Genomic DNA, 48425 nt, shown 5'->3' with positions numbered 1-48425 from the left:
TAAAGTTAGTTTGTCTAGCATCTAAAAATAAAAATTGACGTTTCACGTTGTTTGTTTCGTTCAGTTTTCAAAGAACTCATCTGCCGCTCAGAAGCGACTTTATTAATATAACATTTCGTTATATTTTCGTCAACAACTTTTTTCAATAAGTTGTTTTTCGTTTGTTTTACTTGTTACCTTTCGTGGCAACGAATATAAATATACCAGTTTGATTATTAAAATGCAATAGTTTTTCTAATAAAATTTTTAACTTAGTAAAAAAGTATAAAAACAGCACATTTCTTCTATATAAATATAATTTCTCGCACCATCAAGAGCTACTATCCCTACGTATCTCATACTCAAATAAAAAAAGCTTTGGAGAAATCTCCAAAGCTTAGTCTTGTTTATGACGCATAGCAGGGAATAATAATACATCACGAATAGATGGTGCATTCGTTAACAACATAACAAGACGATCAATACCAATTCCTAGCCCACCTGTAGGAGGCATACCGTACTCAAGAGCTTCAATATAATCATCATCCATCATGTGAGCTTCATCATTACCTTGTTCGCGCTCTTTTAATTGCGCTTCAAAGCGTTCTTTTTGATCAATCGGATCATTTAGCTCAGTGAATGCATTTGCATGTTCACGTGCAACGATAAATAATTCGAAACGATCTGTGAATCGTGGATCTTCGTCATTCTTTTTCGCAAGTGGCGAAATTTCTACTGGATGACCGTAAATAAATGTTGGTTGAATTAATTTATCTTCTACTTTTTGTTCGAAGAATTCGTTTATAATATGACCAACTTCCATCGTATCCTTAATACCTACATTATGTTCTTTTGCAAGTTCACGCGCTTCTTCTACACTCATTGGATTCCAGAAATCTGCTCCAGAATGTTCCTTGATTGCATCTACCATATGAAGACGTGTCCATTCTGGTTCTAGATTAATTTCATAATCACCATATTGGATTGTTGTTGTACCTAGTACTTGCTTCGCAATATGCGCAACCATATTTTCTGTTAGTTTCATAATATCTTTATAATCAGCATACGCTTCATATAATTCAATCATTGTAAACTCTGGATTATGACGAGTTGATACACCCTCATTACGGAATACACGACCGATTTCATAAACTTTTTCTAATCCACCCACAATAAGGCGTTTTAAATGAAGTTCAATTGCGATACGCATGTATAATTCCATATCTAACGCATTATGGTGCGTAATGAAAGGACGCGCAGAAGCTCCACCTGCAATTGCATGCATCATAGGTGTTTCCACTTCAAGATAACCATTGTCATCTAAGTATCTTCTCATTTCACGAATGATTTTACTGCGAGTAACGAATGTTTCACGGCTTTCCATACTTGTGATTAAGTCTAAGTAACGTTGACGGTAGCGTTGTTCAACATCTTTTAATCCATGATATTTATCCGGTAATGGACGAAGAGATTTCGTTAATAGTGTAAAGCCCGTTGCCTTCACCGAAAGTTCTCCAACGTTCGTTTTGAACACTTTACCTTCAATACCTACTAAATCACCTAAATCTGCTGTTTTAAATAATTCGTACTCTTCATCTCCAACAGCATCTTTACGAACATAAATTTGAACTTGTCCATGTAAATCTTGAATATGTGCAAATCCAGCTTTTCCTTTACCGCGTTTTGTCATAATACGACCAGCGATAGAAACAGAGATTTCTTTCTCTTCTAATTCTTCTTTAGAGAACTCTCCATATAAGCTTAATAAGTCATTTGTTGCATTTGTACGTTCAAATCGTTTACCAAACGGATCGATTCCTTGCTCACGTAAGTTATGTAACTTTTCACGACGAACAAGCAATTGGTCGTTTAATTCTTCGTGGTTCATGTTATCCATGGTATTGATATCACTCCAGCTCTATTAATTTTTACAATATATACAGTATAGCATTTTCTACTCAACTAGAAAAACTGCCAGCAACTAGCTGGCAGTTCTTCTTTCTTTCACGTAATTATAGGAAGTGTATAGAAGAATGTCAATCTTCCCTATCTATTATTAACCAACGTGAATTGTTTGTTGTTTCGCTTCTACTTCTTCTACAAATGCACCTAATACATTCGCAAGGTCCTCACGCGTATTACAAGCATTGATACCATTACGTACAGTTGCATTACCACGAACACCCTTTAAATACCAAGCTGCATGCTTTCTCATCTCTCTTACAGCGACATTTTCGTTCTTTAAATCGATAAGACGATCTAGATGCAACATACATACGTCAATTTTCTCACGCACTGTCGGTTCCGGCATTAATTCACCTGTTTCCAAATACTTTACCGTACGATAAATCATCCACGGGTCCCCAAGGGCAGCGCGACCAATCATAACACCGTCTACACCAATTTCATCAAGCATACGCTTTGCATCTTGTGGCGTTTCGACATCACCATTTCCGATAACCGGGATATTTACAGCTTGCTTTACTTGTTTAATAATATCCCAATCCGCTTTCCCTTCATACATTTGTACTCGTGTACGTCCATGAACCGCTACCGCTTGTCCGCCAGCACGCTCAACAGCTTTTGCATTCTCAATTGCAAAAATATGATCTGCATCCCAACCAATACGCATCTTAACTGTAACCGGCTTTTCAACAGCATCTACAACTGCCGCTACCATTTCATATATTTTATTTGGGTCTAAAAGCCACTTTGCTCCCGCGTCACACTTAATGATTTTCGGTACTGGGCAACCCATATTAATATCAATAATGTCTGCTGTCGTATATTTATCTACGTATTTCGCAGCATCTACAAGAGTTTCTTTCTCTCCACCAAAAATTTGTAAACTTAATGGCTTTTCTCTTTCATCAATATATAACATATCTAATGTTCTTTTGTTATTAAGTAATATCGCTTTATCACTTACCATTTCAGCACAAACTAAACCTGCACCAAATTCTTTTACTGTTAAACGGAATGCAGAGTTACACACTCCCGCCATCGGTGCTAATACAACCGGGTTTTTCATCTCAATATTTGCAATCTTTAACACTCGACTTACTCCTTCCTTCATAGTCACTTCGGCATTAATTCCTCCACTGAAACCTTTAATGCCTTAGCAACTTCCACTACAAAATCTTGGGAAGGCGATCGATTCCCTCTCTCAACTTCACCTAAAACAGATACAGATACCCCTAACTCTTTCGCAAAACCTTCTTGTGTATAACCTTTTAGCTTTCGAAAAGCACGAATGCGTCTTCCCCATTTTTCTGCTTCCATACCGTTACTCCCTCTCGCCTTTTCATTTCTTCTACTTGTGAACGTGAAATGTTTTGTTTTATATCTTGATTAATCTCTAACAACGGAACGATAACAAAAGCTCTTTCGAACATCCGCGGATGCGGAACAATAAGATTCTCTGCTTCAATATTTTCTTGATTATATAGTAAAATGTCAAGGTCGATGGTCCTCGGCCCCCATCTAATTTCCCTTTTTCTTCCTAAATCATTCTCTACTCTTTGTGTGATTTTCAATAATTCTTGCGGTGATAAATTGGTAGAAATTTTTATAACTAAATTTAAAAAGCAACTTTGGTCAGTATAGCCAACTGGCTCTGTTTCATATACAGATGAAATATCGTTAACTTGGATATACGGGTTTTTGTTTAAAAACTGAATCGCTTCAGTTAAATACGTATAACGTTCTCCGATATTTGAACCTAATGCAATGTAAGCTATATTATTCATGGACGTTCTCTCGTAATTTCCACTGCTACAGCACGATAATGCCCAGGTATCGGCGGATCTGGTTTAATTACTTTAATTGTACAACGGAAAATACTCTCATATTGTTTTAATATATCTGCAGCAATATTTTCAGCGATACTCTCTACAAGCTTATACGTTCTATCTTCAACAACTTTTCTACATAACTCGAAAAGCTCTCCATAATTGACAGAATGCTCTAAGTCATCACTTTCTCCTGCCTGTTTCAAATCCAACTCCACCGTTAAGTCCACTTTAAATCTCTGACCCAATTTATTTTCCTCTGGGAATACACCATGATAACCGTAAAACTCCATATCATGAACATAAATTTTATCCAATTACTTTACCCCCTTACCAATCATCGCATCCATCATCTTAGCCATACGTGCCATTTCCTTCACATCATGAACACGAACAAACTCACAACCCTTTTCAATGCCGAGACAAACGGTAGCTCCTGTTCCCTCAAGACGTTCCTCTACCGGTAAATCTAACACATGTCCAATAAAGGACTTTCTTGAAGTACCTAAGAGAACTGGATAACCCAGTACGTTTAACTGTTCTAAATTACGCATCGCTTCTAAATTTTGTTCAGGTGTTTTAGCAAAACCGATGCCTGGGTCTAAAATGATATTCTCATCTCGCACGCCAGCATCTTTAGCAATTTTGATGCTTTCATATAAATCAGCAATCATATCAGCCATTAAATTGCGGTAATTCATGTTATCGCGATTATGCATCAAGATAATAGGTACATCATAATGAGCTGCAACTTCAGCGATTTTTGGTTCCGCCTTCGCTCCCCAAACGTCATTAATAATATGAGCGCCAGCTTCGATTGCTTGTTTTGCAACTTCAGCTTTATACGTGTCGATAGAAATAGGCAATTCCACTTCTTTTGCAACCGCCTGAATCATCGGAACAACTCGCTTTATTTCTTCTTCCACCGATACTTTAGCAAAACCCGGGCGAGTAGATTCACCGCCGATATCAATAATATGAGCACCTTCATCTCGCATTTCTTTCGCATGGCGCACCGCAGCCTCTACCTCGTTGTAACTCCCACCATCAGAAAAAGAATCTGGTGTTACATTTAAAATCCCCATAATTAAAGTTTTTTCATTTAAGTTCAATGTATATTCGCCGCAGCGCAAATCATAATCCCACTTCAAACTACACATCTCCTCTTCGCAATTCATTTCTGCTCCACAATTTCTCTCTCTGCATTTCATAAAGACTCATAAACCTTTTTGTAACCATACCTACTTTACCCGGGAAATCTCGTCCCTCTATATGATAAAGCGGGACAATTTCTTGAATCGAGTTTGTTACGAAGACTTCATCAGCTGAAAGTAATTCATCTTTTGTAAAGAAACCTTCCTTCACTTCGATGCCCAGCTCTTCAGCAACCTTTATAATAAACGCACGAGTGATACCATTTAAAATCCCTGTTTTTAGCGAAGGTGTATACAAAATATCACCTTTCACGAAAAAGAGATTCGAAACAATACCCTCTGCAACATAACCTGTTTCAGTAAGGAAAATACCTTCCTTATTCACAACATTTCCAATTTCACGTTTTCCTAAAATGTTATTTAAATAATGATGAGACTTTAAGCGAGACGCACCCTCTGGTGTATTTCGCACTTGTTTTAAAACAACCCCTTCTTTTTCCACTACATCTTCGGGGGCTGCTAAAGGTTTTATAAAAACAATAACAGACGGCTCTTCATACAATTCCGTTTGCAATCCAATTTCATCTATACCCGCTGATACATTAAAGCGTACATATGCATGCTCTAATTCATTCTTAACGAGTAAATTCTTCAAAATAAGCAGTACTTCATCTTTCGTCATTGTCCATTTAATTTGCAATGTATCCAGTGCATCTATTAAACGGTCATAATGATCATCCAATAAGAAAGGATGACCATTATAAATACGAAATGTCTCAAAAACTCCAAGACCATATAAATAACCATGATCATAAGGAGAAATTCTCGCTTCACTTGCTTCTACATACTCACCATTTACGTAAATTAACACGATGTCACACTTGGGCTGTATTTACGAATGAAATTCTGCAACAACTCTTTCCCGTGGGAAGTCATAATTGATTCTGGATGGAACTGTACACCTTCAATCGGTAATGTTGTATGACGGAGCGCCATAATTTCCCCTTCTTCTGTCCAAGATGTTACCTCTAAGCAATCAGGTAACGTCTCTTTCTTAACGATAAGGGAATGATAACGTGTCGCAGTAAACGGATTAGGGATATCCGAAAAAATCGTCTTTCCGTCATGATGCATAAGCGACGTTTTCCCATGCATTAAGCGCTCCGCACGTATAACCTCTCCGCCAAACACTTGTGCAATGGATTGATGTCCAAGACAAACCCCAAAAATCGGAATCTTTCCAGCAAAGTATTGAATAACCTCCATACTAATACCTGCTTCATTAGGACTACACGGACCTGGCGAAATCATTAAAAAGTCTGGTTTCATATTCTCAATATCTGAAATAGTCACTTCATCGTTACGTTTAACAACAAGCTCTTGTCCAAGTTCTCCAAGAAACTGCACTAAATTAAATGTAAAAGAATCATAATTATCAATCATTAATATCATTTCTCTCACCTAACCGTTTCTTCGCTACGTTCTTTTGCACGCCATAAAGCAATCGCCTTTTTTAACGACTCTTTATATTCATTTTCCGGATTCGAATCAATTACAATTCCCGCTCCTGCTTGTACATGCGCTTTTCCATCTTTAGCAAGCAGTGTTCTAATTACAATATTCAATTCTGTATCTCCAGAATAACCGATCCACCCGATTGAACCTGTGTAAATCCCTCGGCGAACAGGTTCTAATTCTTCAATAATTTCCATCGTACGTATTTTCGGGGCACCAGTAATTGTTCCCCCAGGGAATACAGCCTTCACTAAATCAAAAGCATCTTTATCTTCTTCCACCTCACCACGCACATTAGAAACAATATGCATAACATGTGAGTATTTCTCAATTACCATAAATTCATCTACTTCTACAGTGCCATATTTACAAACACGCCCTAAATCATTTCGTTCTAAATCCACAAGCATGACGTGCTCTGCTCTTTCTTTTTCGTTCTCAATTAACTCTTTTGCTAATTCTTCATCCTCTTGCTCATTCGCCCCTCTAGATCTCGTTCCAGCAATCGGTCTTGTACTTACTTCGGTTCCCTCTTTCTTAATTAGCAACTCTGGCGATCCACTAACAATTTGAAAATCCCCGAGCTCCAAGTAACCCATATATGGAGATGGATTAATCTCACGAAGACTTGTATAGATTTCTAGTGGGTGTGTTTGTAACGTTCTTTCTTGCCTTGTCGACAAGTTTACTTGGAACACATCACCAGCCCCAATATATTCTTGAATACATTCAACTGCCTTCATAAAACTTTCTTCTGTAAAAGCAACTGTTTCACTTTTCTCTTCAGGGCATGCAAAAGGTATATTCACTTCTGTCGCTTCTGTCGCCCAAAGAATCTTCCATTCATTTAATCGCTCTTTTGCCTCTTCATGCTTATCTACATAATGTGTAATAATCCATAATACTTTTTCTTTTTGATCATAAACAAACACATCATCAAATAATAAAAAGAATATATCAGGTATATTAATGTCATCCTCCGCATGGGAAGGGAGTTTTTCAATATAACGGATGCAATCATAACTAAAGTAACCAATTGCACCACCTTGAAATGGAGGGTATTCCGGATTATAGTCCGTTTTCCATCGCTCCATATATTCCTGCATTAAATCTAATGGGTTTCCTTGTTTTATTGTTTCCTTACCACTTTCGCTTATATGTAACGTTTCACCCTTCCCTCGGATTACCGCTACTGGGTTCAACCCCACAATGTTATAACGACCGCCACGTCCACTCTCTAACAAAATATGTTGCGGTTTATCCTTAGAAAGAAATTTATACTGCTTAAAGAAATCTAACTGATATGGAATAGAAAGCGCTAAAGATTTTCTTCGTTGCATATCAACACCCCGTCTTCTTTTATCCCACCCTCTTAGATTAACCACCTCAAACTACATTCGTTATATATATAAAGTGGTTATACTCGAAGGCTAGTGAAAATAAATTAATTATACTACCTCTTATTTTACATGAAGTTTTCTAGTCATTCACTCTTTTCCTATTTCCAATCCAAAAAGAAAAAGCATCCTTTTCAAGGATGCTTTTTCAATCACATATAATTAAGACTCAAATTGATAAAGCGGTGTACTTAAATAACGTTCACCGTTACTTGGGATAATAACAAGTACCTTTTTCCCTTTACCTAACTTTTTCGCAATTTCTGTTGCTGCATAAATAACTGCTCCAGAAGAGATACCCACTAAAATACCTTCCTCTTTAGCCGCTCTTCTTGCATATTCAAATGCTTGCTCTGCTTTTACTTGAATAATTTCATCATATACCTCTACATCCAATGTCTCTGGGATGAATCCCGCACCGATTCCTTGGATTTTATGTGGACCCGGTTTCCCACCAGATAGTACTGGTGAATCCGCAGGTTCTACTGCATAAATTTTAATATCTTTATACGCTTCCTTCAACACTTCACCAGCACCAGTAATCGTTCCACCTGTACCAATACCTGCAATAAACGCATCTAATTGGTCACCCATTTGTTCAACAATTTCTGGCCCTGTTGTTAAACGATGAATTTCTGGATTCGATTGGTTTTTGAACTGTTGTGGTATAAAGTAGCCATGCTCTTTTGCTAATTCAGTCGCTTGACGAATCGCTCCACCCATTCCTTCAGGCCCTGGAGTCAATACTAATTCCGCACCGTAAGCACGTAATAAATTACGACGCTCAATACTCATTGTTTCTGGCATTACTAAAATTGCCTTATATCCTTTAGCGGCCGCTACCATCGCTAAACCAATTCCTGTGTTACCACTTGTTGGCTCAATGATTGTATCGCCTTCTTTTAATAATCCTTTTTTTTCAGCATCTTCAATCATAGCTAATGCAATACGATCTTTAACACTGCTCCCTGGATTCATAAATTCTAATTTTAAGTATATATCTGCGCTGTTTGATTCTACGATGCGGTTCAACTTAACGATCGGCGTTTTCCCGATTAATTCTGAAACTGATTGTGCCACTCGCATTCCTGTCACTCCTAACACCGAGTATTTTTATTGGTTTTATCTATATTTAGATTTTGTCAGAAAATTCCCTGTTTGTCAATCTATTTAGAGGGTGGATTCCCTCACTTCCCTTATTACAAACTCTCAATTAAATTTGTAATATCTTCTTTAGAGAACTTGTATCGCTCATTACAGAAATGACAATGAACTTCTGTCTCTTCTTCTTCTTCTTCGCGAATTTGCTCTAACTCTGTTTTACCTAAACTAATTAACACACTCTCAATACGTTCGCGTGAGCATGTGCAATTAAATTGAACATCCATCGTTTCTAACACTTTCACTTTATCTTCTCCAAGAACTGCATACAGTAACTCTTCTGGAGAAAGCCCTTGTTCAATTAACGTTGATACAGGAGGAATCTTCTGCAAACGATCTTCAATGAATGAAATTGTTTCTTCCTGTGCACCTGGCATAATTTGAAGGATAAATCCACCTGCCGCTAATACGCTGTCATCTCCATTTACAAGAACGCCAACTCCTACAGAAGAAGGTGTTTGCTCAGAAACTGCAAAATAATACGTGAAGTCTTCCCCTAATTCTCCTGAAACAATTGGAGATTGACCAATAAACGGCTCACGCATACCAATATCTTTAATTACTGTTACAAATCCCTCAGTACCTACCGCTTGATATACACGTAATTTCCCTTGTTCCGTTCCTTCAAAATCAACATGTGGATTCGTTACATAACCACGTACATCCCCATTTGCATGAGCATCTACTAAGATAGGACCAATCGGACCATTACCTTCTACCTTAATCGTTAACTTTTGGTCACCTTTTAACATCGCGCCCATCATTGTACCTGCAGTTAAAGAACGACCAAGTGCCGCCGAAGCTGTTCTCCATGTATCATGACGTCTTTGCGCCTCACTTACTGTGTTTGTAGTACGCACACTATATGCACGCACTTCTCCATCAAATGCTAACGCTTTTACTAAATAATCTTTCATACTCATTTATTCACCTTTCTCATGCTGTAAATTTGTATTACGCTCGTATAACATATACAAACCTTTTAATGTTAAAAATGGATCTACAACGTCAATTACATTCGATTCTTCTGAAATTAATTTCGCCAATCCACCTGTTGCAATAACTTTCGGTTCTTGTTTAGCTTCCTCTTTCATACGCTTAACAATACCTTCCACTTGTCCAACATAACCATAAAGAATACCAGATTGCATTGCACTTACCGTATTCTTTCCAACAACACTGCTTGGTTTTGTAATTTCAATACGAGGAAGTTTTGCCGCTCTACTATATAAAGCCTCTGCTGAAATCATAATTCCCGGCGTAATAACTCCACCCATATAATGCTTTTCTTCGTTAATATAACAATATGTAGTAGCCGTACCGAAATCGACAATAATAAGCGGACTTCCATACAAGTGGATTCCTGCTACCGCATTTACAATTCGGTCCGCGCCTACTTCACGTGGATTTTCATATTTAATATTTAGCCCCGTTTTTATTCCAGGACCTACTACAAGCGGTTTAATTTTAAAATACTTTTCACACATGCGCTCTAATGCAAACATAATTGGTGGTACGACTGAAGACACGATAATACCTTTCACATCTTCAAACGAAAGACCTTCATGCTCAAGCAACTGCTTTACAAGCATTCCATATTCATCTTCTGTCTTATGACGATCTGTTTCCATGCGCCAATGTTGACGAAGTTCCCCCTCTTCAAACACGCCTAGCACAGCATTTGTGTTCCCTACATCCAATACAAAAATCATATTCTCACCACTTATCTTATTTAATCTATATTTGTGCAGTATGTATAAAACTTATAAAAACATCATATCACACATACTTATATAATCAGCTTTTCTATCCTCATCATTTTACAAAAAGATTACGCTCTATTTCAATTTTTAATACCAGATTTACTTAAATTTTTTTCTACTTCATTTCGTTCCACAAATAAAAAAAGGAGTGACCATCGTCACTCCTTCATCTCTTACTTATCTTCTGATTCTTCATCGTCCTTCTTCATATTGATGTTTACTTTCACATCATCTGAAGATGTTGGACGCTCTGGCAATCTGCCGTAATCATATAAATGATTGATTTGCTCTGCATCTAACGTTTCTACTTCAAGTAACGTTTTCGCAATAATATCTAGCTTATCACGTTTTTCAGTAAGAATTTGTTTCGCGCGAGCATAACATTCTTTTATAATAGTTTGCATTTCCACATCGATTTCATGTGCAATTGCATCACTGTAGTTTTGTTCTGAATGGAAGTCTCTTCCTAAGAACACTTGACCACCTTGTGAGCTACCGAATTGCATCGGTCCAAGCTTATCACTCATACCGAATTCCGTAACCATACGTCTTGCAATACCAGTCGCACGTTGGAAGTCGTTGTGAGCACCTGTACTTGCTTCACCAAACACAATCTCTTCAGCTACTCGACCACCAAGTAAACCAGTGATTTTATCAAGTAACTCTGGTTTTGTCATGAAGTAACGATCTTCTTTCGGAAGCATTACTGCATATCCACCAGCTTGACCACGAGGGACAATTGTTACTTTATGAACGATATCTGCTTCATCAAGGACAACACCAATTACAGTATGGCCAGCTTCATGGAATGCAACGATATTACGTTCTTTTTCAGAGATAACACGACTTTTCTTAGCTGGACCTGCAATAACACGATCCGTTGCTTCATCAATGTCACTCATATCAATTTTCTTCTTATCTTGACGCGCAGCCACTAAAGCAGCTTCGTTTAATAAGTTTTCAAGATCCGCACCAGAGAACCCTGGTGTACGAGTTGCAATTGCTCTTAAGTTTATATGATCATCAAGCGGTTTATTACGAGCATGTACTTTCAGCACAGCTTCACGGCCATTTACATCTGGACGATCTACTGTAATTTGACGGTCAAAACGACCTGGACGTAATAACGCTGGATCAAGAATATCAGGACGGTTTGTTGCAGCGATGATAATAATACCTTCGTTTGCACCGAATCCATCCATTTCAACAAGTAATTGGTTCAACGTTTGCTCACGCTCATCATGGCCACCACCAAGACCTGCGCCACGTTGACGTCCTACCGCATCAATTTCATCAATGAAAATGATACAAGGAGCATTTTTCTTTGCATTTTCGAATAAATCACGTACACGTGATGCACCGACACCGACGAACATCTCTACGAAATCAGAACCACTGATAGAGAAGAATGGAACGCCTGCCTCACCTGCAACGGCACGTGCTAGTAAAGTTTTACCTGTACCTGGAGGTCCTACTAATAGAACACCCTTCGGAATACGGGCACCAACTTCAGCGAACTTACGAGGATCTTTCAAGAATTCAACTACCTCAACAAGCTCTTGTTTCTCTTCATCCGCTCCAGCAACATCTCTGAAACGAACTTTTTTCTTTTCGTCATTATATAACTTCGCCTTACTTTTCCCGAAGTTCATAACACGGCTACCGCCGCCCTGAGCCTGGTTTAATAAGAAGAAGAATAAAATGAAGATAATGACGAACGGAATGATAGAAGTAAAGAACGTTACCCAAGCACTTGTTTCTTCTGCTGGTTGATACTTAACTTCAGCACCTTGCGCTTTGTCATTAATTTTCTTTTGTAATTCCTCAGTATTTGGTGCATAAGTAACAAATTGTTCTCCTTGGCTAGAGTTGTTAAATTGTCCTTTTACCTCAAATACACCATTTTTCGGTTGAAGTTGCACATTACGCACTTCACCTTTTTCTAGTTTAGTAATGAATTTATCGTAGCTAACTGATGTCGTTTTTTGTGTCGAACCATTAAAATAGCTCACGATTCCAATTACTACTAGGAATATCAGTAAATAAAAGATGGTATTACGGAAGATACGATTCATTCCTAACCTCCTCTCACGGCATAAACACTATAGTAAATCGTAACATAGAAAAACTTTCCTATACAATTGTGACGCCTGCATTTAATTAATTTGAGTAAACACTCGGTTTTAATACTCCTACATAAGGAAGATTACGGTACTGCTCTTTATAATCTAATCCATACCCTACAACAAATTCATGTGGAACAGTAAACCCAACATAATCCGCTTTCAAATCTACCTTACGGCCTGTCGGCTTATCTAATAACGTAACAATTTTTACAGACTTCGCTTTACGATATTTGAATAGGTCTACTAAGTAACTTAGCGTAAGACCGCTATCAATAATATCTTCAACGATTAAAATATCGCGACCCTCTACAGAAGTATCAAGGTCTTTTAAAATTTTCACTTCGCCTGTTGAAACAGTAGAGTGACCGTAACTAGATACAGCCATAAAATCCATTTCAAGATATGTATCTGTTCTCTTTAATAAATCTGCCATGAATGGCATTGCGCCCTTTAATACACCAATCGCAAGAGGTATTGTGTTTTTATAATCCTCTGCAATAACCGCACCTAATTCGCGCACCTTTTCTTGTATTTGTTCTTCAGAAATTAATACTTTTTCGATATCTTGATTCATCATTTCATTATCCTCCCGGAAGACTCCTTGCTTTTGTAGTGAATAATCATATATTTATCCTTCTTTGCCGCCTCTTTCGAGATAGCAAATGCAGATCGCTTCAACAAGGGTACCCAAATAATATTCCCACTTGCATCACAAACGACCGGCCATTCTTCTCTTTTTTCTCTTGGTACTTTTGCTTCGATAAAAATAGTTTTTATCTTTTTTGTGCCATTCATACCTTGTATTGACATGCGATCTCCATTTTCTCTAGAACGAATACGAAGTGGATATGATATATCATTATACTTAGCAACAAATACTGTTTCATTCATGTTACTTGGTATGTCTTCGCTCACCTCTGTTACAAGCTTATCCCCGTTCGATAGCGTAATTGTCCCGGGCACTGATAAATCTTGTAAAAAAGGAGAAACAATTTCTTGTTTAAATCCAAAGCTGCACTCCTCGTATGCGCGAACAATTTTTAAATCACCTGGGAAATCAAGTGAACCCGAAGGTTGTGTCCGCTTAAAAAACTCGATCACTTTGTCAATATGTATAGAGGAAAGAGAAGATGGAATCTTATATTCATAAAGATAGTTTAATATTAGTTGAATCCCTCTTCTTTGTAAAGGCATAGACATGGATTCAAAGGCAGGAATTGATAAGCTAATTTGTTTATCACTTTTTTTTGTAATTACTTTATTCATTTTCTCAAAAGCTAATTCCTGCAAATACGCCTCATCCTCTTGCATCTGCATGCTAAATTTTTGGAATTTCTCATGCACTTGTGAATTTTCTTCTTTCAAATGAGGAAGAACATATTTGCGTAATCGATTCCTTGTATATACTTCCTTTTTATTACTTGGATCTATACGGGGAATTATTTTTAGCTTATTACAGTAATCAACAATCTCTTCCTTCGTTACTCCAAGTAACGGCCTAATTAAATATCCATTATGAAAAGGACGCTTCACTGCAATTCCTGCATATCCTTTCGGAGTACTCCCTCGTACAAGGCGCATTAAAATCGTCTCTACTTGATCATCACCATGATGTCCAAGAGCTACATATCTCGCATCATATTTCTTCATTATTCTTTCCAAAAATGCATATCTGCATTCTCTAGCAGCAACCTGTGCATTCATTCCGTGTTGCTGTTGATATTGCGACACATTAATCCTAATCGTTTCGCAAATAACTCCCAGCCCTTTACAAAGGTCCTGCACAAACTGTAGGTCCTCATGAGATTCATCACCTCTAAACATATGGTCCACATGTGCCACTACAATTTCGAACTGTTTTGCTGCTCTTTTTTCTAACAAATAATATAGAAGAGCCAAAGAGTCAGGACCACCAGAAACCCCTACAACAATTGTTGAACGTTCCTTTAATACATCATGCTGCTTTACAAAGTCATCTACCTTTTCAACAAATGTATCTTTCAACTTCGTAATCACCTTTCATTAAACAAGAACAGCAACGTTAGTTACCTTGTTTATAATGGTACAACTTTTACAAACATTGTGCAAAAAAAAGATATACAAAAATTACATTTTTATCTTACATCATCCGTACATATTCACAAAAGTAATAACATTATCTTTTAAAGTAAAAAAACCTAGGCATCCACCTAGGTTTTTAGAAAGAAACAGTGATAAAGAAACATCACACTTAAAATTTATTGTGCCTGCATTCCTACAATTGGAATCGTAGCCCACTTCGGCATATTTTTCTTCACTTTCGCCACAACGATAGTCATATCATCATTTATATAACCATCACAAGAGCGAATCACCTCTTCCATAATGATATCAGCAATTTCTTGCGGATCTTCGGTTTGTAATTCTTTAATTTTTCGTTTCATCCATAGTTCATGATTTTCTACATGTTGCGCTCCCTCGAAAATCCCATCGCTCATCATAATAAGAATATCGCCCGTTTTTAATTGTTCACCTACTACATCAACTTCAACATCCTCAATAATGCCCATCGGCAAATTACTTGCCTCAATTTTCAAAATATTATTCGCGCGTTTAACAAAACTCGGCGTCGATCCAATCTTTAAAAATTTCGCACTCGCATCCCGCAAATCCACCATAGCTAAATCTAACGTCGTAAACATCTCTTCTGTTGTTCTTAAAGAAAGAATAGAATTGATAGATTTAATCGCTATTTCCTCATCAATGCCTGATTGAAGTATTTTTTGTAATAATTTTACCGTTTCTTTACTCTCCATATGAGCTCTTTGCCCATTTCCCATACCATCACTAATTGCAAGCGCATATTTACCAACACTTAAATCCATCATCGCATAAGAGTCACCAGAAACAAACCCACCACCTTTTGCAGCTGTGGCCAACCCAGTATCAAGAGAATACGTTTTTGCCGAACCAAATGATATTAAGCTGTGGCCGTTCGGATAAGAAGATTTTTCTTCATGTTTAACAACAATATTTTCCTTTAGAATGTCAGAAAGCATCGGCGCAACTAACTTTTCACATTCTCCATGTTCATTAGATGCAACTGGAATCAACATTTCAATATCAATACTTCCTCTATCTAAACAATATATATCAACATGCTCTACTTCTACGCCAAAATCACGAAACGCTTGCATAATCTGTTCTTCCTGCACTTGATGATTTTCTCGTTCTCTTTGGATCTCCTTAGCAAAATCCTCCATAACTTTTGATACACCTAATAGTTGCTCCGCTACTATTCTACGGTTTTCTTTCATTTGTTTTCGTAATTTTTGTCCTTCATAGAAGTGATCTAATTCACCCGCTACTAAATCCGTCACTTTCTTCCCTCTCACACAATGCTTGTCCCATTCACGAACTAACTTCCGATTATGCTGCAACGTCCCCTCTTCCGTTTCACTCATTATTTGTTTCATATAATCGTACGTTTTGTCGAAATTAACTACCCAGCATTGGTCCTTTTTAAAGCATGTTTGACATGTTTTTGCAGTAATTGTACTTAAGAACAAATCCGCTTCTGTCTCTTTATCTTCCTCCTCCACATATCCATATACAGAAAAGCTATTAGATAAAGCAGCAAATACATTGGCAAATTGATTAATTTTATTCGCTGTAACATCACGCATCCTTCTTAAATACTGTTGTTGATCTTGCGAATGTTCCTGTGTGCCTGGCATGAATTTAGCAATACGATCCATAACAAGTTTCGGTGTTAATAAGAAGAACATAATCGCCACACCAGATTCAATTAAAGTTGTCACAATGTTTGTTTGCTTGTCTACATATAGCGTAATCAAGCTCGTCCCAATTAATAAACCTAAACTAACACCTAAACGCTTCCCTTCTTTTAACAAACCACCAAGCAACCCAGAAAAAGCAAGTAGACTAAGTTGAGACAAACTGGAGACATTGGCTAAACTTAATATTAATCCAGTGACGACCCCCACTGTAGATCCTGTAGCAGCCCCCGCAATAAATGCAAACACGAGCACTAAATACCTAGTAAAAATATGTTGAATAGAAGCGTCATATACAAACCAATCTGTTGTACCTGTTAAAACAGATGCTAGTAATATAATTAAACAAACAATTTCTTCTGTCTCTAGCGCTTGTTGTTTACCTTTTCGTTCTACTAAAAGCGGAACACTTTGTAAAAATATCATAGTTAATACGAAGCTAAGCCCTGCCTCAATCGTACTAACGAGTAAATCGTACATGGTGACAGTTTGTTGCGCGAAATATACGACAACTAAATGTGCGGTTAATGCGGAGATAAATACTTGGAATGGAACAAGTCCAACAGTTTTACGTGTAAACCGACTAAAGAAGATATTATAAATGAAGAAAGTAAAAATAGATGCAAAGGTAAAGAATAAATTATCTATCGAAACTGAAAGTGCGCCCCCCATAAGAGCCAAGAACGCGAGCGGCATTTTATCCCGCTTCATAACATAAACAGCAGCAAAAAACGGCAGTGCAAACGGTAAAATGTTTGTTAATATATATGCTCGTCCCAAAAGAAAACCAATAACAACAATAATAAATCCCCATCTAAAGAAAACCTGTTCAAACTTCATTTGCAACTTACTCGTCCACTTTACTGCTCCAAGCTGACTCTCATTCATTGCCAATGCACTTGTATTCATAGTATTCCTTCCTGCTTTAGGCATATTTTTAACACCACCTGCATAGTTTAATTACTGTCATTATAAAAGATGATTATTGGGATTTTTGTCAAAACAACAGTTTTCACTTTTATAATCGTTCGACTTTTTATTCGAAATAACTCTACATATATACACGGTATGTAATTTATTCTCACTATTTTAATTGAACATTCAGAAAATATAGGGTGATTTTGTAGAAGTGTTGTATGTCTTAATTTATTTAACAAAAAAAGATCATGCAAATTTGCATGATCTTTTTAGGATGACCCGTACGGGATTCGAACCCGTGTTACCGCCGTGAAAGGGCGGTGTCTTAACCACTTGACCAACGGGCCGTTAAATTAAATATAGCGGCGGAGGGGATCGAACCCCCGACCTCACGGGTATGAACCGTACGCTCTAGCCAGCTGAGCTACACCGCCATGTCGTCTTATTTAACGGACAATTAGTATCTTACCTCAGATATATTTTAAAGTCAACACATCTTGAAAACTTTTTTAAAAATATATTTTCACATATAAAAAAGCACCCCGAGCAATCGCCCTGGGTACCTCTCTATATGCTAAGAATTAAACGTTCTTATTATCCGCGACGTGCGCCACGGCCACCACGTTTAGATTCTGTGTTACGCTTTAAAGAAGTTAAACGATCTTCACTGTCCTTTAAGAAACGTGCCATCTTTTGCTCGAATGTTTCTTTTGGAGCTCGTTCGTTACCGCCGCCACGGTTATCTCTGTTGAAAGAACGATTACGTTGTGGACGTCCAGAACGTTGTTGATCGCCACCGCCACCGCGTTGGTATTCACCACGTGGACGATCTCCTTCTGTTTTTTCACGCTCTTTCGCTTTTTTAATAGATAGACCGATCTTACCATCTTTTTCAACGTTAATAACTTTTACTTCTACTTGGTCGCCCACTTTTAAGTGATCGTTAATATCTTTCACATAATTATCAGCAACTTCACTAATATGAACAAGACCCGTTAAGCCTTCTGGCAGCTCCACAAAAGCCCCAAAATTTGTAATACCTGTTACTTTACCCTGTAACTTGCTGCCTACCTCGATTGACATAAAAAAAATGCTCCTCCTTAGTGGTTAAAAAGTCAAATTTTACTTTATTATATATAATCCTAAAATATAGTGTCAATAAGACATACTCTACTTAGAAACAGGAAAAATTATCTCCCCTTTTCCAGAGAAGAAATAATCCCTTCTAGCAATCTTTAATACGTACTCTTCATCATTTAACTTTTGAACTTCGTCTTTTAGACTCTTTTCTTTATTCGTTAATGAATCCAGTTCTTTTTTCATGTCCTTAACTTTTGCTTCTTTTGCTCTAATGGAACTGTTTTGTTGATAAAACGTTACACTAATACTCGCAATAATTGTAAAAGCAAAGACAAGAAAAACCGCTAAACGGCGATAAAGTCGCTTCCTGTTCTCATCCGTTTGTATTATATGCTCTTTAACAGGATTTGGACTCTGTTTTTCGATTGTTCTTTGTCTCAGTTCCCTCATTTCCGAGGTCCCCCTAACTTCTTTTTTATACGCCCCCATAATTGGAAGATGTGTCCCTTCAATTTTGCTATATATTGCAGGAACCCTACATGTTTCATTATAAAAAGTTTAACACGATTAGGGAGAAGTTTCCATATGAGCGAAGCAATAAATCGAACAGGCCAGAAAAAAACTTTCCATATGAAAAGTAATATCCAAATCACCATTTTCCATAACACATGTCCAATTGAAAGCAGTATACGAAATAAGAATAATATAAATGCAATAAATAGCTGCGCTATAATAATAACAGGTTTTATCATGAGTAGCTTTATAATTTGAACAAAAAAGTGTGTTGTTTGCATAAAAATATAGATGAGAAAATTTAACAGTCTCATGTATATTGCTTTCAATAAGCTTTGATATGCCGCAAAACCACATAATAATGCCAAAAATACATATATACGTAGTTCAGCTTCATTTACAAGAAGCAGTACATAAAAAACGAATAATGCTTGGACAATCCAAAATAGTATATCATGAATAAATACAAGCCAACGTTTACGTTCTTGCCGCTTTAAAAATCGTTGGTATGTATCTAAAGACGCTCCAATCCAAGCACCCATTCCGATCATTGAGAGCATCGTATACAACTGAATTGTTAGGCTCATTTAAACAACTTACTAAAGAATCCTTTAGTTTTCTCCCCTTGATTCTCATCAATATACAGCATCTCATGAACTTTCCCTTTAATCGATACAACACCTTTTTCTACATCTAAATTTTTCATTTGCAAATTTTGACCACGAATTGTTAAAAAACCCATTACGGTCTCAAGTAAAAACTCCTCGCTATCAAAACTCTCTACCTGCTTTACACCGGTAATATCAATTACACGCCTGCCACGCATAATAATATCATGCTCTACCGAAACATTTTGTTGATTAGAAGACATAGGTGAGTAACCATTATCCACGTAAATCCCCCCATAGATTTATACTAGCTAATAGTAATGTATGAAGGGATAATTGATTTTAGAACAAGCCTTCTTCAGCCTTTACTTTTTCTTCGCGAACTAAACTATACATATTTGCTGCATCTTCTTTTTTAGTCGTTTCTTTCAATTCGTTTATTTTTACAGTTACTATTTTTTGACCAAAACGAATTGTTAATTCATCAGCTACTTTTACATCTGAACTCGCTTTTGCCACTTGACCATTAATTGATATTCTTCCTTGATCAGCTACTTCTTTCGCTAATGTTCTTCTTTTAATTAAACGTGATACTTTCAAAAACTTATCTAGACGCATATCAAATCCCCCTATTAACGCTCTGTTTGTTTTGCCTCTTCCCATAAAACGTCTAACTGCTCTAATGATAAATCTTGCATCTCTTTATTCATTTCAGCTACCTTTGCTTCCATGTATAAGAAACGACCGACGAATTTCTCATTCGTTGAACGTAACGCCTCTTCGGGATCTATTTTATAATGACGAGCTATATTCACAAACGCAAATAGTAAATCGCCAAATTCACCTAACATTTTCGCCTCATCCATATTTGTAACTTCTTGTTGGAACTCTTGCCATTCTTCTAAGGCTTTCTCTATCATCGGTTGTACATCAACCCAATCGAAACCAACTTTGCCAGCTTTTTTCTGGATTTCATAGGCGCGTAGTAACTGTGGCAAACTTTTTGGAACCCCATTTAAAACAGATTCTTTCACGAATCCTTTTTCTTGTTTTTTAATTTCTTCCCAATTGGCAATTACTTCATCGGCATTATTTACATCCGTATTCCCAAATACATGCGGGTGGCGGCGAACCATTTTCTCAGATAAAGTTCGAATAATATCATCTATAGAGAACCAACCTTCATCCTCCCCGATTTGAGCATGCAACATAACTTGTAATAATATATCACCCAGTTCTTCTACTAAGTGATCATCATCCTCTTCATCAATTGCTTCCAACACTTCATAAGCTTCCTCAATTAAATACTTCTTTAAAGATTGATGTGTTTGCTTTTTATCCCACGGACAACCATTCGGTCCACGAAGGTCTGCAATAATTTCTCTAAGCACATCAAACTGTTGATACAAGGACGCACGTTCTTTAACTGGTGGTACATATACACTCGTTAAATTATTCAACTCTGTTTCATGATCTAACATGTACAACGGCACCTTTTTAACTTGTTCAAATGAAGTCCCTGCAGCTGTTACGATATACACTTCATAATCATCTGATAGCATCTCCATTAATGTTAATTTCACATCAGATGCAACGAATGCGTCATATACTTGGCAAAAGATTAAATGTTGACGTAATTCTAATTGTCCTCTTTCAAATGATGTGGCGTCAATTAATTGGAATCCTTCAATCGGATCAATCTTTAGACTCGCAAACATAGGATCAAGGAAACTTTGTCCACCTTCAATGCGCACTTCAACATTCGCTACTTCACCTTTTTCCAACAGTAGCTGAACCGTTCTTTCCGCTACAAGCGGATGCCCTGGCACGGCATAGATGATTTCTGTGCCTTCAGCTTGTTCTAACAATGTATTGGCGATTGTTTCATATACAATTTCAAATGTATCATGCGCTTCATATACACTGTCAAAGGCTGTATATTGTATACCTTCTTTCTCCAACTCTTCTATAACGGGATGTTCCTTCGTTCTAACAAACATGTGATCTGCTTCTTTTATTTTTCGATATACACCCATCGTTAACTGATCTAACTCACCAGCACCTAATCCTAAAATAGTAATGATTCCACTCACAACCTGCCACCTCTATCCACTCTTCTTCAATGAACCTTCTTTTTTCTCTTTTTTCATAACGGTTCCTATTTCCGCTTTTGTAAATACACGTAATTTTAAAATTAAAAACACATATGTTAATCCACCGATAGCTACACCTAACAATGCCTCAAGTGTTGCAATTCCTCTATGCCTTGTATCAATTACTAATCCAGACATTTGCATCAAACGTATAAATATTATTAATACAAACCCCATACCGATACCACTAATAACTACACCTAACATATTACGCTTATCGATAAGCGGTTCGGATACAGCTTGCATAAGTAATGCACTATTTAGCACAGAAATTACAATTAACGCAACTAGTGTTGCAATTGCAGCTCCCTTCACACCAAAATACGGCATTAATGTATAATTTAAAGCTAACTTTAAACAACCCCCAAATATAACGAATATTGCTGGTTTTAATGTTTGTCCTAACCCTTGCAAAATAGAAGCAGTTGTAATCGACAATGAACTAAATAAAATAGATAAAGATAAAATGGATAAAACATCTGACCCATCACTATTTTCAAACAACATAATATTCGTAGGCTGAATAATACAAGTTAATCCAATGGCAGCTGCAAATCCAATAACAAATGTTATTTTCATTGCTAACTTTACCTTTTCTCGAATAAAGGAAAGATCTCCTCTTTCCTTCGCCGCTGTAATAATTGGAATAAGTGACAATGAGAAAGAAGTTGTCACGACAGTACCTAATTGCATAAGCGGGATACTTCTGTCGTAAACACCTTTTAATACCTTTGCACTTTCAGCTTGCTCTCCTGCCCCAATAAGTAAGGAATAGAAGGAAATGGAATCAGCCATTTGTATAAAAATAAGTACTAAGTTACTAACACAAATCGCCAATCCCTGCCAAAACAGAATTTTAATGATCCTCTTTTTTCCCTTAATTCTCTTTACACTCTTGAAAAATATAGAACGAAAGTCATGACGCATATAAAGTACAAGTACGATAATCCCAATTAGTCCGCCTGCGATTGAACCTAACATAGCACCTGCACCGACTGTATATAAATCAAATCCGCGAGCAATTAGGAATAGAGATAAAAATACAATAATAGAAACACGAATTGTTTGTTCTATCACTTGCGAAACAGCTGTTGGCATCATATTATTGAACCCCTGAAAATATCCTCTTGCTACAGATAAAAACGGCATCAATATGAATGAAAATGAAATAACACGTAATAACTTATCTAAGTGTATATCACCCATGGCTGCTGCAATTGTTTCGGCACCAAAAAACAATGTAAAAAAGCCTACGAAACCAATTCCTAATAAAAACCAAAAAGATACACAGATAATTTCTTCTGCTTCTTGTTGTTTCCCTCGCTCTAATCGTTCCGCAACCATTTTTGAAATTATAATGGGGAACCCATAAGTAGCTAAAATTAAACAAAATCCATAAAACGGATAAATTTGTTGGTAAATATAAAAACCAATATCACCCGCTATATTTTGATATGGAATACGGTAAAAAGCGCTTAATACCTTTGTAACAAAACTTGCGATTGTTAATATAATAGCCCCACGCCAAAAGGCTTGATACTTCTTCGATTCCATACAAGAAAACTCCTTTTTCTATTCTCACCCCTCGTATTATATCATAAAGAAAAGGACAAGCTTCCTTGCCTACACGAGTAATAATACGTTCGTGCAACGCTAGAAATGTTCAACGAAAAAAGGTAGCAAAGCGCTACCTTCATTCAATATACATATATCTCCAAATATTTGATTTCTCAAAAAGAAATATCATAATTAGGAAAGATTGCTACTTCTAAAATTCGATATAGCCTTACTGCTCCATTTGTTTCGCTAAAAAGCTTGCAGCTGTATTTACTGACTTATGCTCTACTTCACTTATAATATCCTCTTTAGAGAAGATAACAACAGCTCCAATTGGATCCCCATTCGCAACAATCGGGCCAATTGTATAGGAACTCACTTTTTCCGTTACTCCATCAATAATTGAAATTTCGCTTTCATCTGTCATAATTACAGACTTACGCTCTTCCATTGTCTTCTCAATTAAATCGCCAACACTTTTATTTAAGTATTCTTTTTTAGATACGCCTGCTACTGCGATAACAGAATCACGATCGCATACAAGCACATTATGTCCTAAGCTATCGTATAAAGCTTCCGTATATTCCTTTGCAAAATTACCTAGTTCACTAATTGGAGAATATTTTTTCAAAATCACTTCTCCATCGCGATCAACAAATATTTCTAGTGGGTCTCCTTCTCGAATACGTAAAGTTCTACGAATTTCCTTCGGGATTACTACCCTACCTAAATCATCAATTCGACGTACGATTCCAGTTGCTTTCATTCTAATGCTGCCTCACTTTCTACTGATGATCAAAGTGGTGAATTTACCTGTTCATGTAAAAATCACCAACTGTTAGACATAGTATTTTACACATTAGTTCTTCTATGCACGCCGAATTGTATTTTTTTATCTTATATTAGGCATTTATGACTTCTTTTTTTACATCTGGTAGGCCTTTTAATAAATTTTCAGCAATTGTTAACCACTTCGATGTCTCTAAACCATTTGTTTTCATAACGATTTTCAATTGCGATCCTTCCATTCCTAGACCAATCATACGTCCAAAACTATTTCCAAGCATGAATAATTTTCCGCCATCAATATTTTGACTTGCTTGTTCTGAGAACAGAATTGTCACTTCAAATTTATTTTGCTTAATTAACTCAATTTGTTCTTTCATTGCCAATACTTTAATATTTGCAATTTGCAATAAGTAACCAACTTCTTGCGGGTAATCACCAAATCTATCTATCATCTCTTCCTGCAACTCTTCAATATCCTCAATTGCAGAAACACCTCTAAACTGTTTATACATCATAATCTTTTGTTTACTATCTGAAATATAAGCATCTGGTAAATATGCATCTACTTCTAAATCAATTTCAACATTAACTGTATTTTCAACCCCATCTGTTCCTCTACGCTGTTCAATTGCATCTTTTAACATTTGAGAATATAGATCAAATCCGACAGAATCAATAAATCCATGCTGTTCGGCTCCTAACAAGTTACCTGCACCACGAATGGATAAGTCTCTCATCGCAATTTTGAAACCTGACCCAAGCTCTGTGAACTCTTTAATGGCTTGCAGACGCTTCTCTGCAACTTCTGATAACACTTTATCTCGTTTGTATGCAAAGTATGCATATGCAACACGATTAGAACGTCCAACACGACCACGAAGCTGATACAGCTGCGATAATCCCATACGATCTGCATCAAATACAATTAACGTATTTACATTCGGAATATCTACACCCGTCTCAATAATTGTTGTACTTACAAGAACATCATGCTGCCCTTCTAAAAACGATAGCATAACAGACTCTAATTCACCCTCGTTCATTTTCCCATGTGCATACGTTACACGCGCGTCTGGAACTAACATCGAAATTTCATCTGCTTTTCTTTCGATATCCTCCACACGATTATATAGGAAGTAAATTTGCCCACCTCTTGCAAGCTCTCGTTCTATCGCTTCTCGCATTAACGCTGGATTATACTCTACTACATACGTTTGGACTGGGAAACGATTTTCTGGTGGTGTCTCAATAACAGATAAGTCACGCACACCAAGCATAGACATATGGAGTGTACGCGGAATCGGAGTTGCCGTTAATGTTAACACGTCAACATTTGCTTTTAATTGTTTAATTTTTTCTTTATGCGTTACACCAAACCTTTGTTCTTCATCAATAATAAGAAGACCTAAATCTTTATAAGTAACGTCTTTAGATAAAATACGATGCGTTCCGATTACGATATCTACCGTACCATCTTTTAAGCCTTTAATTGTTTCATTTTGCTGTTTTCTCGTACGGAATCTACTTAATAATCCTATATTGATTGGATAATCTTGAAAACGCTCTCGAATTGTTTCATAGTGTTGTTGTGCAAGGATCGTTGTCGGCACTAAAATTGCAACTTGTTTTTCATCCATAATTGCCTTAAATGCCGCACGGATAGCTACTTCCGTCTTTCCATATCCTACATCACCACAAAGAAGCCTATCCATCGGACGTCCACGTTCCATATCTTTCTTAATCTCGTCAATAGAACGTAATTGATCCTCTGTCTCTTGATATGGGAAAGAAGATTCAAATTCTTGTTGTTCTGCCGTATCTGGTGTATATGCATAACCTTTTGAAGCTTCGCGCTCAGCATATAGTTTAATTAGGTCATCCGCAATGTCTTGTACAGATTTTTCAACTTTCGTTTTGACCTTTTTCCAATCATTTCCGCCCAATTTATAAACTTTAGGATCCTTACCTTCAGATCCTACATATTTCTGCACTTGGTCAATTTGTTCAATTGGAACGTATAACTTATCATTACCTTGATATTTAATATTCAAGTAATCTTTATGAACACCATTAATCTCTAGTGTCTCGATACCTAAGAATTTACCTATACCATGATTTACATGAACTACATAATCTCCAACTTTTAATTCCGAATAACTTTTAATACGTTCAGCATTAGATAACTTCTGCTTACGTTGTGATTTTTTAACTTTTTTATGAAAAAGCTCTTTTTCAGTAATAACAACAAGCTTTTGCATCGGCATTTCAAATCCTGCATGTAAATCACCTACAGCAATTTGCAACCTTCCAGGCAATAATATATCTGTGCCCTCTACGATATCTGCCTCAATATCATAATCACTTAAAATATGTTGTAGTTTTTTTACACGTTCATCATCTGTGCCGAGCACAACAGTCGTAAAATGCCCTTCGTTCCATCTATCAATTTCAGTTTTCAACAACTGCATCTGCCCATGGAAATCTTGCATTGTTTTACATGTCACATTCACAATATTTTGCGGATGTGTATGTGCTATATGACGTAAGAATAACGTTAAATATACAAAACTTCTTTTTTTATGATGAAGAAATTCCTCAAACGAGTGTGAGAAAGATAAATCTTGAATAATTGTTCCCTCACCAAGAAGTGATATATACCATTCCGCCTCTTCCGTTTCAAGATGTGATGCCGTTTCTTGAATACGAGAAATCTCATCCAAAACCACAATACCATCTTCAGGTAAATAATCTATCAGACTAGCAGGTTCTTTATAGAAAATAGATAAATATTTAAACATCTGTTCTATACTTTGCCCGTTTTTTAACATCTCAATTTCATGACTTACCGTTTCAAGCACTGTAGTCTTCAATTTATCATCGGAAAGTTTTTGCATCGTCTTAGTCAAGCCTTCCTCAAGATGCTCAATTCCCGACTTCAATTCTTCCTGTGAAAATAAAAACTCTGTTGCTGGACCAAATCTAACACTTTCTTTTTTATCTTGAGAGCGCTGTTCATCCACATCAAATAATCGAATAGAATCAACTTCTGTATCGAAAAATTCAATACGAAATGGTAACTCTTCAGTTAATGGGTAAATATCTAATATTCCCCCGCGCAAACTGAATTCCCCAGGAGCTTCTACCATCGACTTACGCTCATAACCAATATGATGTAAAGTATGCAAGAATGTATCTAAATCAATCTCTTGCCCTAGATTGATTTCGATTTGCCTTTGCTTCCACAACTCTTTCATTGGTAAAAATCTGCGTAGTCCTGCAACTGGCGCTACAATAATCCCGTTCTCTCCTGCCGCTAAACGATTCAATACTTCAATACGTTGCGCCTTCAATTCTGGGCTTGCAACACCAATTTCTGATGCTATCAATTCATTTACTGGGTATAACCACACATCTTTTTCACCAAGTAACGCCACTAAATCTTCATGCACTTTTTGTGCTTGATATAAATTATGCGTCACAATAAGTTGTGATTTTTTTGTTTTTTTATATAAGGCCGCCATTAATAACGAACGAGAAGAGGTTGCCATACCTGATACAAGTTGTTCTTTTAAACCATCTTCTAGTCCATTAATAACCGATTGGATCTCTTCATTTTTATAAAATTGCTCTAATAAACCTATCATTTTCAAAACCCCTCTCAACATAAAGAGCAAGCCACTATATTTTATGCAAATATTTTGGAAAAAGAAAACAGAAAAATGCTTTGGACATGCCAAAGCGACAACATTTTATTGCAGAAATTTTTCATATTCATAATACTCAGGATAAGATGCGAGCGTTTCTTGACACGATTCACAAATCGTTTTTATATATATATTTCCATTCTCATGAAAATGAATCATCTCTACTACTTCTTGCTCTGTTAGTTGAAATAAAACGTCGCTATACACTTTTTCTGCAGTAACGGAGCCTACATTACTCCCGCAATGTCTGCAATAATAATACCCTTCCATACTAGCCTCCTAAAAATCCAATTACTACTAGTATGGGTAAAAACAAGACAAAATATTCCCAATCATACCCTTAACTATTGAAGGTATTCATGATTTGAAGAAAAGGTTTATTTAACCATTCTTCACATGCATCCGCTGCTTTTTCAATAGAATGACTCACATCAGGAATTTCTTCCGATGTAAAACGTCCTAATACGTAATCTACTACCTTCATGCCATTTTTCGGACGATCAATTCCCATGCGGATACGTTGAAACTCTTGTGTTCCTAAATGCGAAATTGTTGATTTCACACCATTATGTCCACCAGCACTACCTTTCATACGAAGGCGTAATTTACCTACAGGGATGTCTAAATCATCGTACAGAACAACGAAGTCCTCAACATCAATTTTATAGTAATCCATGAGTGGTCGAATACTTTCCCCAGATAAATTCATATATGTAAGTGGCTTTAATAAGATTACTTTTTCTCCATTAACAAATCCTGCACCAAATACTCCTTTAAATTTTTGTTCATTCAAAGAAATATTCCAACGCTTTGCAAGTTCATCAATCGCCATAAATCCAATATTATGCCTTGTTAATTCATATTCTCTACCTGGGTTCCCAAGTCCTACTATCAATTTCATTCTTGTACCACTACTTTCTTTTTTCGATACGAAAAGACGTAACCAATCTTGGTTACGTCTCATTCTATCCAATTAATTGAATAATACACTTACAGATTCTTCTTCGTATACACGAATGATTGCTTCTCCGATTAGTGGAGCAACTGAAAGTTCATGTACTTTGTCGATTTTCTTCTCTTCTGGTAATACGATAGAGTTCGTTACAACTAACTCTTTAATATTTGAGTTTTGGATACGCTCAATTGCTGGACCAGATAATACTGGGTGTGTACAGCAAGCATATACTTCAGAAGCACCGTTCTCAACAAGAGCGTTTGCTGCTAATGTAATTGTACCAGCTGTATCAATGATGTCATCAATTAAAATTGCTGTTTTACCTTCAATATTACCGATAATGTTCATTACCTCTGATACGTTCGGACGAGGACGACGCTTATCAATAATAGCGATTGGTGCTTTTAGGCGATCTGCCATTTTTCTAGCACGAGTTACCCCACCGTGGTCTGGTGACACGATTACGATATCTTTAAGACCTTTTGTTTCAAAGTAATCTGAAAGAATCGGTACACCCATTAAGTGGTCGATTGGGATATCAAAGAACCCTTGAATTTGTGGAGCATGTAAATCTAGAGTGATTACACGAGTTGCACCTGCTGTTTCAAGCAAGTTTGCTACAAGTTTCGATGTAATTGGTTCACGAGAACGCGCTTTACGGTCTTGACGCGCATAACCATAGTAAGGAATAACAATATTAATTGTTTTTGCAGATGCACGTTTTAATGCATCGATCATAATAAGTAATTCCATGATATGTTCGTTTACTGGGAAGCTTGTAGATTGAATAATGAATACATCGCAACCACGGATACTTTCTTCAATGTTAATTTGAACTTCTCCATCACTAAAACGATCAACAGAACATTTTCCTAGTCCTACTCCAATGTGCTTTGCAATTTGCTCAGCAAGTTCCTTATTAGAGTTTAAAGAGAATACTTTCAAATTAGAATTTAGATATTGAGTCGACATCTAGATTAACCCTCCACATTATGATTTTTTCTTATTCAGCAATTGATCAACATAGTCTTCTTTGTTAACTTGACGTGCACGTGCTATAGATAATGCTTTTGATGGAACATTCTCTGTAATTGTAGAGCCTGCTGCCACATAAGCACCATCTTCAACTGTTACAGGAGCGACAAGGTTTGAATTACATCCAATAAATACCCCGTTACCAATCACAGTTTTGAATTTATTCTTACCGTCATAGTTCACCGTAATTGAACCACAACCAAGATTCACGTCTTCTCCAACTTGTGCATCCCCGATATAACTTAAGTGTGAAGCTTTACTTCTATTACCAAAAACAGTTTTTTTGATTTCCACGAAGTTTCCAACGCGTACTTCATCTCCAATAACTGAATCTGGGCGAATATGTGCAAATGGACCAACCGATACTTCTGTACCAAGTTTACTATCATGTACAGTAGATTGTCGAATTGTCGTACGATCTCCAATTTCACTATCGCGAATTACTGTGTGCGGTCCAATTTCACAATCAGAACCAATTACAGTATTCCCCTCAATAATTGTTCCTGGATGAAGAACTGTATCACTACCGATAATTGCATCAGCAGAAATATACGTGTTACTTGGATCAATAATTGTAACACCATTTACCATGTTTTTACGGTTGATACGGTTTTTCATAATAATTTCCGCTTGCGATAGAGCGACTCTGTCGTTAACACCTAACGTTTCATCGAAGTGCTCTGTTTGATAAGCCGATACGATATGACCTTCATTTTTTAAAATCTCAATAACATCTGGCAGGTAATATTCACCTTGTACGTTATCATTTGAAACTTTAGAAAGTGAGGCGAATAAAGCTTTATTATCAAAACAATACGTACCTGTATTGATTTCTTTAATAGCTAATTCTTTCTCATTTGCATCCTTATGCTCAACAATCTTTTCAACATGACCATTCTCATTACGAACGATACGACCATATCCAGCAGGTTCTTCTATGTAAGCTGTTAGCACCGTTGCCATTGCCCCTGCTTCTTTATGTTGCTGAAGCAATGCTTCCATCGTTTCAGCAGTTATTAGCGGCGTATCACCACAAATAACTAAAGTTGTTCCTTCTTCATTTGCAAGTACACTTGCAGCTTGATCTACAGCATGTGCTGTACCAAGTTGTTCTGCTTGTAATGCAAACTCACTTACGTTTCCTAGCTGTTCTTGTACCATTTCAGCACCATGTCCTACGACTGTTACAAGTTTCTGCAATCCTAATTGCGTTACTTGATCGACAACATGTTGTACCATAGGTTTTCCACATACAGGATGAAGCACTTTGTATAGCTTAGACTTCATACGTGTGCCTTTGCCTGCAGCTAGAATCACTGCAAATCTGTTTGACATATAGACCCTCCATCGCAACCTATTTATCCATTAACGATATTATCCTAAATCATCATATATTTCAAGAAACACATTTTAACTATTAAATTTTACCATAATTCTTATACGATGTTTTACTCTTTAGTATCTTTTTTAAGAAATAAGCTATACTATTTAAAATGATTTTGAAAAAATTAGAAGTTTTCCTCTTCACTTTAATAAATTCAGAATTTTCCGTACAAAATAGATAAAACCACACAAAAAAAAACAAACTCCTGTAAATGCTTACAGGAGTTTGTTGCAAAATTATAGGGATTTCTTTAAAAAGCCCTTTTCATTCGAATTTTACGAAGCACCCGCTTCTTCAAACTCAACCTCTTCTAACTCGCCTAAACGATGATACTCTGTTAAAACCGCATCTTGAATTTTAGAGCGTGTATTAGAATTAATTGGATGTGCAATGTCACGGAATTCTCCATCTGGAGTACGTTTACTTGGCATTGCTACAAATAATCCATTATTACCATCAATTACACGAATATCATGAACAACAAATTCATGGTCTAGAGTAATAGAGGCAATTGCTCTCATGCGGCCTTCTGTGTTTACGCGGCGTAATCTTACGTCAGTCACTTCCATCTTGTGTTCACCACCCTTTTCTAAATAAGCGATATATTTGTATAAATTCCACAAAATTTCTATTTTCCCTTTAATTTTTTAAAAATTTTTAAGATAAAAATTTTTAATGTAATTGAATATAGAGATTAGTGGAGGTTATCGCTTACAAAAGATTACTTAACTAGGGCAATTACTTCGATTTCAATTGAAACATCTTTCGGTAATTTTGCTACTTGTACACAAGAACGAGCTGGCTTATGAGTAGAGAAATAAGAGCCATATACTTCATTAACAGCATTAAAATCATCCATATCTTTTAAGAATACTGTTGTTTTTACTACTGTATCAAATGAAGCACCTGCTTCTTCTAATACCGCTTGTAAATTTTGAAATACTTGCTCTGTTTGTACTGTCACGTCTCCTGCTACAAGCTCTCCACTTGCAGTTAACGGAATTTGTCCTGAACTGTAAAACATATTATTTACAATAATCCCTTGTGAATATGGTCCAATTGCTTGTGGTGCATTGCTTGTTTGAACAACTTTCATATTTTTCCACCCTTTTATTATTTATTTTTACTCTTTAAAAATAGTGCACGAAAAGCAGTTTGTCCATCTATTTTATAATTTATAAATAGAATAAAAAAAAGATAAAGCGATCTGCTTTACCTTTTTACTCAGCCTCTACAAGCCCTTCATCAAATGGTGCCAGTGAATAATTTCCCTTTTCCACTTGAATCGCTTTTTCTTTCACATCAACTTCTGATAGACGAATTAATGATACAAAATTATTAATTAGTCGTTCTTCAATATCCGTGGATTCTACTAATACACCAATACCAACAACATTAGCCTTAAACTCTTCTAACATACTCATCATACCTTGAATTGTCCCGCCAGCTTTCATGAAGTCATCAATAATTAAAACATTTGATCCCTCTGGAAGGCTACGCTTTGCTAACGTCATTGTTTGAATTCGCTTAGAAGAACCTGATACATAGTTAATACTAACAGTTGGGCCTTCTGTTACCTTATTATCTTTCCTTGCGATTACTACCGGTACATCTAAGTAATTTGCCACCGCATAAGCAAGTGGAATCCCCTTCGTTGCCACCGTCATAACCGCATCAATTGGTTGCCTAGCAAAAACAGAAGCAAACAAACGACCTGCGCCATTAATATGGCGAGGATTACTTAAAAGATCTGTCATATATAAGTAACCACCAGGCAAAATACGATCTGGATTTTCAAATAAGCTACAAAGCTCACCAATAATTAGATCTGCCTCTTCCTCACTTATATATGGTATATATTTCACTCCTCCTGCTGCTCCTGGTACCGTTTGCAATGTGCCGACCCCTTGTTGTTCAAACGTTTGCTTAATAATAACTAAATCTTCACTAATGGAAGACTTAGCTGATTGATACCTTTCAGCAAAAAAAGTGAGAGAAACTAGCTGACGAGGGTTTTGTAACAAGTAATACGTCATATCGACTAATCTTGTACTTCGTCTAATTTTCATACTCTCACCTCAAATCACGAATATTCTAAACAAATCATAACGTATTATACGTCTTTATTCAAGCGTTTCTCGCTCTCCTAATAAACGTACTGCGTATACTTGTTCACAAAATCCTTTTAATCCGTTATATATACGATGCATTCGCGAATCATGGTGCACAAGACCAAATACGGTTGGGCCACTTCCACTCATTAATACGGCATCCGCCCCAAATCGCTTCATCTGTGCCTTAATACGTGCAACTTCAGGATGCATCGCAAACGTTACATCTTCTAAAACATTACCAACAGTATCACAAATCCCTTTGTAGTCCCCAGCATTTATGACGTTAACCATTTTCTCTACATTTGGATGTGTAACTCGATTTAACTTTAAATTTCCATACACATCAGCAGTAGATACACCAATATGGGGTTTTGCTAAAATAACCCAACAAGAAGGTGGAGTTTTTATGTGCTCAATTTGCTCTCCTCTTCCAGTGGCAATTGCTGTCCCACCATATACACAAAACGATACATCTGATCCGATTTTTGCGCCAAGCTCTGCTAACTGATCAATTGTAAGCCCTAAATTCCATAATTTATTAAGGCCACGTAATGTCGCTGCTGCATCACTACTTCCACCTGCTAATCCAGCTGCTACTGGAATCGTTTTTTCAATAGTAATAGATACGCCTTTTTTCACATTAAACTTCTCTTTTAATAATTTCGCTGCTTGATAAGCTAAGTTTCTTTGGTCGTCTGGGACATACCGATTATGGGATAAAATTTCAATACGGTCTTCTGCTAATTCCATTAGTTCTAAACGATCCGCTAAATCAATTGTTGTCATAATCATTTTCACTTCATGATATCCGTCTTGTCTTTTTCCCAGTACATCTAACGACAGATTAATCTTTGCTGGTGCTTTCACTAGTAGCTTCAATCTATTCACCCACTCTATGTACTCAATCTTTTATCGTTTATTTTACCATAAATTTATAGTAAGACGATGACACTTCCCTAATTATAACGAAAAGCATTCAGAATGAAACTACTTATGTAAAATGATGGCACCTTTTCGAGTACAAAAAGCCGAGGAATCACTCCTCGGCTACCGTAGCATAGAAAGTATCTTACAACTACTGGTTTTGTTTCATTAATTGCTGTTCTGCAATTTCTATAGCACGTTTCACCATGTTACCAGCATCTTTCGCACGAATTCCGCCCCATCCTTCTTTCTGAACAACATCATAAAAGCCTAGCTCTTTTGCAAGCTCTTCTTTAAATTGATTTGACATGACACCTCTTCGTCTACTCAATGCAGAGTCCCTCCTTATTTTGCTACGGTATAATTAGTATGCAAAATAATATAGCTTTTCATTTGTGGGAATATATGTAACGATACATGAATTATAAAATCACTTCATTATGAGGTTCACCATAAAACGTTAGCTCTACTGTCTCTGTTAAAACATCCGCATAGCTATATGATACACGTTGCAACGCATCTTCTTGCTGATCCAATTGTACAACAAAAACAGAACGGTACGTTTCTGCAAGTACACCTGATTGTTCTACTGTTTTTCTTCTCCCACTATTCGCCTTTAACATCAGTCTCTGTCCAAGATGGTGATCTAATTCGCTTTTAATTTCATCTAAACGTTTTGACATATACTTCGTTACACCTCGCTGTAATTTAGATTGAACACTTAAAACACGATATATCTATCCCAATTATTAACCGCAACTCACAGACAATATCATTATAAAAGCATCATGCGTTCAAATAGATAGAAGAAATACTATATTGTAAAAGTATCATTATGTAGTCTGCGCGTTCTTGTCTCTTTTTATCCAAGCTGATTTAAATCCTTCCCATACAAAAAAGCAAGATACATATGTACCTTGCTTATTCTTCATAATGTTGAAAGGGTAATCCAGTTCGTAAAATCCCCCTCGTCTCAATCCCGCCAAGTCCCTTTTCGCCGGTAATCGTATTACGTACAACATCCCATACATTTACTCTTTCCATAAATGACGTAAAACTAATTTTACCAACCACATATACAGGATCTAGTGCGTGAATATTAATTCTAGATGGTGAACTAGCAAAGTTAGCACCCGCTCGAATTAATGCTTCAAAGTGTGATTGGCATGCCCCAGCAAAAATAACGAGTTGATCCAATGATGGATATTTTTTTCTCACTTCTCGAACAGCCTGTACAAAATGCCTTGAATGCCTATATGCTGCTAAATCTCCCTTTACCCCTTTTGATTTTGTATATGCATCGTGCCCCGTAATAACTAAAATGTCTGGACGAAAATGATCTATTAAATCTACTACCTTTTCATGCATCTCTGTTTCTTTACAATGAATACCTTGTACAGGAACACCAATTTTATTATATAAGTCTAAGCACTTGCGCAAATATAACGGGTCCCCATCTATATGCAATACACGTCCTGGCATTTGAAAATAATTCACCTCACTTGTATATCCACCCGTTGAAGTGTGTTCATGCCTTTGTTTCATTAATACATAATCTTGTTGAAACAAACGATACGTACGCTCCATCGTTTCTTTCTCACGCTTCGCTCTTTTTTTATGCTCTCGTTGATCTATACTAATTAAATCTTCAAGTGGCGCATCTGCCACCAGTCTAATTTCCTCTCCAAATAATATAGCTATCTCGCCTTTTATTTCTATAATACGAAAAAGGATATCCCTATTATGAGAATATCGTTCCACTAATTCTCCAACATGTAAAGCCATTCTCCTACCTCCAAACTCGTTAGGCCATCTTACCTGTTTTTAAAGTATGAATGTAGGAGAGGAAAGGTGACAAAAGGGACAGTTCAAGTTGAACTGTCCCTTTTCTATTCTTATGACAATTTATGAAGAACTAATGCATTACTTAATGTTGCAAACTCCTCGATAGATAGCGTTTCGCCTCTTCGTTTTGGATCAATTCCCACTTCTGTTAAAATTCGATCCAACAGCTCTTTATCTTTCGGGAAACCATTTAAATTATTTGATAAATTATTCATTAAAGTTTTACGACGCTGTGCAAAACTTGCTCGTACTACTTCAAAGAAGAATGTCTCATCTGTTACTTCTACAACTGGTTTCGGGCGCTTTAGGAGACGAATAATCGCAGAATCAACATTTGGTTGTGGCACAAACACTGTACGTGGTACAGTCATAACTGTTTCCACCTCTGTATAATACTGAATAGCAATGGATAAAGAACCATACTCTTTCGTTCCAGGTTTAGCAGCTAAACGATCTCCAACTTCTTTTTGCATCATAACAACAAATCCACGAACCGGTAATTTCTCTTCCAACAATTTAAATAAAATTGGCGTTGTAATATAGTACGGTAAGTTCGCTACTACCATTACATCTTGCCCTTCCTCAAATTGCTCACTAAACACCTCATGTACATCTGCCTTTAGTACGTCTTTATTTATAACTGTAACGTTGCTATATGGAGCTAACGTCTCATCTAAAATCGGTAATAACCTCTGATCAATTTCAAAAGCTACTACTTTTTTAGCACGCTTCGCTAATTGTTCTGTTAACGCACCGATACCTGGTCCAATTTCAATTGCACCACTTTCTGAACCAATTTCAGCGTGATCGACAATACGATTTAATACATTCGTATCAATTAAAAAATTTTGTCCTAAACTTTTTTTGAATGAAAATCCATACTTTTCAACAATGTCTTTCGTACGATTTGGCGTTGCGATATCCTTCATTTTCTTTCCTCCTGTATGACTTGCTTATAAGCTTCTGCAAAAGATTCTTTTGAAACTTGAAACATTTGTAAACGTTTATGTAACTGTTTTGCGTTTGTATAACCAATCTTTAATAGCTTACCCATTCTTTCTCTGCGACTCTTTGCCATTTCTCCGCCCACTAAGCCTGCATCGACTAAATCGCTCCAACTAATTTCACTTGTGTAAGCTTCCATTTCTTCATGTATATTCTCTAAAGCACGGCGAATTGATTCATTAGAAGCATGTTCAATCCCGACACCCTTTTTCCTTTTGGCAAGTGCTTCTTCCTTCGGTAAAAAAGCATGTTTACATCCAGGCACCTTATCAGAAATAATTTTTCGAATACGCTCTCCAGGATAATCCGGATCTGTGAAAATAATAACGCCCCGTTTTTGCAGCGCTAATTTAACTTGCTCAATAACATGATCACCGATTGCTGAACCGTTCGTTTCAATTGTATCCGCATCAACAGCACGCTTAATCGCAACTGTATCATCTTTACCTTCTACAACGATAATCTCTTTAATTTTCATGCTTGCCTCCACACTCGTTTCGTCTCTACTTAGTAAAACAAAAAAATGACGACTTTTCCATTATTATTTTCCCCATTCTTACATTTTAAAAAATAGAATGTCCAAAACTTTGTTCTCTCTCCTTATTGTAACACTTCCTCATTCGCCCTTATTTTTTCACAAAAATAAAAAAGAATGGGTTCTCCCACTCCTTTTTATTCAACACCAAATAAAGCTTTTGCATTTTTTGTTGTTATTTCTGCTACTTCCTCATAAGAAATTCCTTTTAAATTCGCAATTTCTTCTGCTACGAGTTTTACATAACTCGGTTCATTTCGTTTTCCTCGAAATGGATGTGGTGTTAAATATGGACAATCTGTCTCTATTAACAATTTCTCTAATGGAATCTCCACAGCAACTTCTTTCGGCTTCTTAGCATTTTTAAATGTAACTGGTCCGCCTAATGAAATTAAAAAGTTCATATCAACACATCGCTCTGCTACTTCTACGCTGCCGCTAAAGCAATGCATAATGCCTCCCACTTCAGCTGCATTCTCCTCTTCTAGAATATCAACAATATCTTGAGTTGCATCGCGGTTATGTATAATAATCGGCAATTTCACTTTTTTGGCTAATGCAATTTGTTTACGGAATACTTCCTTCTGTATTTCTTTTGGAGATTTATCCCAATGATAATCTAATCCCATCTCTCCAAGTGCAACGACTTTAGGATGAGAAGCAAGTTCTTCTAACCAAGCTAGATGTTCTTCTGTCATGTCAATTGCATCAACTGGATGCCATCCAACCGCAGCGTAAATAAAATCATAAGTTTCAGCTAATTCAATCGCCTTTTTTATCGTTACTTCATCAAAACCAACAACAACTGTATAGGTAACTCCCGCTTCTTTCATTCGTGCAATAACCTCTTGCAAATCTTCTTCAAATTGCTCTGCATTCAAATGTGAATGTGTATCAAACAACATAATACATAACTCCTTTTATATTGAAATCAAGTTTATTCTAAAAAATAAGCTCTTTAATAACTTAACGATAACAATACTATAATTTTAATGCAAAAATAGAGAGTGTAAAAAGAAAAAAGACGCTTCACACATGTTACACGTGAAACATCTCTTTTCTTGTCTTAATTACTTGATTTTTGTACCATTTGGTAGATTTTGGTCGATTGATGCTAATGACAATACGCCATTCTCTTCACCCGCTAAAATCATACCTTGTGATAATTCACCGCGTAATTTTACAGGTTTTAAGTTTGTTACACAAATAACCTTTTTACCTTTTAGGTCTTCCGGCGAATAGAATTTTGCAATTCCTGAAACAACTTGACGCTTTTCTGTACCTAAATCCAGCTGAATTTTTAACAACTTATCTGCTTTTTTCACAGGTTCAGCTGATAGTACTTCAGCTACGCGTAATTCTACTTTAAAGAAATCATCAATTGTAATTTCTTCTGCTTTCGGTTCTTCTTCTTTTTTCTCTTCTACTTTAGGAGCAGAGCTTTTCATTTGTTCTTTAATGTACCCTACTTCTACTTCCATTTCTAAACGCGGGAAAATCGGGTTTCCTTTTTCTACTTTTGTTCCAGCTGGAATACAGCCAATTGTAGATAGGCTTTCCCAAGATTTATGTGCCTCTTCAGTAAGTCCAAGCTGAGCAAACATCTTACTTGGTGCTACTGTTAGGAACGGCATAAGCATAATACCTGTTTGACGAAGCACCTCCGCTAAGTGAGCCATTACAGAAGCTAATTTTTCACGATCATTCTCATCTTTCGCTAATACCCACGGTTGTGTTTCATCAATATATTTATTTGCACGGCTAACCAATTGCCAAATTGAGCTTAGCGCTACAGAGAATTCCATATTCTCCATTGCCTCTTCTACTTTTTTCAATGTATCTTTTGCAAACGTTACTAACGTTTCATCGAATTCCGTTACATTTTCTTTAAATGCAGGGATTTCTCCGTTAAAGTACTTATCAATCATAGCTACTGTACGATTTAATAAGTTACCTAAGTCATTTGCTAAATCGAAATTAATGCGCTCCACAAATCCTTCTGGTGTGAATACGCCATCAGATCCGAATGGAACTTCACGAAGTAAGTAATAACGTAATGCATCTAATCCGTAACGATCGATTAAAGTAACTGGATCTACTACGTTTCCTTTTGACTTACTCATCTTTCCATCCTTCATTAAAATCCAACCATGAGCAAAGATTTTTTTCGGAAGAGGTAAATCTAATGCCATTAAAATGATTGGCCAATAAATTGTATGGAAACGAACGATTTCTTTTCCAACTAAATGTACATCAGCTGGCCAGAATTTCTTATACATCTCTTCATTTTCTGTTCCATAACCTAATGCTGTAATGTAGTTAGATAATGCGTCAACCCATACGTAAATAACGTGTTTCGGGTTACCTGGAACACGAACTCCCCAGTCAAATGAAGTACGAGAAACAGCTAAATCTTCTAGGCCTGGTTTAATGAAGTTATTAATCATCTCATTCTTACGAGACTCAGGCTGAATGAAATGTGGATTATCTTCATAGAATTTTAATAGTCTGTTTACATATTTACCCATTCTAAAGAAATACGATTCTTCACGAACAAGTTCTACATCATGACCACTATCTGGGCTTTTTCCTCCAACTACTTTTTCACCTTCCATAATTGGATCTACTAATTGATGCTCTGTATAGAATGTCTCATCTTGTACAGAATACCAACCTTCATATTCATCAAGATAAATATCACCTTGATCTACTAGTTGCTTGAAGATTTTTTCAACAACATCTTTATGACGATCTTCAGTTGTACGAATAAAATCATCATAAGATATATCCATTTTCTCCCAAAGTTCTTTAATTCCTGCAACAATGTTATCCACATATGCTTGTGGTGTAACATTTAATTCTTCTGCTTTCTTTTGGATCTTCTGTCCATGCTCATCAGTTCCTGTTAAATAATGAACATTGTATCCTTGCATACGCTTATATCGTGCCATCGCATCTCCTGCTACTGTTGTATAAGCATGTCCAATGTGTAATTTTCCACTTGGATAATAAATTGGGGTAGTAATATAAAAGGACTTATTTTCCTCTGTCATTGTTTTGGACCTCCCGGATAACCTCATATGTATTTATAAATAGTATATCAAAAACTTATATATAAAGTGAAACTTTAATCTGTGTGGGGGTGTTCACTCCTGCGGATTATTAGCCCGCACAATCAGGCTTTTACGAGCAATCCGACTCCAACTTAACTTCTTTGCTCCACCCAAATTTTAAATTTAGAATCTTACTGATTGGCAAATAGTGGGATAAAAATGAGTTAATACTTAATATCTTTATCATCTATTGCTCATATTTCAAGAAAATATACAGTCCTTACTTACAATCTATAAATTTTTCTGAAAATAAAGTTAAATAATAGTAGAAATTACTCTCATTCTATTATATATAAGAAGTAAGAAATCTATAAATCTTTTTAAAAAATATAGAATTAAAGAATTGACGGAAATGTAAATGATTGGTATCATATGTCCATAGGGTATTTTGTCGAAAAATGACGAATCTAGAAAATAGACTCGAAACTTATAAACTATTTCTTTAGGAGGAAAAGAATTATGAAATCTACTGGTATCGTTCGTAAAGTTGATGAATTAGGTCGTGTAGTAATTCCAATCGAATTACGCCGTACTTTAGGTATTGCAGAAAAGGATGCTCTTGAAATCTACGTTGATGACGAGAAAATCATCTTAAAAAAATATAAGCCAAACATGACTTGCCAAGTAACTGGTGAAGTATCTGATGGTAACCTATCTCTAGCTGAAGGTAAAATTATCTTAAGCAAAGAAGGCGCTGAGCGAATCTTAAACGAACTTCAAGATTATATCGAAACAGCAAAATAAGCTTCTCAATTATGAGAAGCTTATTTTTTATCGACATGATAGATTTGATATACATCGCGTTTCGACAAATCTCGATCTTTAGCGACTGTTTTTATTGCCTCTTTTGAATTCATACCTTTTTCGTTTATATAATGTTCAATATGATCATATACAGAAATAGATTCCCACCATTGTTCTTCTGGGGTAGGTTCTTCCGTTGAACCAGCTACTAAAATACAAAACTCGCCACGAACTTCATTTTGTTTCGTCCACTCAATTGCTTCCTCAACTGTTCCACGAATAAATTCCTCAAATTTTTTCGTTAACTCTCGACATAATACAATTTCTCTATTTCCCAACACTTCTTGCATCGAGATTAAAGTATCATCTAAACGATGGGGTGCTTCATAAAACATCATTGTAGTTTGTACATAACGAAGCTTCTCTAACTCCATTTTTCTTTCTTTTTTATTTCTTTGTAAAAATCCATAGAAATAAAATTGTTTTGTTTCAAGACCTGATGCAATTAATGCTGTAAGGGCTGCATTTGCCCCAGGAAGCGGGATTACATGATACTGTTCTGCTACAGCCTCTACAACAATATCGTAACCTGGATCGGAAATACAAGGCATACCAGCATCACTAACAAGTGCTACAGTCTTTCCTTCGTCTAACTTCCCTAATATTTTCTTACCACTTACTTCCTTATTATGCTCATGGTAACTCATAACGGGGGTTTCAATTTCGAAATAATTACAAAGTTTTTTCGTTTGTCTCGTATCTTCAGCAGCAATTAAATCAGCTTCTTTTAAAATTCGGATTGCACGAAATGTCATATCTTCTAAATTTCCAATAGGAGTTGGTACTAAATATAAAACTCCCTTTTCATTTTGTTGAAAGCTTTTTTGTTGCCACATAGCGTTCTCCTTTTTGCATATATTCTTCTTTTTGTTTTCTATTTAACTGCTTAAAATAATACTCTGCTTGCATAGCTGTACGCTTATCTTCATGAAATTCTATGTATTTTAAAACAACAGGAAGTCTAGCACGCGTATACCTAGCCCCTTTTCCACTATTATGGGTCTGAATCCGCTTCTCTATATGATTTGTATATCCTGCATAATAACTTCCGTCAGAGCACTCTACTACATAAAAACAATGCTTATTCTTCTCCATATAAAATTGAACGAATCTCCTTTGTATATTCATTATTTTCTTCATATACAAAAAGGGGTGGCAATATTTTCAAATCTGCGTTTCCATCCTTAATCCCTTCAATTAACAATGTATTCGCTTCTTTCCCTGCCTTAGGATAAACAAATCGTACACGCTTTGGTTCAATTTTGTATTTACGCATTAATGTAACAATATCTAGCAAACGACCTGGACGATGTACAAATGCTACTTTCCCACCTTGCTTTACTAATTGACTACTTGCAGATACAACATCCTCTAATGTACACATAATTTCATGACGAGCTATCGCTAAATGTTCATTCATATTTTTCTCAGAAGTTGCAGGTGTTTGAAAATAAGGGGGATTACATGTAACTACATCATATTGATGACGTCCAAGTTTCTCCGGCATATCTTTCAAATCCCCATGTATTAAGTGAATTATTTCTTCTAACTTATTGTATTGAACGCTTCTGATTCCCATATCATATAAACGTTCTTGAATTTCTACACCTGTAATGTTTCCCTTTGTTCTTGTACTTAATAAAAGGGGGACAACTGCGTTACCTGTACACAGATCAAGTACATTACCTTTTTGAATTGGCACCCAAGCAAAGTCTGCAAGTAAAACAGCATCTAACGAGAAATTGAATACTGATGGGCTTTGTACAATCTTCATATCTTGCGCTAATAAGTAATCTAAACGTTCATCTTCATATAAATTCATATGTTACTCCTTTTCTTACACTTAACCTACCCTATTTCTTCTTCTACTAATAAAAAAACATATTTCATTCTACTCTCATGTATAAAAAATTACCTTTCCAATTATCATTGGAAAGGTAATTTCACTTTTTATTTAAAAATGACAGGCAGAATAAACAATCTCCCTCTTTACGTACACTTCCATAATGCAGATTACAAATATGAAAACCTTCTTGATATAGCCTTGCTAAATTATCGTAGCCTTCGCCAATATCAGTTGTCTTCGGCTTCACTTCTTTACGTTTTTGAGTTTTTTGTTTTTCCTTAATCTGCACTTCTTCAAAGCGGTGTCGCAAATTTTCATTTTCCATTTTTATATGTTGGTTCTCTTCCAACAACTCTGCAAGATGTTGTTTTAATTCTCCCAACTGTTTGTATAAATGTCCAATTTGCTCTTCCATACTAGAAACCGATGCAAAAATATCTTTTTTCTCCACAAGCACCCACCTCATTAATCTGTGGTTTGACTCGAAACGACCCCTTTATTCACTAACTCATCTAACGTATATTCTACTATCCGTTCCTTGTCTACTAGTTCCACTTGAATTAATCTTTCTAAAATATTTAATCCGATAACACGGCCAGTACCATGCGGGGTTTGTATACGTTGATCTAAATCAGGAAGTTGTTCCTTTGCTGCCTCATATTCATCATTCTCATATTTTAAGCAACACATTAAGCGACCACATAAACCAGAGATTTTTGCAGGATTTAATGATAAATTTTGATCCTTTGCCATCTTAATGGATACAGGTTCAAAATCTCCTAAAAAAGTAGAACAACAAAGCATACGACCACATGGACCAATACCACCAAGCATCTTCGCTTCATCACGAACACCAATTTGTCTTAGTTCAATTCTTGTCCTAAAAATTGCCGCTAAGTCCTTCACTAGTTCGCGGAAATCAATCCGACCATCCGCAGTAAAGTAGAAAATAATCTTATTGCGATCGAACGTATACTCTACATCTACAAGTTTCATATCAAGATTATGCTCTACTACCTTTTGCTGACAAACTTGATATGCTTCTTTCGCAGCATGTTTGTTCTCTTCAACAATGGTACGATCATTTTCATTTGCAATACGAATAACCTTTTTTAGCGGTAATACAACGTCGTTTTCATCAACTTGCTTTTTGGTAATAACTACTTTTCCGTACTCAATACCTCTTACTGTTTCTACAATTACAAACTCATTTTCAGAGATATCGAACTGATTCGGATCGAAGTAATACACCTTTCCGGCCTTCTTAAAGCGAACACCTACTACATCATACAAAACGGTCATCCCTCCTGCAACCGCAACACTAACTGTTCGAACACAAGCTGCGCATTTACATTAGCGTTGATTCTATTTTTTGCCTCTAATATATTAAAGAGAGCTGATACAATGCGCTTCTGAGCATAGGAGAAAGATTCAAACATCTCTTTCTGCTCATGAAAAACAAGACGATCTTCTTCTCCAAGTTGAACATATAATAAATCCTTATAAATAAGGAGCAACATATCTAAACCTTGCTGTAATTGTTCTTTCTCTCTAAAGTGTTTCCCCCATTTTTCTTGTACAAAAAAAATAGAGGCTTTATCCTTTTCGAGCGCTTCACATAATTTTATCACTAAAGCTCGTGCTTGTGCAAACCATTCATCACTACATAAAGCTAAAGCTTCATCAAAACTATTCGTGAGTTGCGCAGCAAGTGTCGATAAAGATGCCGTAATACCTTCATCCTGTAATCTTCTAATTAAAGATTCCGTAGGTAACGGTCTAAATGTAACAACTTGACAGCGAGATAAAATCGTATTTAAAATTTGATGACTTTGTTCAGTAAGTAAAATAGCTGTTGTATCACTACTTGGTTCTTCTAAAAATTTTAAAAGTGTATTCGCTGCATTTGCTGTCATACGATCTGCGTGCTCAATAATATATACTTTTTTATTTGCTTCTAATCCTGTTTTTGAAAACTCTTCTTGTAAATCATGAATTTGCTGCTTCTTAATAGATAATCCGTCTGGTTTTACAATATGTAAGTTAGGGTGGTTACCTGAATCAATTCGCTTACAATTTGTACATATGTGACAAGGCTCTACCCCATTCCGCCCAGAACAGAGGAAACTCTTTGCCATTTGAATTGCCGTTGCAAACTTTCCAGTCCCTTTCCCTCCCTCTAACAAGTAAGCGTGGGATATACGCTCTTTTGCAATGCTATTCATCAACATTTTTACACCGATGGGTTGTATAGCAGAAAGCTGCTCCCACGTCTTCGTCATAATGCATACCTCACTTATTTCATTCTTTCCTTCTATTATAACAATTTATCTTCTATAATCTGAACAACTTCTTCTATAAGTTTTTCCATTGGTTGATCAGCATTTACCAATACAATACGATCTGAGAAACGTTCTACAACTTGTAAATATCCTTCACGGACACGTTTATGGAAAGAGATATCTTCCATATCTAATCGATTCACTTCACGTCCTGCATCTTTTTCAATGCGAGCTAAACCAATCTCTGGTTCAATGTCTAGGTAAATCGTTAAACTAGGCATACAGTCCTCTGTTGCGAAACGATTTATTTCAAATACTTTATCCATACCTAATCCTCTTGCATATCCTTGATACGCTAAAGAGCTATCTATAAAACGATCACATAATACAAGGTAGTCCTCGTTAAGTGCCGGCATAACCTTTTCCACCAAATGTTGTCTACGTGCAGCAGCATACAGAAGCGCCTCTGTACGTGCCTCCATCATCGTATATTCTTGTTTATGTAAAATTGTTCTAATATCCTCTGAAATTGCAATGCCACCTGGTTCTCTCGTCGCCATTACCTTTTGTTCTTTTTGTTCAAAGTACGGCAATAAACTTTTAATTAACGTTGTTTTACCCGAACCTTCTGGACCTTCAATTGTTACAAATAATCCCTTCATTCTAAAACCTACTTTCTATATCATACACTTTCATATATTTCGTGCTACCTTGAAAACGAGCGCCTGATTGCTCTAAATACATAATTTGCTCTTTATGTTCTGAAGTAATTCTTTCTCCATACATAATCAATGGAATTCCAGGTGGGTACGGAATTACCATTTCTGCCGCTATCATCCCAACTGCTTCTTCTACAGATACTACTTTTGTTTCATATCCTTCCAGTTGTTTATATGTATACGGTAAAGGAGAAAATTCTCCTTTATAAGTATAACGAATAGATTCCTTCTTGTCTTTCACCTCATAATATTGCAATGCCTCTCGGATCATCTCTATAGCCTTCATATACCCCTTATTTACTTGCAAGGGCAAAATAAATAGGACATTATATGGATCCGCCATTTCTGTATATATACCGACCTTTTCAAATACAGACTGTAATTCGTATCCTGATAACTGACAACGTGTCTGTACAGTAACCTTTAACTCGTCTTGTAATGGATATTGTAAAATAGCTATTTGTGGAATAGAACACAATTCGTCTTTAAATCCCCGTAAAAACTCGACAATTTCATCATGTCCCTTTTCTTTTATACGTGCTATTGTAAAGCGTGCAATATCAAGAGAAGTCATAATTGGATACGATGGACTACTAGATTGTAGCATACTTAAATAGGTAGAAACTTTTTCTTCTTTCACTAAGCGACTATTTATATGTAAATAGGACCCCATTGTCATCGCGGGTAATGTTTTATGTGCAGAATGAACTACAATATCTGCACCATATGCTAATGCTGACTTTGGAAATGCTCCCCCTAAACAAAAATGGGCTCCATGTGCTTCATCTACTAAAACAGGGATTTTATGTGCATGTGCATAAGCGATGCTTGCCTCTAGATCCATCCCCATACCATAATAATTAGGATGCGTTAAAATGAGTGCTTTAGCATTTGGATATTTTTCAATTGCTTCCTTAATAATTTCATCATGAATTCCCACTGGTACATTATAAGCTTCATCAATCCATGGATCTAAAAAAATTGGATTTGCGCCCGCTAATTTTAAACCATTAATAATTGATTTATGACAATTTCTTTGTACAAGAACAATATCATGTTCTCCACAACAAGACAAAATCATTGCTAGGTTCCCTACCGTTGAACCATTAATTAAAAAATAACTTTTGTTCACTCCATATACATCAGCTAATAACTGTTGTGCCTCATCTATACATTCAAACGGACTATGTAAATCATCTAACCCTGACAACTCAGTTACATCGATAGATAGTATATCTTTAAACTCCCCTACAGCTTCCTGAGGGAAGTTTAAACCATTTTTATGACCTGGAACATGAAAGGATAACGGCTCTCTTTCTTTAAACCCTGTTAATGCCTCATATAAAGGTATGCGATTTTGATTCATTTATATCTCTTCCTTATTAGTTCATTCTTCCTCTATTATACAGAACAAAAAAAATAATAGGCATATGCCTATTTAAAAATATGATACTTCTAATTTCCGAAGCTGTTTTAAATAATATATATACTTCGGATCATTTGTCTCCGTATTCACCATATCCTTTTCACATTCATAACATATTAAATTATTATAAACATATATCCCTTCTTTTCTTTCTGTCTCACAAACAATACAAACTTCATTTTGTGCTTTCATAACCTTCCCTCCCTATTTAAATGGACATATTTTATACTTCTATTCCTTAACAATTTACAGAAAAATATACATCCATCTCTTATATAATATGATTAACCCTTGGGCAACGTGTTTGTATTACCATTACTTCTTTTTTCGTACTTTTTGAAAACAGAAAAAAACACAAGTCAAAAGACTTGTGTTTTTAGTTGCTTGGCGACGTCCTACTCTCACAGGGACAAGGTCCCAACTACCATCGGCGCTAGAGAGCTTAACTTCCGTG

The 48425-nt window shown here is 36.2% G+C and carries 50 protein-coding genes and 2 tRNA genes; 1 reads left to right on the top strand and 51 read right to left on the bottom strand.

Translation table 11 applies throughout. From position 1 onward, the window contains the following. Window positions 1-376 precede the first annotated feature (376 nt). The 42 genes from lysS to metG all read right to left on the bottom strand — a co-directional run bounded on the left by lysS (window position 377) and on the right by metG (window position 40834). A complete protein-coding gene (gene lysS, locus RBB48_RS26860; RefSeq protein ID WP_000369672.1) occupies window positions 377-1876 on the bottom strand; it encodes a lysine--tRNA ligase in 1500 nt (499 codons plus the stop codon). Window positions 1877-2035: 159 nt separating this feature from the next. Continuing rightward, window positions 2036-3034 (bottom strand): tRNA dihydrouridine synthase DusB, encoded by a 999-nt coding sequence (gene dusB / locus RBB48_RS26855; RefSeq protein ID WP_000912237.1) that lies wholly within the window; start codon window positions 3032-3034, stop codon window positions 2036-2038. A 23-nt stretch (window positions 3035-3057) separates the two neighbouring features. Beyond that, window positions 3058-3261 (bottom strand): helix-turn-helix domain-containing protein, encoded by a 204-nt coding sequence (locus tag RBB48_RS26850; RefSeq protein ID WP_000387029.1) that lies wholly within the window; start codon window positions 3259-3261, stop codon window positions 3058-3060. Further along, window positions 3213-3728, bottom strand: a complete 516-nt coding sequence (folK, locus tag RBB48_RS26845; protein ID WP_001059453.1) for a 2-amino-4-hydroxy-6-hydroxymethyldihydropteridine diphosphokinase — start codon at window positions 3726-3728, stop codon at window positions 3213-3215. Before folK ends, RBB48_RS26850 begins: the two co-directional genes overlap by 49 nt. Then, the gene (gene folB, locus RBB48_RS26840; RefSeq protein WP_000358076.1) at window positions 3725-4087 is read right to left on the bottom strand and encodes a dihydroneopterin aldolase; all 363 of its coding nucleotides are present in this window, start codon (window positions 4085-4087) and stop codon (window positions 3725-3727) included. Before folB ends, folK begins: the two co-directional genes overlap by 4 nt. Next, a complete protein-coding gene (gene folP, locus RBB48_RS26835; protein ID WP_048542168.1) occupies window positions 4088-4948 on the bottom strand; it encodes a dihydropteroate synthase in 861 nt (286 codons plus the stop codon). Continuing rightward, the gene (gene pabC / locus RBB48_RS26830) at window positions 4923-5795 is read right to left on the bottom strand and encodes an aminodeoxychorismate lyase (RefSeq protein ID WP_097891828.1); all 873 of its coding nucleotides are present in this window, start codon (window positions 5793-5795) and stop codon (window positions 4923-4925) included. Before pabC ends, folP begins: the two co-directional genes overlap by 26 nt. After that, a complete protein-coding gene (gene pabA, locus RBB48_RS26825; RefSeq protein ID WP_000602298.1) occupies window positions 5789-6376 on the bottom strand; it encodes an aminodeoxychorismate/anthranilate synthase component II in 588 nt (195 codons plus the stop codon). The genes pabC and pabA overlap by 7 nt, the downstream gene beginning before the upstream one ends. A gap of 5 nt (window positions 6377-6381) precedes the next feature. Then, entirely contained in the window at window positions 6382-7779 is a 1398-nt protein-coding gene (gene pabB, locus RBB48_RS26820) for an aminodeoxychorismate synthase component I (RefSeq protein ID WP_098082708.1), read from the bottom strand. A gap of 219 nt (window positions 7780-7998) precedes the next feature. Then, complete coding sequence (cysK, locus tag RBB48_RS26815; protein WP_306008379.1) at window positions 7999-8922, bottom strand: cysteine synthase A; 924 nt, start codon at window positions 8920-8922, stop codon at window positions 7999-8001. Between the two features lie 113 nt (window positions 8923-9035). Further along, window positions 9036-9914, bottom strand: coding sequence for a redox-regulated molecular chaperone HslO (gene hslO, locus RBB48_RS26810; protein WP_098204274.1), 879 nt, complete (start codon window positions 9912-9914; stop codon window positions 9036-9038). 6 nt (window positions 9915-9920) lie between these two features. Beyond that, window positions 9921-10709, bottom strand: a complete 789-nt coding sequence (locus RBB48_RS26805) for a type III pantothenate kinase (protein ID WP_306008378.1) — start codon at window positions 10707-10709, stop codon at window positions 9921-9923. A gap of 224 nt (window positions 10710-10933) precedes the next feature. Next, a complete protein-coding gene (ftsH, locus tag RBB48_RS26800) occupies window positions 10934-12835 on the bottom strand; it encodes an ATP-dependent zinc metalloprotease FtsH (RefSeq protein ID WP_001079657.1) in 1902 nt (633 codons plus the stop codon). 85 nt (window positions 12836-12920) lie between these two features. Then, window positions 12921-13463, bottom strand: a complete 543-nt coding sequence (hpt, locus tag RBB48_RS26795; RefSeq protein WP_000981845.1) for a hypoxanthine phosphoribosyltransferase — start codon at window positions 13461-13463, stop codon at window positions 12921-12923. Next, window positions 13460-14890, bottom strand: a complete 1431-nt coding sequence (tilS, locus tag RBB48_RS26790) for a tRNA lysidine(34) synthetase TilS (RefSeq protein WP_000655443.1) — start codon at window positions 14888-14890, stop codon at window positions 13460-13462. Before tilS ends, hpt begins: the two co-directional genes overlap by 4 nt. Before the next feature lie 233 nt (window positions 14891-15123). Beyond that, the gene (gene spoIIE / locus RBB48_RS26785; protein WP_306008377.1) at window positions 15124-17595 is read right to left on the bottom strand and encodes a stage II sporulation protein E; all 2472 of its coding nucleotides are present in this window, start codon (window positions 17593-17595) and stop codon (window positions 15124-15126) included. A gap of 260 nt (window positions 17596-17855) precedes the next feature. Then, window positions 17856-17927, bottom strand: a tRNA-Glu gene (locus tag RBB48_RS26780). A gap of 13 nt (window positions 17928-17940) precedes the next feature. Continuing rightward, a tRNA-Met gene (locus RBB48_RS26775) sits at window positions 17941-18014 on the bottom strand. 160 nt (window positions 18015-18174) lie between these two features. After that, window positions 18175-18663, bottom strand: a complete 489-nt coding sequence (locus RBB48_RS26770) for a S1 domain-containing RNA-binding protein (RefSeq protein WP_000021454.1) — start codon at window positions 18661-18663, stop codon at window positions 18175-18177. Between the two features lie 87 nt (window positions 18664-18750). Beyond that, window positions 18751-19110, bottom strand: a complete 360-nt coding sequence (gene divIC / locus RBB48_RS26765; RefSeq protein WP_001208737.1) for a cell division protein DivIC — start codon at window positions 19108-19110, stop codon at window positions 18751-18753. Continuing rightward, complete coding sequence (yabQ, locus tag RBB48_RS26760; RefSeq protein ID WP_000059764.1) at window positions 19107-19760, bottom strand: spore cortex biosynthesis protein YabQ; 654 nt, start codon at window positions 19758-19760, stop codon at window positions 19107-19109. The genes divIC and yabQ overlap by 4 nt, the downstream gene beginning before the upstream one ends. Then, on the bottom strand, window positions 19757-20065 hold the full coding sequence (gene yabP, locus RBB48_RS26755) for a sporulation protein YabP (RefSeq protein ID WP_000368630.1): 309 nt from the start codon (window positions 20063-20065) through the stop codon (window positions 19757-19759). The genes yabQ and yabP overlap by 4 nt, the downstream gene beginning before the upstream one ends. A 58-nt stretch (window positions 20066-20123) precedes the next feature. Further along, complete coding sequence (locus tag RBB48_RS26750; protein ID WP_001234876.1) at window positions 20124-20399, bottom strand: RNA-binding S4 domain-containing protein; 276 nt, start codon at window positions 20397-20399, stop codon at window positions 20124-20126. 14 nt (window positions 20400-20413) lie between these two features. Beyond that, window positions 20414-21874: a bifunctional methyltransferase/pyrophosphohydrolase YabN gene (yabN, locus tag RBB48_RS26745; protein ID WP_000014264.1), complete on the bottom strand. Its 1461-nt coding sequence runs from the start codon at window positions 21872-21874 to the stop codon at window positions 20414-20416. A gap of 12 nt (window positions 21875-21886) precedes the next feature. Continuing rightward, on the bottom strand, window positions 21887-23488 hold the full coding sequence (locus RBB48_RS26740) for a putative polysaccharide biosynthesis protein (protein WP_088061463.1): 1602 nt from the start codon (window positions 23486-23488) through the stop codon (window positions 21887-21889). Between the two features lie 232 nt (window positions 23489-23720). Continuing rightward, on the bottom strand, window positions 23721-24257 hold the full coding sequence (gene spoVT / locus RBB48_RS26735; protein ID WP_088061461.1) for a stage V sporulation protein T: 537 nt from the start codon (window positions 24255-24257) through the stop codon (window positions 23721-23723). A 136-nt stretch (window positions 24258-24393) separates the two neighbouring features. After that, window positions 24394-27924 (bottom strand): transcription-repair coupling factor, encoded by a 3531-nt coding sequence (mfd, locus tag RBB48_RS26730; RefSeq protein WP_000579706.1) that lies wholly within the window; start codon window positions 27922-27924, stop codon window positions 24394-24396. 105 nt (window positions 27925-28029) lie between these two features. Continuing rightward, window positions 28030-28254, bottom strand: coding sequence for an anti-sigma-F factor Fin family protein (locus RBB48_RS26725; protein ID WP_000399441.1), 225 nt, complete (start codon window positions 28252-28254; stop codon window positions 28030-28032). A 70-nt stretch (window positions 28255-28324) separates the two neighbouring features. Further along, on the bottom strand, window positions 28325-28885 hold the full coding sequence (pth, locus tag RBB48_RS26720; protein ID WP_080377450.1) for an aminoacyl-tRNA hydrolase: 561 nt from the start codon (window positions 28883-28885) through the stop codon (window positions 28325-28327). A gap of 72 nt (window positions 28886-28957) precedes the next feature. Continuing rightward, entirely contained in the window at window positions 28958-29911 is a 954-nt protein-coding gene (locus tag RBB48_RS26715) for a ribose-phosphate diphosphokinase (RefSeq protein ID WP_000107420.1), read from the bottom strand. Window positions 29912-29929: 18 nt separating this feature from the next. Continuing rightward, window positions 29930-31309, bottom strand: a complete 1380-nt coding sequence (gene glmU, locus RBB48_RS26710) for a bifunctional UDP-N-acetylglucosamine diphosphorylase/glucosamine-1-phosphate N-acetyltransferase GlmU (protein WP_088061459.1) — start codon at window positions 31307-31309, stop codon at window positions 29930-29932. 324 nt (window positions 31310-31633) lie between these two features. Continuing rightward, window positions 31634-31927 carry a septation regulator SpoVG gene (gene spoVG / locus RBB48_RS26705; RefSeq protein ID WP_000454042.1) on the bottom strand — a complete coding sequence of 98 codons (294 nt, stop codon included), beginning with the start codon at window positions 31925-31927 and terminating at the stop codon, window positions 31634-31636. A 152-nt stretch (window positions 31928-32079) separates the two neighbouring features. Continuing rightward, on the bottom strand, window positions 32080-32454 hold the full coding sequence (locus RBB48_RS26700) for a RidA family protein (RefSeq protein ID WP_000869826.1): 375 nt from the start codon (window positions 32452-32454) through the stop codon (window positions 32080-32082). 124 nt (window positions 32455-32578) lie between these two features. Then, window positions 32579-33427 carry a pur operon repressor gene (gene purR / locus RBB48_RS26695; RefSeq protein ID WP_000702481.1) on the bottom strand — a complete coding sequence of 283 codons (849 nt, stop codon included), beginning with the start codon at window positions 33425-33427 and terminating at the stop codon, window positions 32579-32581. Window positions 33428-33481: 54 nt separating this feature from the next. Further along, entirely contained in the window at window positions 33482-34351 is an 870-nt protein-coding gene (gene ispE, locus RBB48_RS26690; protein WP_137013689.1) for a 4-(cytidine 5'-diphospho)-2-C-methyl-D-erythritol kinase, read from the bottom strand. Window positions 34352-34547: 196 nt separating this feature from the next. Beyond that, on the bottom strand, window positions 34548-34727 hold the full coding sequence (sspF, locus tag RBB48_RS26685) for an acid-soluble spore protein SspF (protein WP_001985066.1): 180 nt from the start codon (window positions 34725-34727) through the stop codon (window positions 34548-34550). A gap of 91 nt (window positions 34728-34818) precedes the next feature. Continuing rightward, window positions 34819-35079, bottom strand: coding sequence for a biofilm formation stimulator Veg (gene veg / locus RBB48_RS26680; RefSeq protein ID WP_000044349.1), 261 nt, complete (start codon window positions 35077-35079; stop codon window positions 34819-34821). A 238-nt stretch (window positions 35080-35317) separates the two neighbouring features. Continuing rightward, window positions 35318-36181, bottom strand: a complete 864-nt coding sequence (gene yabG, locus RBB48_RS26675; protein WP_001173738.1) for a sporulation peptidase YabG — start codon at window positions 36179-36181, stop codon at window positions 35318-35320. Window positions 36182-36291: 110 nt separating this feature from the next. Further along, window positions 36292-37170 carry a 16S rRNA (adenine(1518)-N(6)/adenine(1519)-N(6))-dimethyltransferase RsmA gene (rsmA, locus tag RBB48_RS26670; RefSeq protein ID WP_000651555.1) on the bottom strand — a complete coding sequence of 293 codons (879 nt, stop codon included), beginning with the start codon at window positions 37168-37170 and terminating at the stop codon, window positions 36292-36294. Next, the gene (rnmV, locus tag RBB48_RS26665) at window positions 37167-37724 is read right to left on the bottom strand and encodes a ribonuclease M5 (RefSeq protein WP_000692830.1); all 558 of its coding nucleotides are present in this window, start codon (window positions 37722-37724) and stop codon (window positions 37167-37169) included. The genes rsmA and rnmV overlap by 4 nt, the downstream gene beginning before the upstream one ends. 194 nt (window positions 37725-37918) lie before the next feature. Then, window positions 37919-38686: a TatD family hydrolase gene (locus RBB48_RS26660; RefSeq protein ID WP_000895836.1), complete on the bottom strand. Its 768-nt coding sequence runs from the start codon at window positions 38684-38686 to the stop codon at window positions 37919-37921. Window positions 38687-38851: 165 nt separating this feature from the next. Next, window positions 38852-40834, bottom strand: coding sequence for a methionine--tRNA ligase (gene metG, locus RBB48_RS26655; RefSeq protein ID WP_098230161.1), 1983 nt, complete (start codon window positions 40832-40834; stop codon window positions 38852-38854). A gap of 519 nt (window positions 40835-41353) precedes the next feature. Here metG and RBB48_RS26650 point away from each other — a divergent pair. Then, window positions 41354-41638, top strand: a complete 285-nt coding sequence (locus tag RBB48_RS26650) for a transition state genes transcriptional regulator AbrB (protein WP_000843039.1) — start codon at window positions 41354-41356, stop codon at window positions 41636-41638. A 20-nt stretch (window positions 41639-41658) separates the two neighbouring features. On the opposite strand, the gene rsmI is transcribed toward RBB48_RS26650, so the two are convergent. The 9 genes from rsmI to RBB48_RS26605 all read right to left on the bottom strand — a co-directional run bounded on the left by rsmI (window position 41659) and on the right by RBB48_RS26605 (window position 48163). Then, window positions 41659-42534, bottom strand: a complete 876-nt coding sequence (gene rsmI, locus RBB48_RS26645) for a 16S rRNA (cytidine(1402)-2'-O)-methyltransferase (protein WP_000267812.1) — start codon at window positions 42532-42534, stop codon at window positions 41659-41661. Further along, window positions 42503-42793, bottom strand: a complete 291-nt coding sequence (locus RBB48_RS26640; RefSeq protein WP_000414343.1) for a GIY-YIG nuclease family protein — start codon at window positions 42791-42793, stop codon at window positions 42503-42505. Before RBB48_RS26640 ends, rsmI begins: the two co-directional genes overlap by 32 nt. Beyond that, window positions 42780-43520 (bottom strand): tRNA1(Val) (adenine(37)-N6)-methyltransferase, encoded by a 741-nt coding sequence (locus RBB48_RS26635; RefSeq protein WP_306008376.1) that lies wholly within the window; start codon window positions 43518-43520, stop codon window positions 42780-42782. The genes RBB48_RS26640 and RBB48_RS26635 overlap by 14 nt, the downstream gene beginning before the upstream one ends. A 121-nt stretch (window positions 43521-43641) precedes the next feature. Continuing rightward, complete coding sequence (yabA, locus tag RBB48_RS26630; RefSeq protein ID WP_000412057.1) at window positions 43642-43995, bottom strand: DNA replication initiation control protein YabA; 354 nt, start codon at window positions 43993-43995, stop codon at window positions 43642-43644. Between the two features lie 14 nt (window positions 43996-44009). Beyond that, entirely contained in the window at window positions 44010-44837 is an 828-nt protein-coding gene (locus RBB48_RS26625) for a PSP1 domain-containing protein (RefSeq protein ID WP_000272429.1), read from the bottom strand. A 5-nt stretch (window positions 44838-44842) separates the two neighbouring features. Continuing rightward, complete coding sequence (holB, locus tag RBB48_RS26620) at window positions 44843-45826, bottom strand: DNA polymerase III subunit delta' (RefSeq protein ID WP_088061451.1); 984 nt, start codon at window positions 45824-45826, stop codon at window positions 44843-44845. A gap of 35 nt (window positions 45827-45861) precedes the next feature. Beyond that, complete coding sequence (tmk, locus tag RBB48_RS26615) at window positions 45862-46488, bottom strand: dTMP kinase (RefSeq protein ID WP_000677225.1); 627 nt, start codon at window positions 46486-46488, stop codon at window positions 45862-45864. 1 nt (window position 46489) lies between these two features. Further along, on the bottom strand, window positions 46490-47911 hold the full coding sequence (locus RBB48_RS26610) for an aminotransferase class I/II-fold pyridoxal phosphate-dependent enzyme (RefSeq protein WP_088061450.1): 1422 nt from the start codon (window positions 47909-47911) through the stop codon (window positions 46490-46492). A 72-nt stretch (window positions 47912-47983) separates the two neighbouring features. Then, window positions 47984-48163, bottom strand: a complete 180-nt coding sequence (locus RBB48_RS26605; protein ID WP_000647291.1) for a sigma factor G inhibitor Gin — start codon at window positions 48161-48163, stop codon at window positions 47984-47986. Window positions 48164-48425 lie beyond the last annotated feature (262 nt).

The organism is Bacillus sp. MMSF_3353, assembly GCF_030733445.1.
GTDB classification, from domain to species: Bacteria; Bacillota; Bacilli; order Bacillales; family Bacillaceae_G; genus Bacillus_A; species Bacillus_A wiedmannii.
Note: the sequence above shows the minus strand (reverse complement) of the source record. Positions and strands in the feature narration are given on the sequence as shown.

Bases quoted from the DNA above. Each gene is read 5' to 3' on its own strand.
- lysS (WP_000369672.1), bottom strand. From the start codon at position 1,876: ATGGATAACATGAACCACGAAGAATTAAACGACCAATTGCTTGTTCGT.
- RBB48_RS26850 (WP_000387029.1), bottom strand. From the start codon at position 3,261: ATGGAAGCAGAAAAATGGGGAAGACGCATTCGTGCTTTTCGAAAGCTA.
- folK (WP_001059453.1), bottom strand. From the start codon at position 3,728: ATGAATAATATAGCTTACATTGCATTAGGTTCAAATATCGGAGAACGT.
- folP (WP_048542168.1), bottom strand. From the start codon at position 4,948: ATGAATTGCGAAGAGGAGATGTGTAGTTTGAAGTGGGATTATGATTTG.
- pabA (WP_000602298.1), bottom strand. From the start codon at position 6,376: ATGATATTAATGATTGATAATTATGATTCTTTTACATTTAATTTAGTG.
- pabB (WP_098082708.1), bottom strand. From the start codon at position 7,779: ATGCAACGAAGAAAATCTTTAGCGCTTTCTATTCCATATCAGTTAGAT.
- cysK (WP_306008379.1), bottom strand. From the start codon at position 8,922: ATGCGAGTGGCACAATCAGTTTCAGAATTAATCGGGAAAACGCCGATC.
- hslO (WP_098204274.1), bottom strand. From the start codon at position 9,914: ATGAAAGATTATTTAGTAAAAGCGTTAGCATTTGATGGAGAAGTGCGT.
- RBB48_RS26805 (WP_306008378.1), bottom strand. From the start codon at position 10,709: ATGATTTTTGTATTGGATGTAGGGAACACAAATGCTGTGCTAGGCGTG.
- ftsH (WP_001079657.1), bottom strand. From the start codon at position 12,835: ATGAATCGTATCTTCCGTAATACCATCTTTTATTTACTGATATTCCTA.
- hpt (WP_000981845.1), bottom strand. From the start codon at position 13,463: ATGATGAATCAAGATATCGAAAAAGTATTAATTTCTGAAGAACAAATA.
- spoIIE (WP_306008377.1), bottom strand. From the start codon at position 17,595: ATGCCTAAAGCAGGAAGGAATACTATGAATACAAGTGCATTGGCAATG.
- RBB48_RS26770 (WP_000021454.1), bottom strand. From the start codon at position 18,663: ATGTCAATCGAGGTAGGCAGCAAGTTACAGGGTAAAGTAACAGGTATT.
- divIC (WP_001208737.1), bottom strand. From the start codon at position 19,110: ATGAGGGAACTGAGACAAAGAACAATCGAAAAACAGAGTCCAAATCCT.
- yabQ (WP_000059764.1), bottom strand. From the start codon at position 19,760: ATGAGCCTAACAATTCAGTTGTATACGATGCTCTCAATGATCGGAATG.
- RBB48_RS26750 (WP_001234876.1), bottom strand. From the start codon at position 20,399: ATGCGTCTAGATAAGTTTTTGAAAGTATCACGTTTAATTAAAAGAAGA.
- RBB48_RS26740 (WP_088061463.1), bottom strand. From the start codon at position 23,488: ATGGAATCGAAGAAGTATCAAGCCTTTTGGCGTGGGGCTATTATATTA.
- spoVT (WP_088061461.1), bottom strand. From the start codon at position 24,257: ATGAAAGCAACTGGAATCGTACGTCGAATTGATGATTTAGGTAGGGTA.
- mfd (WP_000579706.1), bottom strand. From the start codon at position 27,924: ATGATAGGTTTATTAGAGCAATTTTATAAAAATGAAGAGATCCAATCG.
- RBB48_RS26725 (WP_000399441.1), bottom strand. From the start codon at position 28,254: ATGGAAGGGTATTATTATTGCAGACATTGCGGGAGTAATGTAGGCTCC.
- pth (WP_080377450.1), bottom strand. From the start codon at position 28,885: ATGAAATTGATAGTAGGACTTGGGAACCCAGGTAGAGAATATGAATTA.
- RBB48_RS26715 (WP_000107420.1), bottom strand. From the start codon at position 29,911: ATGTCGACTCAATATCTAAATTCTAATTTGAAAGTATTCTCTTTAAAC.
- glmU (WP_088061459.1), bottom strand. From the start codon at position 31,309: ATGTCAAACAGATTTGCAGTGATTCTAGCTGCAGGCAAAGGCACACGT.
- spoVG (WP_000454042.1), bottom strand. From the start codon at position 31,927: ATGGAAGTGACTGACGTAAGATTACGCCGCGTAAACACAGAAGGCCGC.
- RBB48_RS26700 (WP_000869826.1), bottom strand. From the start codon at position 32,454: ATGAAAGTTGTTCAAACAAGCAATGCACCACAAGCAATTGGACCATAT.
- purR (WP_000702481.1), bottom strand. From the start codon at position 33,427: ATGAAAATTAGACGAAGTACAAGATTAGTCGATATGACGTATTACTTG.
- veg (WP_000044349.1), bottom strand. From the start codon at position 35,079: ATGTCAAAACGTTTAGATGAAATTAAAAGCGAATTAGATCACCATCTT.
- yabG (WP_001173738.1), bottom strand. From the start codon at position 36,181: ATGGCTTTACATGTTGGAGAATTAGTGGAACGATATTCTCATAATAGG.
- rsmA (WP_000651555.1), bottom strand. From the start codon at position 37,170: ATGAAGGATATCGCAACGCCAAATCGTACGAAAGACATTGTTGAAAAG.
- rnmV (WP_000692830.1), bottom strand. From the start codon at position 37,724: ATGAAAATTAAAGAGATTATCGTTGTAGAAGGTAAAGATGATACAGTT.
- RBB48_RS26660 (WP_000895836.1), bottom strand. From the start codon at position 38,686: ATGTTGTTTGATACACATTCACATTTGAATGCAGAGCAATTTGAAGAA.
- metG (WP_098230161.1), bottom strand. From the start codon at position 40,834: ATGACAGAGGAAAATAAGTCCTTTTATATTACTACCCCAATTTATTAT.
- RBB48_RS26650 (WP_000843039.1), top strand. From the start codon at position 41,354: ATGAAATCTACTGGTATCGTTCGTAAAGTTGATGAATTAGGTCGTGTA.
- rsmI (WP_000267812.1), bottom strand. From the start codon at position 42,534: ATGTGGCAACAAAAAAGCTTTCAACAAAATGAAAAGGGAGTTTTATAT.
- RBB48_RS26640 (WP_000414343.1), bottom strand. From the start codon at position 42,793: ATGGAGAAGAATAAGCATTGTTTTTATGTAGTAGAGTGCTCTGACGGA.
- RBB48_RS26635 (WP_306008376.1), bottom strand. From the start codon at position 43,520: ATGAATTTATATGAAGATGAACGTTTAGATTACTTATTAGCGCAAGAT.
- holB (WP_088061451.1), bottom strand. From the start codon at position 45,826: ATGACGAAGACGTGGGAGCAGCTTTCTGCTATACAACCCATCGGTGTA.
- tmk (WP_000677225.1), bottom strand. From the start codon at position 46,488: ATGAAGGGATTATTTGTAACAATTGAAGGTCCAGAAGGTTCGGGTAAA.
- RBB48_RS26610 (WP_088061450.1), bottom strand. From the start codon at position 47,911: ATGAATCAAAATCGCATACCTTTATATGAGGCATTAACAGGGTTTAAA.
- RBB48_RS26605 (WP_000647291.1), bottom strand. From the start codon at position 48,163: ATGAAAGCACAAAATGAAGTTTGTATTGTTTGTGAGACAGAAAGAAAA.